The organism is Sporosarcina sp. G11-34, from assembly GCF_026931025.1.
In genome coordinates, this window is sequence record NZ_JAHNZW010000006.1 from 230,686 (window position 1) to 288,356 (window position 57,671).

The window sequence follows — 57,671 nt, forward strand, 5'->3', positions numbered from 1 at the left end:
CTACACCAACGAACTCAGCTAAGCTTTCTTGAATCGTTTCGACAGACACACCACATAATAATCCAATCCCAATACTTACCATCGAATTATAAACGGAATGGAATCCAGGCGTTGCCAAGTTAATAGTGAATTGCTGTTTTGGAATATGAACCCCATTCACATGTAAGTCTTCTGGAATTTCAACCGTGAAAGTAGCACGCCCTGTTGACAAATCAAGTGACGTACAACGTATATCAGCGTCTTGACGTTCAACACCAATCGTCACAACTTTTGCCTCGGTATGGTCAACAAGCGCCGCCGAATAGTCATCATCCAAGTTCAGGACAGCTATCTGATCTTTGTTCGCTTTGCGAATATGACTTGTTTTAAATTCTAAATAATTTTCAAACGACTCGTGTAAATCAATGTGCTCGCGGCTGATGTTATTCAAAGTGACAATATCAAAATCGACGCTACCAATACGGTTTAGCTCAAGTGCAGATGAAGACACTTCCATTGTTGCATGTGTCACATCTTCATCAACCATTTGTTTGAAAAAGCGGTGAAGATCAAGAGATTCGGGCGTCGTTAAATCCGAAGGTTCCGCATAATCACCGATTTTGACGACAATCGTTCCCATTAACCCTGTTTTATATCCGTGGTTTTCCAATATTGCGTTCGTCATAAACGCAGTAGATGTCTTTCCATTCGTAGCGGTTATTCCAATTATTTTTAACTTTTTTGTCGGATGCCCGTAAAACGCATCCGCTAATGCGGCAAGAGCAATTCGGCTGTCCGCAACACGAATTTGCGGCACTTCTATATCATTTACAAAATTTTCAACAACGAGTGCAACCGCACCCTGTTTTACTGCTTGTCTAGCAAATTCATGACCATCTACTTTAAATCCTTTTACACAAACAAACAGATGACCCGATTCAACTTTACGTGAATCATACGAAAGCCCCGTAATCTCGACTTTTTTATCTTCTTTAATTTCTTCTACTGTTAGCGCATTTATCAATGTATGCATATCCATCGCCGTAACACTCCTCAAAAAAATCATTAATTTATATCATACCTCAAAAGTTCTTTATAGGCTGAAATAAAGTATTTAAACAAAAGCATTATTTTTATTTTATCATATCCGAAGTTACATAAGTGTAAAGCAACTCCGCAGTCGCTTTTAATGACTCAACATGTGTGCGCTCAAGGGCATGTGATGATTCAATTCCCGGCCCAAACAACGCATGTTTCACATCAAAGCCAGCCCGAATCGCCGCAGATGCATCTGACCCGTAATACGGATAAATATCCAACTTAAATGGAATCTTTTCTTTTTTACATAGTCCTACTAAATGTTGTGTCAATTCATAATGATACGGACCACTTGAATCTTTTGCACAAACAGATACCGTATATTCATCGGAAGTTTGTCCATCTCCAATTGCCCCCATATCAACCGCTATATATTCAACCGTTTCTTCAGGAATATTAGAGTTTCCACCATAACCAATTTCTTCATTATTAGAAATGTAAAAATGTGTCGTGTGGGGTAATTCAGTTCCTTTTTCCTTTAGTGAGCGTATCAATTCCAATAATAATGCGGTACTTGCCTTATCATCTAAATGACGGGATTTAACAAATCCATTTTCGAGCGCTTCAAACCGAGGATCAAAAGACACAAAATCCCCAACTTCAATACCAAGTTCCCGCGTATCATCTGAGGTCAATACTTTCTCGTCAATACGGACTTCAATATTCTCCGCACTTCTTTTTGCACTACTCGCATCTTTATATACATGCACTGTTGTTTGGTGCATTAGAATCGTGCCCCGAACATCTTTTCCCGATGCTGTATGTATGTGGCAATATTCCCCTTCAACTGCATCCCAGTTAAACCCACCAATATTCGTAAGTTTCAATCGACCATCACTTTTCACTTCTTTTACCATTGCACCAAGTGTATCCGTATGCGCGGTTAGCAGGCGATGACGAGCATTATTTGTCCCCTTGATCGTTGCAATAATTGCACCTTTATTTGTCTTTATGAAAGGTATAGTAAGCAGTGCTAGTTCCCTTCCTATTAAATCCATCACTTTAGTTGTATAACCTGATGGACTCGGTGTTTCCACTAATCGCTTCAGTAAATCAAGTGTCCATTTTTCATCAAATATTTTTGTCATGTTCTCTTCCCCTTTCCAAGAAAACAAACCGCTTCCATTATCGCAGGAGCGGCTTTATGAATTTTAATTTATTGCCATACGGTGGAAATGCAAGGCGCATTGGTACTTTAGTATCTCTCTTCATTAATGATTTTGCGTGTGTAAACGTATCAAAACTAGCCTTGCCATGATAGGCATTCATGCCTGATGAGCCTACCCCGCCAAATGGCAAATTCGTATTTCCAACATGTGAAATTGTATCATTAATACATCCCCCGCCAAACGGAAAACTTCCTATAAAATAATCTGCGGCTTTTTCGTTTTCAGTAAACATATATGCCGCCAACGGCTTTGAAAACTTGCGTAGCTGGTGAATAACCTCGCCCAAATTATCATACGTAATAATAGGTAGTATAGGCCCAAATATTTCATCTTTCATCGAAAAGCTATTCCACCAAACCCCATCCAACAGCGTCGGTTCAATATACAAATCCTTACGGTTCACATTGCCACCGTAAATAATTTGCGAACGTTCTTCCCTTATTAGATTTACTAAACGATCAAAATGACCTTCATTAATAATCCTTCCATAATCGGAGCTTTTTGACGCATCATCTCCGTAAAATTTATGAATGACTGTAATTACTTCTCGCACAAATTCATCTTGGATGGAATGATGGACAAGAAGATAATCAGGTGCGACACATGTCTGGCCCGTGTTAACGAATTTCCCCCATACAATGCGCTCCGCGGCTTTTTTCAGGTCCGCGGTTTGGTCTACAATTGCTGGACTTTTCCCACCAAGCTCAAGCGTAATTGGCGTAAGCCTTTCGGAAGCCGCCTTCATTACTACTTTCCCTACTTCTATACTCCCGGTGAAAAAGATATAGTCAAATGATGCATGAATAAGAGCCGACGTTTCTTCGCGCTCACCTTCAACGACTCGAATATATTCTGGTGGAAATGTTTCCGTGAGTAATTTTTTAATAATTTGTGCCGTATGAAGTGATGTCTCCGAAGGTTTTACTATTGCACAGTTACCACCTGCAATCGCACCGATAAGCGGTTCCATAACGAGCTGAAAGGGATAGTTAAACGGTCCAATAATAAGCACCGACCCATAAGGCTCCCGTACAACGAAACTCTTCGCTGGCTGTAAATGGACTGGAGTCTTTACCGTTTCTGGCTTCATCCAATTGTCCAAGTTTTTTACCATGTCTGAAATACTTGCAAGGACAAAACCTATTTCGGTGACATACGATTCAAATGAACTTTTTCTTAAGTCACCATAAAGAGCCTTCATAATCGCCTCTTCATTTTCGATGATGGTAGCTCTCAACTTCAAAAGCATTTCTTTACGAAACGCTACACTCCTTGTGTTTCCTTTGTAATAAAACGTTCGCTGGGAAGTAATCATTGTTTCAACATCATTTGCTGTGAAATTCAATACGTTCCCTCCATTCTGTTATTCCCTTAATGATAGATAGAATGTGAATATGATGCAAACGACAGCATCATATTACGCTAAAAGATGATCGATTAATTTCTGAACTTTAAGCCCTTCCGCAAACGGTACTAGCAATGCTTCCTCTTTTTGAGTTGCCAACACGCACTCATCGACAAGCGTTTTTACTGTTTCGAAAGAAGTCAATGTTTCAAAAGGACTGTCTTTTTGGGCTATGCTAAGTTCCGACCAATTGCGCAGTTTTAAAACGCCTCCAGTTCCATATACTGTGTATGAGAGCTCTTCTTTTTGTCCAATGCCCGTGAGCCCATTTAATAATACTGGAATCTGTTTTTCTGTCTTCCCAATTGCAAGGACACCTGTTTCAGCAAGTAACTCATTTTTAGGATAGACGGTTTCATGGTCCGTAATTGAAATTTCACCGAACATTCTGTACATAAGTTGAAAATAATGCGGGAACACCTCCCGTGTAAAGCCGCCTTGCTCACGTGACCCAATCCAAGGGTTTTGTTGCCATAGACGTGGCCAGTGTGGAAAGTATGTACACAGTTCGATACGGACAACGTCGCCAATAACACCTTCTTCCACAAGATGCATCATATGTCTAACAGACGGCTTGTACATTAAAGGAAAATGCATTGCTGTATGAACATCGCTCTCTACAGCTGCTTTCGCCATAACTTCACCATCAAGCGCATCATGTGCAAGCGGTTTCTCACAAAGTACATTTAATCCCGCCGCGATTGCCTTTTCGCTAAGTACCGCATGGGAAACTGGCGGTGTGCCAATATACACCCAGTCCGGCTTCAATGATAATATTTCTTCATAAGAGGATGCCGCAATTAGCCCATATGTATTCGCCATTTCGGAAAGTCGCGTTTTGTTTTCATCGAATAATGCAATAATCGTTGCAGACTCATTGCTTACTAATTGGTTAATAATTCTTTCGCCAACAATTCCTGTCCCTACAATTGCAAATGTAACTTTTTCCATGTAGATCGCCCCTTTTGATAGACTTCTAACTGCTTAAGACATGGATATATGAAGCTTAGTTCTTCCATTCTTTTCACGTTTGTATTATATCACTTTAAGGGTACACAAAGTTCTAACAATATAGATAATCGAGGAGGAAATGCAATGACAACAACTGAAACTTGGTGGGAAACTATTTTCGAAGGCAATCTTGCCCTAGGTATTAATAGAGAACGCTTCGCTGAACTGGAAGAAGAGAATTTCCTCTATTTCACAAGGGACGAAATTGAAGATGAACAGCTCCACTAGTGTAAACTAATAAAAAACGGCTATTCCAATAAATTGAGTGGGATAGCTGTTTTTGATATTGCGATATATGTTTAAATAAAGAATCCTATTAAATTCACCGCGGGCCTGTTTATTTTTGTTCAATTGACTACCAAAAAAGAGTTTGTCGAAAAGGGTTGACTTCTTTTTCAGGCTTGCTATAATAGAACTTGTGCAGTAAACAGATGCACTTCCAAAAATAACGGTTCCGTAGCTCAGCTGGGAGAGCGCCACCTCGACAAGGTGGAAGTCGTAGGTTCGAGCCCTATCGGGACCATTGGGTGCCAAACCCTTAGGAAGACCGTCGGAACGCGGTCTTCTCCAAAACACCATCTCTTCGGAGGTGGTGTTTTTTTATTTTTAACTATGATATCCACCGAACTTAAATGAGCATAGTTTGTAGTAAAATGAAAAGTGACCACTACTTGAAGTAATGGTCACTTTTTTATAAACGCAACTGCAAATATTATTTTATTCGCTACGTTTCAATTCATTTACCAACAGAAGTTATTTCGTCTGCGGTTACACCTATTGCATCGACATCTGGATTCATCTCTGCGATTACGATTACAAAAGTCTCTATTATCACGGTTCGATCGTACTTCCCGACATTCGCAAATCAACTCTACTTGACGTCTCCGTCGTTCATCTTCAAAACACATATATTTTCCCCCCTTCACCACTTTTAAGTCGGCCGGACTTCTTCTTATTATATGGACGGGTTCACAAAGTGATTGGACGAACTATCCCCAGGGCGCAAGTATATATAAGCCGAACTAAAGAATCCTTCTCTCTCCCCCTCGGCGCTAGGGGATTATGTAGAAATCATAAGTTCAACATATATAATGCTACAATAATCACAACATGAAAAATAAAGGGTGTGTCAGGGATGAAAATAGCGATTATTGGTGGTGGAATCCCTCCAGTCTGGAACGGTTACGTATAACAAAAAATGCATCGATATACAAGAAAAAGAAACCTATATAACTGCATATTTTGAAGATGAAAAGCAAGTAACAGCTGATTTATTAATCGCGGCTGATGGCATCCATTCACCGATCAGAAAAAAATTAGTCCCCGATTCCGCGCCAAGATATGCGGGCTATACTTGTTGGAGAGGGATTACAGAAAATAGGAACCGTGTTCACGCGCATACATCAAGCGAGATTTGGTCGACAGATGGACGCTTTGGATATGCGCCTTTAAAAAATGGGGATGTCTATTGGTTTGCATGCGTGAAAGTAAAAGAACGTGATGCTTTTTTCAAACAATTAAAGCGGAACGAACTAGCCAATTTATTTTCAGATTTTCCGGAGTTTGTTCCTTCTTTAATTCGTGACACCAATCAAGAACAAATTCTTCATCATGACATACAGGATATTAAGCCACTTCGTCGATTTGTGTACGGCCGTGTAGTTTTACTTGGCGACGCTGCACACGCGACTACGCCTAATATGGGGCAAGGGGCCGGACAAGCAATTGAAGATGCCCTCGTGCTTGGCAATGCTATTGGAAATATGGAAACTATTGAACACGCGCTAAAACATTATGAAGAACAGCGCGTCGCACGAACTAAAAAAGTAATTTCACTTTCACGTCAGATTGGTTGGGCTGCACAGATTTCATTCCGTCCACTTGCCGCAAACCGCGACTTCTTGTTTCCTTTCATCCCATCTAATTTTTTTTATGGCGGTTAAAGTTTCTATTTGATATCGATTTGAAATAACTTTTTATTCGTTTGGCCCGAAAACTCTTTTACTTAGTTGGGGATGTTCACCTTTCTCAACCCGATTCGTCAACGTTCTTTTCCAATTGGTAGCTAACCACTCACACTTGGCAAGATTGGCGGATTTCTCCAAATCTTCTTTTTCGATATGCATTACACGATTACATTTTTCAATTGTCCATTCGGGGACGGGACGATCTATCAACTTAAATTTTTGCCCCTCCTCAACAAACCCTTCTTGTAATACGCGAAAATACCAGCCAGTCCTTCCCGTATCTTCAATTAAAAGTGCAAGATTTTTAATTTTGAAACGGCGTGCGGGTTTCCAACACGGTTGCCTCGGCTGTGAAACTTGTACGATTGCACCTCCGACTTCAAATGTATCGCCAATCGCAATATCCTTTTCCGTGACATTTATCATCGAAAAGTTCTCTCCCACACCGCCTTGCTTCATATCTGTAATCCCGTACTCTTCACACCAAAAAGTATAATGCTCTGACGGATAGGCAAACACAGCTTTCTCTGGTCCGCCATGATTTTTCAAATCTGCTTGGCCGTCCCCATCCAACTTTGTTGTTCCCACCCAAACTGCTTCTTCAATAAGTTCTTTGAAAATTGCACTTTCCCACTCGCGATCCATCGGATGTACTGCATCTTTTTGACCGATTATTTTAGGTAGTCCCACTAATACTTTGCCCAATGAAATATCCATTTGAATTCCCCCCAATTAAATTAAATTAACTATAAAGTTATCAACAATCTGGCAGAACGTTCAAGATACTTATTACAAACAAAAACGGCCCTGGGATTCCAGAGCCATCTTTGTTTGCTTAGTCGTTAATCACTACGAAGCTACCAGCACCGTTCGCTGTAAATTCAAGTCCGTCTTTTTTGTATTTCGCTTTTAATGTTTTATTCACATTAAGGTCAAGAACAGCTAGCTTATTTGTCTTTTTCACTTTAGACAGATCTATCGGAAGTATAATTTCGATAGACTCGTTAAATGTATCAAGCGAAACTTTTTCATCACCCGTACCACTGGCGAGACCGAGTACGAAGTTTTCCGATACAGCTTTATCGATTGATTGTACCGAAGTTTTACTTAACGTCACTGTAACACCATTGCCGGCTTCTTGAATCAATCCCTTAATAGCTTTTCCAGAGAATCTAAACGTCTTTTTACCCCGAGTAAGAATGAGGTCCTTCTTGGACTTTTCGATCATTTTCATAATTTGAGGGTTAAATTCAATCACGATTTCTTCATCGTTTTCGGGTACTTCGACAGAGATTTCCTTCAATTTCTTAGTGTTCACTTGATCCGCGATTTCCATATCGGAAACGGTATACTTTTGTTCTTGCGCTACTTCTTTTACATCAAGATACACAAGAATTGAATCTTGATTTGGAATCGTAACCCATACTTGCGTTTTGCCTGACGCATGTGCAGTAACGAGACCTTTTTGAACGGTCGCAATTTTATTGTTAATCACCTTGAATGTCGCTTTTGCAGTCGTATCTTTAGTTGTTGTTTTTCCTTCTGGCGTCAGCGTCGTTTCAGTTACTTTCAACTGCACTTGTTCGCCAATGTCCATCTTCACATTTGTTTCGTTCACAGTGTATGTGACGATGTCTTGCGGAAGTTCCATAACTTCAACGTATACAAAGATTGTTTCTTGATTTGGTATCATTACACGCACTTGCGTTTTACCGGCTGCATGCGCTGTAACAAGACCTTTTTTAACTGTCACAACTTTGTTATTGACAGCGTTGTAGCTACCATTTCCCGTGACATCTTTTTCAATGATTGTACCGTCTGGCTTAGTCGTTGTTTCCGTGACATAAAACTGTTCAGATTGGCCAACACCAAGTGTTAAATTTTTCTTACTTACCGAATAAGTGACCATATCCTGCGGAGCTTGCGTCACTTCAAGATAAACATAAATAGTCTCTTGTCCTGGAATCATGACACGGGCTTGCGTTTTACCTGGTGCGACTGCCGTAATAAGCCCTTTGTGAATTGTTGCAACTTTATTATTGACAACGTTATAGCTTGCTGTTCCTGTGACATCTTTTTCAACAACTGTGCCATCAGCTTTCGTTATAGTTTGTGTAACGAAGAGTTGTTCTTGCTGGCCAACACCAATTGTAAGATTCGTTTTACTGACAGAATAAGTAACTTCATCTTGTGCCGGTTTTGCTGCCACTTCAACTGCAACAATGGCGGCGAATTCTTTGTAACTTACCGCGATTTCGGTTGTCCCCGCGGCAATTGCTGTAACAGTACCATTTGCTACTGTTGCAACTAATTCATCAGCAGATGTAAATTCTGCTTCCAACGTAACGTCTTTTTCTTCAATTGTACCATCCGGTTTTGTTGTCGTTTCTGTTACTTTTAAACTTTCTTTATCGCCAGTTTGAAGTGAAAGGCTATTTTTATCGATAGAATACTCGACTAGATCCTTTTCAACTATTTCTCCAACGTGAATCACTTGTTCACCTTTATTTCCGGCAGCATCTTGAATGAGAACTGTCACTGTATCCGTTTCTTCATCAAATGCTGAAATAGGGAATGTGAATGAACCATCTTGCGCTAATTTGAATGAGATAGGTTGTCCCGCGATATCGTTTTTCGTAACTACATAAAAGGCTTTTAGTTTTTCATTCAAATCAAAGTTAAGACCATAGTTCGTAAGTTCCGCATTATACTCTAAATATTTATCTGTCACTTGACCTGTTGCTTGTCCCTCCGTAACCAAACCACTTATTTCGGGTTTCGTAGTTTTCACGACTACCGGGCCAACATAGCCCCCTACTACTGGGGGTGATCCTGAAACTGTTTCTCCGGCGAAGTCAATTGTGTAAAGGCCATCCGGAATTGTTGTTGGTTGTGCACCGGAAGCCCACGGTCTATATTGCCCTTTCACTCCCAACTGGTAAGATCCAGCGGGTAGCTCCTCGGCAGCATGTAGATAACCGATGTAACCGTCCCCGTATGATCCGCCATCCGGGTCCATAATATCCCAAATTTCAAGGAAGTTAAGTCCCAAATCGCCTGTTACTGTGAAGGAAAGCGTTGCTTCGTCTTGTACGCCGTCGCCATCAAATGACAAATCTGTTTCCGTAATTTCAAAATCTTTAAATTCTACTGCCGCTGCTCCAGCGAAATCAGCCGCGAATGGCAACGAAATTGCAGTTTCTTTGCCATTAATCTTGATGTATCCTAGTATTTCTGAACCCGCTTTTGCTTTTTCTTCTCTTGAGGCAGTAAGTGTAACTGTCAATAATTGCTCACCATTCAACGTGAAGGATGATTTGTCGACCGTCACTTTTGCGTCTTTGTATGCTTTCGTAACATCGACGGTCACATTGAAATCCCCGCCGCTCCCATTAATATCTTTCACTAGAATTCCTTTTGTAACTGAAAGATTACCTTCTTCGAGTGATTGCGGACCAAATGTCACAGTCCCTTTAATATTCTCCACAACTTCCCCACTATTATCCAGTACTGCTTCATCTATTGCGTAAGCGAGTACATTCGGATATGCTGCTGCAAAAGCATCTACACGTCCTGCACCTTGTGCCATTACATCATACGTATCCGTGTTTAAAACTTTAGCAGTGTTCGATAACGCGACTTTCACGTCAAAAGCATTCCAGTCTGGATTTGCTTGTTTAACAAGTGCTGCAATACCCGCGATATGCGGTGTTGCCATTGATGTGCCTGTTTTTCGTGTAAAAGCTTGTTCGTAACTTGCTTCTGGAAAGTCTGCTTTGTACATCGGAATTGTGGACATGATATTCGTTCCAGGTGCACTTACATCTGGTTTGATATCAAAGTTAGGAGTAGACGGTCCACGTGAACTTGAATCGTTTACATCATCTCCGATTGTCATTGTTTTATTGAAATTAGTGAAAGATACTGTTCCTTCTCCATTATTAAGAGCAGCACGAATTGCATCCCCGTCTGTTTGAGACAAATCGTATGCCGGTATGAATTCAAATGCATCACCAAGGAATGTACCGGAAGCACTTGGCGCATTCGTTCCACCGGCGAAATTGTGGATTAGTATGGCTATTGCACCTGCCTCTTTAGCAAATTCAATTTTGTCGACGAATGCAATTTCACCACGCGAGACAAGTACCACTTTTCCGTTTACATCTAAATGGTTATAATCTGCTTTTTCACCATTTCCAGGTACAGCTACAAGTTCATACTCGCCTGACAATTGCGCTGGTAAATCTTTTCCGAATGTCGTTCCCATTAGATTTACTGTTTTTGATAATTGATAATCTCCAACGGTTACATTAACATTACTATCAAAATTCGCTTCTGGATTTGTTGTATTACCCACTGCAATTCCAAGACGTGCAGTTGCTGGTGTACCCATCGTTCCCCGATTCGGACCCGAGTTGCCTGTCGCAATGACTGAAATGGTTCCGGCCATCATCGCATTATTAATAGCAAATGATCCACCGTCCGTTTCAGAGTTCGCTCCTCCACCAAGCGACAGATTGATAACATCCACTTCATTAATAACTGCTTCTTCAATCGCCGCAATGATACCGGATGTAGATCCACTTCCATAGGCTCCAAGTACACGGTAAGCGTAAAGATCCACTTCTGGCGCAATCCCTTTAACATTGTATAGATTTGCTCCAATCGCAGCAATTGTACCTGCTACATGTGTACCGTGAGAAGTATAAAAAGCGCTTCCATTCGCATTAAACTCTGGTGTACCAGCCGGACGTTCTACTGGTGATGTTTCCGAAGCATCATCATCTGCGCGTGTTCTCGTGTATACCGATGAATTCGGAATGAAGTTCTTCCCGCCTTTATAAATACCAGCAAAGTCGGGATGATCTTTGTCAATCCCCGTGTCAAGGACAGCCACTTTGATCCCTTGTCCTTTAATATTTTCAGCCCATAACTTTTCAATCCCTAGAAACGAAATACTAGTTTCCATAGTCGCCTCGACTGTTTCATTTGAAACTCGTGCTTCGTATGCATATACTTCAGCGTCCGGCTCGACTAATGTAACTCCTGAAAGTTCTAGTAGTCTTTCTAGGTCATCTGCTTTTACAGTTGCAGAAAAACCATTAAGTACTGTATTATAGGCAAACTTTTCGTTGAATTTGATATTTTTAATTTGCATTTCTTTTTTCAAAAATGTTTGCTGCGACTTTACTTTCTTTTTCACCGTAGTTGCATCTGCAGCGGTGAACGTTTTCCCGGCTAATTCTTTAATCCCCTGTTCGAGGGCAACTGGTTTTTCGGATAAATGAACAATAACAGATACTTCTTCGTCCCCAGTTAGCCCTTGCAAATCTTTGTGTAGCCTTGAATCGCCTTCTAACACATGTAATTGTTCAGCAATTGCAGCTTTTTGCTGCAAAATGTTTTCATTTTGTTGTTCTGGCTTGAATGGTTTTTCCCCTTCTACATTAGCCGATGCCGTGTAAGGCATTAGTAATGAGAAAACCATTAAGAAGGTCAAAAATGCACTAAAAAACTTAGTGAAATTATTATTTTTCAAATCACATTTCCCCCTCGTTCATTATTCCCAATTATTAAAAAATTGGACTACTATAATTTACCACGAGTTTACTAGAATAGGAACGGGAGTTTTGTATAAAATACAGTTTATTCGAAAATTCGTCCGAAGGTATGTTATCAGAATTGCCTAGTAGTAGTTCCTATGGTTTCTAACTAACGACTAAATGATTCCATTAGCCCACCTGGTGTTTTTGTATCCTTTGGATGAGTTCTTAACAGTTCTTCTTATTTATTTTCATAACTTTTCAAGTGCCGCCCTCGTTTTTGGTCCGTATATTCCATCGACTTCTCGAGGCGTATACACCATTTGAAATCGTCTAACTGCATTTTGTGTCTTCAGTCCGAACAGACCATCGACACCATGATTTGGAGCTCCTTTTTCAGGATAAAAGTATTTTTGTGCCAAAGCCTGTTGCATTGCATACACTTCAGGACCCCTATCTCCATATTTCAACACTTTGAAAACTGAAGGTTTTTTCTCTTCTCCTTGACCTCCCTGTTTATTTTTTATCTCCGAAATAAACTCAGACCAAATCGGCAATAGTTTACGAGGACAATTTTTTCCAGACCAGTTTTTATGAGGTACAACATTTCCAATTGAAATACCATGTTCTTTCATTAACTTATTTACGAGCCATATCGCATTGGCATTCGCTTTATTTTCATCGATACCTTCATAATCACAAATTTCAATACCGATACTTCGACGATTGCCCACCCCATTCGTACCATCCCCAGCATGCCAGCCATTTTCAGTCGTAGGCAAATGCTGATAAATAATCCCTTGATCATCTACCGTGTAATGCCAACTTTCGGCTGTTGTCGGATTTTTAACATACCTTCCATGCATTTCTGCATTTGCGCCTTTACTTGAATTCCCCGTATTATGGATTGTAATATAACTTGGTTTCATGGCATATCCTGGTCGGTTCTTTCTCCCCTTTGGAATATACTCTTTTTTAATCTCCATTTTTTCGCCCCCCACTGGAATTAGTGCGCGATATCAAAAAGTTATTCGCCACTTATTCACGTATATAGTGAGTAATGTGCAAAAAAGTGACAAAAAATGAACTTATTTCTGAATTTTTTCAAATAAATCCCCAAATCTGGTAGAAGATTCATTATAATAAAGCTATAGTTTGAAATTTAAGTAAGGGGAGTGATTCATACAATACTTAATCGTTAAAGAACAACAAAACCGTTTCACAGGAAAATTCGCTTGTCAATAACTATATATTTTGAAGTTATGAAACTTTATCCAGCTCGTAAACGTTAAAAACAATGTACTACTTAATATTATAAGACTTGGTATTTTCCAGTCGCGCTATGTATGTATACATAAGAAATTGGATTGTTCCAAAACAGGAGGATAAAAAATGAAGAAAAAAGTTTGGATTTGGGTTATTGCAATACTCGTAGTTTTAGGTATAGCCGCAGCGATAATTTGGTCACTAAACAACAAAAAGGTACATATGATGGACGACGAATTAGGTGAAATGAGTACTTTAGTTCAAAAAGCGTCTGAAGAATTATTAACAGAGTCGATTCTTGTAACAGGTAAAATTGTTCCAGAAGGAGAACAAAAAGTCTTTTTAGAACCTGAAAAAGGAGAAGTACTCGAATATAAAGTAACCGAAAATCAGCAAGTACTTGCTGGTGATGTCCTCTTTGAATATGATTCTTCAAAACTAAAAGTAGAATATGGTAAAGCGATTCGTGAAAGAGATTTAATTCAAAAAAGAGCCAAAATCGAACAAAGTCAAATCGCGGCAATGGAGAAGCAAATTGCTGCAACTAAAAAGAAAGTAGGCGTCAAGAAAGATCCGGATGAAAGTGGTTATGTCGAGCCTTCAGTAACACAAGCAGATGTGAATGCACTTGCTGCTGAAAAAGTTCAACTTGAAATTCAATACGAAGGTACAAAGTCTGAAATTACATCTGCACAAGAGCAAATTAATGAGCTAGATACACTTATAAAAGAAATGGTCGTTGTAAGTAAAATCGACGGTATTGTTGTAAAAGTCGATCAAAATATAGCGAAAACTGAAACAGGCTCAACTGACCCCGCCATCCACATCATTTCAAGCGGACCGTTCAAAGTCATTGGTACAATGAGTGAATTTGATACGGTGAAAATTCAAACTGATCAAGCAGTTGTCATCCGTCCAAAGGTATTTAAGGACAAAGAATGGAACGGTGTTGTTGAATCTGTTTCCCAATTTCCAAATGAAGAAGGCGGAGAAGATTACGGCGGCGGTGGTGGTAACGTCACAATGTATCCTTTTAAAGTTTCTATTACAGATGATACATCCGAATTACGCCAAGGTTTCCATGTTTCATTGGAAATAAACGTAGGTGGTAATGAGAAATCGCTTGTCGTTCCTCATATGGCACTTTTGGATGAAGGCGATTCAACTGCTGTTTTCGTATTAGTTGATGGCTTCCTTGAAAGGCGCGAAGTTCAAACAGGCGCTATGAACGATGAATATATAGAAATTACAGAGGGTGTCGAACTGGGCGAACTCGTCGTGATTGCTCCTGATGAAGGAATGCATGATGGAATGGAAGTGGTCTCCTTTGATGAAATTGAGTAAAGTTACAAAAGTTTATGGAAATGGAACGCTAAAGGTCCCGGTCCTCCACGGGATTGACTTATCGATAGAAACAGGAGAATTTGTTGCAATTATGGGACCTTCGGGATCTGGTAAATCGACACTTATGAATATAATTGGGTTTTTAGATACGCCCACTGCGGGTACATTTGAATTGAATGGCGATGAAGTCGGACTAGTAAAAGAAAATCAGCTTGCAAACTTAAGAAACGAACATATCGGATTCGTATTTCAACAATTTTTCTTACTCCCTCGATTAACGGCACTTAAAAATGTAGAAACACCGTTAATTTACGCAGGTATTCCAAAAAAAGAGCGAGCAAAAAGAGCCCAAGAAATGTTAACTAAAGTGGGTCTGGAAGAGAGAGTAAATTATTTACCGAATCAGCTATCCGGTGGTCAGAAACAACGTGTCGCAATTGCTCGTGCACTTGTTAATAACCCTTCGATTATTTTAGCAGATGAACCTACCGGTGCTTTGGATTCAAAAACGAGCGAACAAATTATGCAAGTTCTTGTTCAGCTCAATAAAGAAGGTAAAACAGTTATTATCGTCACGCATGAAGAAGAGATTGCTGCATATACAGACCGAATTATTACATTACGAGATGGACTCATTACGGATGACCGGAGGAAGACGTCATGAGTATATTGGAAAGTTTTAAAATTGCACTATCCTCTATTTGGAACCATAAAATACGCTCTATTTTAACGATGCTCGGGATTATTATCGGTGTCGCGGCTGTTATTATTATCGTTTCAATCGGTGAAGGTGCCAAAAAGCAAATGACGGAAGACATGTTTAATACGGATGAAAATGTAATCGAACTCTTTTATGAGCCCTTCCCTTCTGAGGATGGGTCTGAAATGATGTGGTACGAACCAGAATTAACGGGTGCTGACTTGGAGGCACTTCAGGAAGTACCAGGTATTAAATCTGTAATCGGTACGAATAATGGTTGGGGCATGATGGTGAATAACGACAAACAAAGCGACATGCAAATAACCGGTGTCGGTCCTGATTATTTTACCGCTGGAAAGCTTGAAATTGTCGATGGACGTCCTCTTAACATTCGTGACGTTGACAGTATGAACCGGGTTGTGATGATTGACACGGTTGCTAGAAAAAAACTTTTCAAGGAAACAGAACAAGTCATTGGTGAGATTGTCGAAATCGATGATAATCCGTATAAGATCGTTGGTGTCTATGAATCCTCTACTCCCGAAATGTACCGAGGTGAGGATGGAGAGTCACTTATGCCAAGATCACTTATAGCGATGATGTTTGGTCAAAGTGAGATCCAACAAATCTCCGTAATTGCGCAGGATCCAGAAACACTTGCAGAGACAGGGTTCATGGCTGCGGAAAAACTGACAGAGATAAAGAAGCTTGAAGATGGCATGTATAAGACCTATGACATGGGAGATTGGCAAGAAGAATATGAGCAGTATTTAACAATTATTACTTTGTTTATTAGTAGTATTGCTGGAATTTCACTTTTAGTTGGTGGTATTGGAGTTATGAATATTATGCTTGTATCTGTCACGGAACGAACGAGAGAAATAGGACTTCGAAAAGCGTTAGGTGCAACGAGAAGAAAAATACTTCTTCAATTTTTAATTGAGTCGGTTACATTAACTTCTTTAGGTGGACTTATAGGTATCGGTTTAGCTGTGCTTGCAACAGTTATTGTTGCACAAGTATCACCGATTCCTGCTACTGTTAGTCCATTTATCGTACTCATCGGTTTTGGTTTTTCTGCATTTATCGGTATTATTTTCGGGATTCTCCCTGCCAATAAAGCATCAAAACTTAGCCCAATCGATGCGCTAAGATACGAATAATATTTATCTGTTACAATAGTTTAAAACCCACCTGCCATTTGGCAGGTGGGTTTTATTTTCATTTTTTTAACTTAGCGCGCCTTTAATTTTCGTTTCGGGCATCGTATCGTCTGGTGAGATGTCCTTAAACGTTTCTCCCGCCTCTGCAAGGTCGCGTGTTCTGTGCGCAATACGTGAAGATGCAGATGCTGCAATACTTGCTACAAGATCATCGAGGAATGTATGAACAGCACCGCCTTTTTTCGTATCGAGTTCATTAATAATGCCGGTTTTGTTTTTGTCTAAATGACCAAATGTTGTAACAGCGATGGAACCGTATGTAAATACAGCACCGAGTGCGATTGTTTCATCTACACCAAATAACCCTTCATCTGATCTAACAATTTGTAAAAGAGGTTCGGATAGTTTTCCTTGTTCCGCCAACTCGTCAAGTTCAATACCGACAAGAATTGCGTGTTGAAGTTCACGTTTCCTAAGCACGCCTTCTACTGATTCAAGGCAGTGAGCCATTTGAAGACCCGGATTGTAAGGCAATTGCATTTCATATACAATCTCTGCCACATCCATTAATGTTACTCCTCTACGTAAAAGCGCCTCTTTAGTCGCTTCAGCTACAACTTTTGAATGAACCGGTTCTGCTTTTTCTCCCATAATAAAACAACCCCTTTTTAATTTGTAAACATAATGCAGTATAACCATTATACCTGTTATTGTGTATATGATACACTTTGAATTATCAACCTAGATTGGGGAGGCGCTAAAAAATGAAATATGGAAAAATTGAAGAAGTTACATTTTATAGTGAAGCACTTGATGAGGACATGCAGCTCCTCATCCATTTGCCACATAACTACTCAGAGTTATATAAGTTTTCAATACTCATTGCATCTGATGGCAAAGATTATTTTCAATATGGACGAATTGGACGGGTCGTTGATGAATTAGTTGCCGCACATGAAATTGAAAATGTCATCGTCGTCGGAGTGCCATATAAAAGCGTTAGTGAACGCAGACGATTATATCGTCCCGATGGCGACCGCTACGAGGCTTATCTTCGCTTTCTTGCACGCGAGCTCGTTCCATACATGGATGAAAACTACCCAACATACCAAGTTGGCGATGGCCGTGGCTTAATCGGTGATTCACTTGCCGCCACTGTTTCACTCATGGCAGCATCCAAGTACCCGAACACATTCGGCAGAGTTATATTACATTCGCCATATGTTGACGACGCTGTTCTTGAAGCTGTCGAAAATGTAAAGGATCCTTCCCGTTTTTCTATTTATCATGTAATTGGTCAAGGCGAAACAGAAGTAACAACACAAAATGATGGCGTGCAAGATTTTCTCACGCCCAATCGCGCATTAAAAGATTTAATAAAATCCAAAGGGTTTCGATACTTCTATGAGGAATTCAATGGTGATCATACTTGGAAATATTGGCAGCCCGACGTTCGGCGTGCTATTTCGATGATTTATGGGCAATAAGTAAAGAAATCCGACACTTTACTATCTATTCTGGTATAATTGAAGTTATCACGCTTATGTAAATTCAACTTTATTGGGAGGTAGTTTATTATGAAATATGGAATTGTAGCATTTCCATCTAAAGAACTCCAGGATTTAGCAAATGGTTATCGGAAAAGGTATGACCCACACTACTCGCTTATTCCACCACACTTAACAGTTAAAGGTGTTTTCGATGCCGATGAAAAAGAAGTAGAAGAAGTTGCAAAAGCGGTTAAAGAGATAACAAAAAAACACGGACCATTTGAGTTAGCTGTGCCAAAGGTCAGTACATTTGCACCTATTACGAATGCAATTTATTTCAAGGCGACATTAAATGACGAATTGGAAAATCTGCATAAAGATTTGAACTATGATTTCTTTGGTTCGAAACCTGAATATCAATTCGTACCGCATATTACAATCGCACAAAAGCTTTCTTCCGGAGAACACGATGATATTATTGGTCAACTTAAGATGATTGGCGTCAATCATAGTGAAATGATTGATCGTCTTCACCTAGTTTATCAATTAGAAGATGGATCATGGACTGTCTATGAAACATTCCGTCTTGAAGGAAGTAACTGAACATTGTTCCATGTAACAATCGCCACGACAGAGAAAGAACTGGAAGATGCTTTTTCTATTCGCAAAAAAGTATTCGTTGAAGAACAAGGTGTTCCGATTAGTCTTGAACTTGACGAACATGACAAAACGGCTTCACATTTCATCGTCTATACCGAAAATATGCCCATAGGCGCAGGCCGACTCCGTGAAACGGATGTTGGAACTGGTAAAGTTGAGCGGGTTTGTGTCCTTCCTGAATATCGGGGAAGACATCTTGGAAACCTTGTAATGAATGCACTTGAAACACATGCTAAAGAGAAAAAACTTCAAAAAATAGTTTTAAATTCTCAATCCTATGCGGTTCCATTCTATGAGAAACTTGGCTATGTCATTACTTCTCCAGAGTTCATGGATGCAGATATCCCTCACCGGGCAATGGAAAAAAAAGTAGATCTGTAAGTAAATAAGGGTCGTTCACAAGCAGTCATATGCTTTGTGAACTTCCCTTTTTTAGTATAGAAAAAAAGTATAGTTAGTCAACGTCCAAGCATATCTTGAATATCTTTAATATTCATCGCATTGCCGTTTGAAACAATTGACCGCACAAGTTCATCTTCCGTAGCTTGTGGTACATTTTTATTCGCCAGTTTGCCAACGTTACGAATAATCTTTCGCACTTGCCTTTCATCACTAAAATCTGCAAATTGAATTGCATTTGCTAAAGCGAACACTTCTTCCATTGGCACTCCTGTTTTTGATTCGATTTTCCGGAAAAATGAATCATTCATCCACTATCCCTCCTTCTTTAGCAAAAACTTCGGCCTACGATAATAAGCAAGATGAAGAGAACAACGATAAGCACAAATGTAGATCCACCGTAAGATCCCCCTCGCCCTTCTTCAAAACCTTGACAAGGGCCATATGGATTACAGAAACTTTGAGGACCATATCCAAATCCAGACATAATAATACCCCCTTCCTTCTACATATCCTATGCTCGGATTTGTAAATGGACGGGGGCATTTGTATAATATTATCGTTATAATCAATTATTTTTGAAGTTTGCTGCTGGATGAAGTCATACGCTACCTTTAGATTTAAAAATAATTGCCGCTATAAAACCGAATAAAATTGCCGAACTTATTCCAGAACTTGTTACTTCAAACATCCCCGTAAGAACGCCAATCAAACCATGTTTTTCGGCTTCTGCCATCGCTCCGTGTGTCAATGCATTCCCAAATGACGTGATAGGTATCGTAGCACCGGCACCCGCAAAGTCGATAAGCGGTTCATACAACCCAAACCCGTCAAGCACTGAACCTGTCACAACGAGTGTACATAATGTGTGCGCTGGAGTTAGTTTCGCTACGTCAAATAATAGCTGGGCGATGACGCATATAAGTCCACCTACAATAAAAGCTGTAATGAATATAGAAACCATTGCGTCCACTCATTTCATCATTAATTCGACTGCATGCGCTATGCACGGAATCGTTTCTCCCTGTTGATATGATAATGGCGACAGAAGAGCACCGGTTGCGATAAGTAACACACGATTGTATTCACCTTTCATCATCTTTGCGTATACATCCGTGTAGTACATCGCGGCAGAACAGCCAGCCCCACTTGCGCCCGACATGAATAGAGGGTCACTTCCATAAAATTCCGACCCGGCATCCCTAAAATTATTCCACACATTAAGCTCTTCTTTTTTGGCAAGTGTTTTATACATTTCAAATCCAGTTTTACCTAAATCCCCCGTAATTATTGCATCATAATCCGCCGTCTTTTTGCCGTGACCTTCCAAATGTCTTTGTAACGTATCCGCAGCTGCCGGTGCCATCGCCGCCCCCATATTAAGTGGATCCGTTAGGCCTAAATCAATCACACGACCAACAGTAGCACATATGATTGCTGGAAATCCTTTTTCAAACGGAGTTACTGCAGCAACTCCAGCCGCCGTTACGGTCCACTGTGAAGTTCCAGGCTTTTGGGAGCCGTATTCCACAGGATACCGAAACTGTCTTTCAATCGAATTATGTTGACTCGACGCTCCCGCAAGAGCACATTCAGACATGCCCAATTCCGTTAACAATGCCGCGGTAATTAGTGTAGAGATGGACGTCGCACATGCTGAAAACATCCCTAGAAAAGGTATTTGTAAAGTAGCGGCGCAAAAGTTTGAAGGAGTCATTTGATTAACCAAGTCACCTACAAGTAAAAAGTCTGTATCGCCCGGTGCAATTTTGATTTTATCTAATGCAATTGTACAGGCATCTTCCATCATTTTTGAATGAGCTTGCTCATTTGTTGGTAGTTCGCATCGTTCGTCATCATATACTTTGTCAAATAGCTCCGCAAACGTACTTTTTCTTTCAAGTGGCCCGGCTGTTACACCAGTAGCAGTAATCGAAGGGTTTGAAGGGAATTTAAGAAGTCCTTTTACTACCATGACACAACACCTAATTTCACAAGAATTGTTTTAACAAGTGCGACTACAAATGCCGAAAATACGCCGAATAAAATAACCGATCCTGCGAGTTTAAATATATTGCCACCCACCCCAAGTACATATCCTTCACTTTTATGTTCAATTGCCGCGGAAACGATTGCATTGCTAAAACCCGTAATCGGCACTGCTGCTCCTGCCCCTCCAAACTGTGCAATTTTTTTGTATTTTCCAAACCCAGTTAGGAGCATTGCAAAAAAAATCATTGTTGCAACAGTTGGATTGCTTGCTGTCCGCTCTGTAAAATCAAAGAACTTCATATAGAAAAAAGTGACAAACTGTCCGATTAGACAAATGGTTCCACCGGTAATAAAAGCAAAAAAAATATTTTTTGCTAAAGGGGTTTTGGGTGCCATTTCCTTTTCAAGTTTCGCGTATTTTTCTTCATTCATTTAGGTCTCTTCCTTTACAAGAGATTTTAATTTTTTCACCTTTTCACCGATATCCTTCTTATCTTTCATTTCTAAAATCTTTTTAATTTCCATAACTATTTTGCTGTCTGCCGAAACGACTATATCCAGTTCCGGGTAAACTTTTTCTAGATCATCTTTAAGTTCTTTTTCAATTTTAGCTTTTTTAAATCTTTGGAAAGTCTTCACTGATACGCCTGCTATTAAATCTTTTTTATTAAAGATTGCAACTACATCTGTCAGACGATTATCATCCATAAAAATTCCTTCCGCATTTTTTTCTTCTTCATCCGTACTGTTATGGATGCGAAAATCTATTTTATCGCCATCTCCGAAACAGCCCGACAATAAAATAGAAATTACGAAAAGTAATGCCAGTCTTCGAATAATAATCCCCTCCATTTATTGCAGTATGTCATCTGCACATCAACTTTATTCAAATATCTGAACGACAGCCCTAACAAGATGAAACCCAATGCATAAATTATAGAGAACTAAGAAAAGGAGGTGTTATTTATGGGATGTGGAAGAGATGAAGAAGTTTCAAATGTGCGAGTCCATGATAACTGTATTTGTGAAGTTGTGCGAGCGATTAGAAGAATTCAAGATATTCGAGATGACCTAGATTGTGATGACTGCAGAACCGACTGCTTTTTGACTCCGCTTGGAAGCCTTGTGAGCCCTTCAAGACAGCGGACGAACACGCGGGTATTCATGCTTTTAAATGATGAAGGTGATCCGTTCAAGGCGATGTTTAATAGCAGAAGAAGAGGTAGAAGAGATAATGATAGAACTGCAGCAGCTGAACAAGGAAAAAATAGAGATTGTAATAGTTGCTTCTCGGTTTTCTTTAGAGTTCAAAACGTATTCGATAACTGCTGTGCAACGTTACAAGTACTTGAACCACGCGACGAAAACGGTAGAAAGGTTAATCTATTCAAAAATGGCAAGCTAGATTTTGATGCAATTTGTGACGTAGAAAGATTTGAAGCGACAGGAGCTTGTATTACAGTTGACTTGAAATGTTTCTGTGCGATTCAATGTGTTAAAGATGTTCACATTGATTGTGACGAAGACTAATACGTTTACCTGCAATGCCTAAGTCTGCCCGATTGGTTAATACCGATCGGGCAAATTTCATTTATAAACAAAGAAAAAGCAAATCGGATATCCGATTTGCTTTTTCTTTGTTTATTCTTCCAAAAACGGCTGTCCTCGCCACAAAACTTCTTCAATACTTGTTAATTCTACCGCCACGATTTCTTCTTCTTTTCCATGAAGTACGATAAAAACCGTTTCGCCTTCCACCTTATCAATAATTCCCTTCAATATCTCATCCCCAATTTGAAATTGAAGCGGTTGATAGATTTCTTTTCGAAAGTCTCCGCTAAGATAGATTATTCGGCTACGGATCGATGGATCGCCTTCCGTTACAGGCTCAACTTCTTCTTGTTCGTTTTCGACATCACCTTCTGAATCTACAACTTCTTCTGTATTCAATAGAAAAATGGAAGTACTTTCTTCCCGTTCGACTTTGGCCTTAATGAATACAGGCGGCCCATGTACAAAAAGTATTGGCTCGTTGTATATAATGATGTGCACATCCTTTTTAGGCTAGTATATGCGCTAAAGTAAACCGGCGTTCACACGGGACAGTATTGAGGATTATATAAGCTAATCTAAAGATCCCCAATGAACAACGTTGCCAAGCCGAGGTAAATAATAATGCTAATAATATCATTCAATGTCGTTATAAAAGGACCTGATGCTACCGCGGGATCGACTTTCATTTTATGCATAAACAATGGAATGAAAGATCCCGAAATTGTTGCAACAAATATGGATACAAAAATAGCTGCACCGACTAAAAGTCCAATAAGAAATTCATGCTTCCAAACGTAAATTAGCCCTACTACAAATATTGCACAAATTAGGCCTGTAATAAGACCCGTTCCAGCTTCTCTAAGCAGTAGTTTGAATTTACTTTCGTCTTCAATATCTTTCGTTGCGATTCCGCGAACTGCAACAGCTAATGATTGTGTCCCACTATTACCGGCAGTTCCAGCAATAAGGGGAATAAACGCTGCAAGCAGTGCTACTTTTGAAATCGTCTCTGTAAATAAATCAATCAGATTCGCTGTTAACATACCAAGTACTAATAAAATAATAAGCCATGGCAGTCTTTTCTTCGCTGCACTTAACGGGCTTTTATCAAACGTATCCATATCAGAAACAGCCGCGAGTTTTGAATAGTCATCGGATGCTTCTTCATCTAGTACGTCAATAATGTCATCGACAGTAATAATCCCTAGTATATGTTGTTGAAAATCGACAACAGGTACCGCAAGGAAATTATAGTCTTTAATCATGCGTGCAACGTCTTCTTGGTCATCGCTGACGAGTACACTGACAACGCGATCACTCATAATCGAATGGATCAGCATATCCTCATCCGCAATTATTAAATCACGTAGTGAAACAACCCCCGCGAGCTGCCGTTCTTCATTGACAACGAAAACATAATAAATTGTTTCCGCTTCCGGTGCTTCGTTACGCAAAATCGTCATCGCCGAACGAACTGTTGAATTTCCAGGAACAGTAACATATTCTGTCGTCATAATTGAACCGGCCGTATGTTCCTCATAATGCAGAAGCGATTTAATTTTAGCGGCGGCTTCTTTATTCATCAGCGTTAAATAACTTACAGCTTGGGATTTGTCTAGTTCATTCAGGACATCAACCGCGTTATCCACGAACATGTAAGAAATCATGTCCGCTGCATACGTCGTGTCCATCTCCTCAAGGAACTGTTTGTATTCGTGATCATAAATTTCACTTGTTTCGAAAATTTCGGCAAGCTCTTTTGGAGACAAATAATGGTACATTGTTTTTCTAAATTCTGGGCCAATCTTCTCATAAAACGTACCCCGGTCATACGGATGTAACATTAAATATTCATTGCGAAAAGATTGCATGTCATTTTCTTGAAGAAACTCGATCAAATTATCTTCGTTATACTCTATATCTTCGGCCATAACGCACCTTCCTTTCCATACCGCTTTGCTTTCACTCGATATATTAGCGTACAATTTAATCATAATACTAAAAAAGATGAATTTATATGAAATTCGATATTATTCGCGACATTCACGGGTGCTTCAATGAGCTAATTCAATTGGTCGAAAAGCTTAGTTATTCAATGACATCAGATTACCCTACTCATCCAAATGATAGGCAACTTGCCTTTGTTGGCGATGCAATGGATAGGGGTCCTGATTCATTAGCAACGTTGCTCTTTCTTTTTGATCTCCAAGATTCAGAAAGACTTATTTATTCCCCGGGAAATTACTGCAAAAAACTTTACAGATATACACAAGGAAGTAATGTTTTGACGATTTATGGACTTGAAACGACAATAGCTGAGCTTAATCTTCTATGACCGAAAGGACGCACTCGCTTTTTGAACCGGTATATCCAATTTTATGAAGCCTTACCACTATACCATAGTTGAGACGATGGAAAATTGATTGTTCTCCATGCAGGAATTCGTGGTGATATGATTGGGGTCCCACCAACAAATAGTATCCGTGTATTTGTTCAGTATGGTGATATTACAGGCTAAAAACTTCCCGACAGCAGACCTTTTAGGCGCGATTGGGCAAAAAACTACGATGGGAATCCATTTATTGTTTACGGACATACACCCGTGTCAGAAGCGCGTTTCGTCAACAACACGGTTAATATAAGACACTGGGTGCGTCTTTGGTGGAAAATTAACCGTATTGCGTTACCCAGAAATGAAACCCGTTTCAGTTCCTTCATCACTCCCGTTTTTTATCGGAAGGTTCACTACATTCAGCTAATCCTGCAAAGAAGCTTCATATCAGTTGGTATGTCGCTTCTGAACTCCATGCATTCCCCATTTAGCGGATGTTGAAACTTTAACGTTGCGCAATGCAGCGCTTGTCGGTCGATTAAAGTTCGCGTGCCACCATATAAATCATCTCCGGCGAGACTATGCCCCGTCCAGTACATATGAACCCTTATTTGGTGTGTTCTTCCTGTATGAAGAACAAGACGAACCCTTGTCAAGTTACATTTCCCATTGCCTATCCGCTCAATGACCCGAACGTCCGTTCGTGCGTATTGGCCATCTTCGCGGACAATACGCTCAATAATACTTCCGTCTTTTCTACCGATTGGCGCTTCTATGACGAACGCATCTTTTTCGACCTGTCCTTCGACAACCGCCTCATACTGCCTCGTGAACCCATTGTCTTCCATTTGTTTACTTAACAGATGATGAATATGTCTATTTTTTGCGATGCAAATTAAACCCGACGTATCCCGATCTAGTCTAGTAACTACATGAACTGTTGCTGGGATATTTTCACGTAAAAATTTACCGGCGATTGCATTTGCAATCGTCCCCGAAGGATGATCCCGTGATGGAATTGTACTTTTACCAGGTGGCTTATCGATAATTATTATAGCATCGTCTTCATAGACTATATTAAGGTCGCCGTCTTCGGCTATCAGACCATTACTAATTTCTTCTTGTGGGAAAATAATTTCAACTTCGTCGCCTTGCATCAAAGTGTAACGCACATTTTGTTCAACTCCGTTTACTTTCAGTGTTCCCCCTCCATATTTAGTTGCGGTTAATGTTCGTTTCGATATTCCTTTTTGCTGAAGGAATTCACGTAGTAATATCCCTGAGTCACTCACTGTAAATTGTAAGCAAAACCGCGGATCCTTATAGTCCCTGTTATTCATCGCTGTCAATAAAAGAATCCCCAACACGCTCCCAAAATGGAAATGGGCGGAATCTGGCGAAGCGCACTTTCTTCTTCGAAACTTCGTACTCAATGGATTTTACATCTTTATGTAGAAGTTGAAGATGGTCCACAGTAACCATGAAGTCGGGTCCCTTAACTGGTTTTAAGACGCATTTATGATGCGCTGGTAAAACAAGAGGAGAACCGACCGTTCGGAACACACGATTATTGATAGAGGCCATCTCAGTGAGCTGCATGGCTCGTAATGCTGGATGAATAATAGCCCCACCTAACGCCTTGTTATACGCTGTTGAACCTGACGGCGTTGACATGCATAGGCCGTCCCCACGAAATCGCTCAAAATGATTGCCGTTTAGTTCAACGTCCATTACAAGAGTGACCTCTGGCGATTTGACCGTAGATTCATTGAGCGCAAGATAAAGCGCGCTTTCTGTCGCATTTCGATAATTAATTGTCACGTCTAACAATGGATATTCAATAACGCTATATTCTTTACGGGCAATAGAAATAACGAGCTTTTCAATTTCAACCGGCTTCCAATCCGCATAAAAACCAAGATGCCCTGTATGGATTCCAACGAATGCCGTATCTTTTAAACGATGACTGTATTTATGAAACGCATGAAGTAACGTTCCATCTCCACCAATTGACAAAACAATCTGTGGCTCCTCCTCATCAAAGATAAGCCCGAAATCAGTCAAATATTCTTTCGCTTCTGCCATAAGTTGATTGGATAAGTCGTCGTTTCTTGACTGAATAGCAAATTTCATCGCTTTAAGTCTCCCTTCCTTTTTTTGTTTCCATATCGTCTCGTTGCAGTTTCTTTAAATGCACTGAAATATTGTTGCGCATCTTGGATCTCATCGCGAATAAGCGACATCTCTTCATCCAAGCGAAAAGCCGCTTCCGCTGCACTTTTTAGACGTAAACTAATTTCTTCTGGTAACTCACTTTCGTACTTATAGTTCAATGAGTGCTCAATCGAAGCCCAAAAGTTCATCGCCAATGTCCGAATTTGAATTTCGGCTAATATTGTTTTTTCACCGTGAATCGTCTGCACGGGATACTTAATAATCATATGATATGAACGATAGCCACTTGGTTTTTTATTTTCAATATAATTTCTTTCTTCAATTACTTCCAAATCATTCCGATTCCGTAACGTTTCTACAACTGTTTCAATGTCGTCGACAAATTGACACATCAGGCGTAATCCTGCGATATCTGGTAGTTCTTTGGCAAGTTCCTCTGAAGGTTCGAACGGGATTCCTTTTTCAAGAGTCTTGTCATAAATGCTCGCAAGTGGTTTAACCCTACCTGTTACAAACTCAACCGGGGTATGCACATCTTCCAAATCGTATTGTGAACGTATCCCTTTAAGTTTAATTTTCAATTCATCTACAGCCTGTTTATACGGCTCAAGAAACTGACTCCATTGACCCATTCTTACCCCTCCCAGCGATTATTCTGTACTTGTTAGTATTTCAGAGAATGCTTTTTCAACTGCTAAAGGAAAGTTTTCTCCGTAATTATTGTTGCCTTCAATATTAAATATAAGCATCGTTAATTCTTCATTGAATCCATTTAACGTAAGGGTTTCTTCACCCCAAGTAAGCAAAGGATCTACACCCGTTTTTAAAACATCTACCATAAGCGGCCAAACAGCTTCGGAAAAATGGATATGGCGGTATCCTTCTTCTTCTTCAAGTAGATAAACGAATGTAATTTTATCGGTATCTGTAATCATTGTTCCTGAAGGTGTCCCCTTCAAACTTTCTGGAGTCTTTGCCAATAAAAAACGGATTTCTTCGGTATTTTTCATACCCTTTTCGATATGTAATTGAGTCTGCATAATCATTTCATCCCTTCATATTCACTAAGTTCAGTCTATCATATGAAGCGCTGTCTTGCAGTCTGAAATGTGCCTGGGTCCTAACATTCGGAACGATTTATTTCATCGTTTATAAATTCCCTAAAGAGCTATTTATTTGTTAAAACGGTGTAGGATTGGTAGAATGTCAATACAGTCAGAGCAAAGGAGAATAACATAATGATTAGAAAACCTTTGATCCCATATGAGGAGATCGGTGCAGAGAAATTGTCGGATCTTATCGACTCATTTTATGCTAAAGTCGGCGTCCACCCAGATCTTATCCCGATTTTCCCGGACGACCTGACAGAAACAGCTCGTAAACAAAAACAATTTATGACTCAATACCTAGGCGGACCTAATTTATATTCTGAAGAGCATGGCCACCCGATGATGAAAGCACGCCATAATCCATTTCCAATTACACCAACACGGGCTGAAGCTTGGTTATCTTGTATGAGTAGAGCTATGGACGATGTCGGACTTGAAGGACAGATTCGTGAATTTTATTATAAACGCCTCGTTCTAACTGCCCACCATATGGTGAACATGAACGAGGAGGGATCGCAGTGAATCAGCAAACACTGATGGAAAACCCTTACAGTTTATCTCCACTAAACAGGCCGATTGAAATATATCTTTTTATTGATCCACTTTGTGTGGACTGCTGGTCATTACAGCCAATACTTCGTAAACTACAAATAGATTATGAGCGTATTTTCACGCTTCGAATTGCATTGCGCACGTCACTTCCTACTTTAAATTTACAACCTTCTCCGTGTAAGGATTCAAGCGACACATGTGATAAAACACATGCTAGCTTCCCATCCATTGCGATAAAAGCGGCAGAGTTTCAAGGAAAGCGTGCCGGTCTTAGATTTTTATCTAAAATGCTTGAATATTCATACTTAAAGTCAAGAAATATAACATCTTTTTCGGTACTTCTTGAAATCGCAGAAAAAATACATTTGGACATTGATGAATTCACAAAAGACTTTTCATCACATAACGTTTTACGTTCGTTGCAAGTCGACCTGTATATGGCAAAAGAAATGGAAGTCGACAAAGCGCCAACTTTTGTATTCTTCAATGAAAATATTGAAGATGAAGGTTTAAAAGTGAGTGGCCTTTATGAATACGATATATATGAGCAAATTCTTGAAGAATTAATCGGCCAATCAATTATTCCCGATAACCCACCACCACTCGATGACTTATTCGGACGTTTTGATACACTTGCTACAAAAGAAATCGCGGAAATTTATAATATTTCCGAAAGTTCTGCAGAACGTGAACTGAAAAAACGTCTATTGCAACAACATGTGGAACGACTTCCATTTCAAGATGTAACGCTATGGCGAAAAAAGCGTTTAGAAGCATAAAAAATGTCCCGTAAACCGAATTTCTTTCGGTAAACGGGACATTTTTTTGTATACAAAAGAGCATCCAATCCTGGGGGGGAATGGATGCTCTTATAAAAAGGGAATGGGAGAAATGTCACTACAAACAAAAGGGGTGTTGTTTAGTATGTGATTTATTTCACATCCTTATCTTATCACAGGATAGCAATTGCATCAACTTTTCACAAAGTCTTTCACAATAACGTCACATTTTGTATATATAAGGTGAAATAAGGATATCTGATTGAACACGTTGCAATGCTTGTAGTAGCCATCTTCACTTGATTGGAGTTTAAATAGGAACACCTTATTTAAACATTCTTTTTCCAGCAGAAGTTCAATCCTTTGTACAATAAAATAAATACAGCTTGATTTACCTAGTTATAATCTAGGCGAATCAAGCTGTTTTTTATAAATTATTGTTTTAGAAGCAGTGCTTCGAGTTCATTTAGCTTTTCCTCAAACACACGGCATGCTTCCTCAATCGGTGCAGCACTTGTCATATCGACTCCTGCCTTTTTAAGCACTTCAATTGGATAATCCGACGAACCCGCTTTCAAAAAATTATTAATGTATCTCTCAACTGCCGGTTCGCCTTCTGTTAGTATTTGATTGCTCAAGGCCACTGCGGCGCTATACCCCGTTGCATATTGATATACATAATAATTGTAATAGAAATGAGGTATTCTAGCCCATTCCAATCCTATTTCTTCATCAATCACAAGGTCTTCACCAAAGTATTTTTTATTTAACGCATAATACTCTTCGGTTAGTTTTTCAGCGGTCAATGCGACTCCATCTTGATCTAACTTATGGATTTGATGTTCAAATTCAGCAAACATTGTTTGACGGAACACAGTTCCACGGAATCCATCAAGCCAGTAATTCAGAAGATAAATCCGTTTTTGTTCGTCATCAATTGTTTTCAATAAATGCTCGTTTAATATCGCCTCGTTTACCGTTGAAGCAACTTCTGCTACGAAAATCGAATAACCGCTGTAAACGAATGGTTGGGTTTTTCTTGAATAATAGCTATGCACACTATGACCAAACTCATGAGCCAATGTGAACAAATTGCTCGCACTATCTTGCCAATTCATAAGAATATACGGATTCGTCCCGTAAGAACCTGAAGAATAGGCACCCGAACGTTTTCCTTTATTTTCACGGACATCGACCCAGCGATTTTCAAGTCCTTCTTTGACAATCGATACATATTCCTCGCCTAGCGGTTCGAAGCTTTCAAGCATTGTTTGTGCCGCTTCCTTATACGGAATTTTCATATCCGCATCTTTTACAAGCGGTGCATATAAATCCCACATATGAAGTTCATCGAGTTCAAATACTTTTTTCCGAAGCGCAACATATCGTTGTAATAAATGAACATTTTTATTAATTGTAGCTACAAGATTATCGTATACTTGCTCTGGAATATGGTTGTTCGACATCGCAGCTTCACGTGCAGACGAGTAATTGCGAATTTTCGCATTGACGTTATCCCCCTTTACGTTACCAGCTAGGGTAGATGCAAATGTATTTTGAAATTTACCGTATGTCGAATGCATCGCTTTAAACGCATCTTCGCGAACTTTCCTATTATCACTTTCAAGAAAACCAATATAACGGCCGTGGGATAATTCTACTTCTTCCCCGTCATCATCTTTAACAATTGGAAACGTTAAATCCGCGTTATTCAGCATGCTGAACGTTTCAGATGAACTACCCGTTACTTCGGAGAGTTGTGCAAGTAATGCTTCTTGTTCAGCTGGTAAAACATGAGGGCGCTGCGTATTAATCTCTTCAATTTCCTGTTTATATAAGCCCAGCCCACTATGTTCTTCCATAGATTTTTTCAATTCCAATTCATCAATTGACAATAACTCGGGTAAAAAAAATGACAATGCAGTTGAAATTTTCACATATAAAGATTTAACCCGACTGTCCATCGCCTGATAGAAACTGTTTGTCGTGTCTTGGTCAGTTTTTAAATGGGCGTAAGTGTAAAGACGACGCAATCTTATAGATAGCGAATCTCGGTACTCTAAGGCTTCCAGAAGTGCTTCCGGTCCATTACCTAAAGTGCCTTTAAACGAATCCCCTTTTGTTGAAAATGCTTCAACTTCTTTAAATTCTTCTTCCCATGCATCATCCGTCGCAAAAATATCTTCGAGACGCCACGTCTCCTCTACTTTCACCTCATCGCGATTAAGTACTTTGTTTTTATTTTCAGCTGACATATTAAAAGTCCCCCTTCTTCCGATACTTCGGAAAACGAATCACTCTATTTTCTCAATGTTCTTTCGTCTTTGCAAGGAAACGTTCCGCAAATAATTGAACTATTTTCTTTTCACTAAAATCCATGTTTCTTTGCGGGGATTCGACACCGATTGAAATAAAATAATCTCGATAAGCAAAACACGCTTCCAGACAATCGTTCAATTTCCCCCCTTCCTCACTTATGAAATCTTGTATTAAATTCCTCGACAAACTACTAAAAGTAATTCCACGCTGCCTCATAAAATGAATAAGCCTTAGCTGCCATTCACAGGCATGTACAGAAAAACTGTCGGAAAAAGGGACGGGTAATCCAATCCATATCGGAAGATCTATAGGCAATGTTCTTAGTTCATAACAACTTCTTAAAAAGGGATCATTTATTCCTTTCCTGTTCAATAAAACACGGGACTTCAAAAAGTTCATGCGGCTTGATAAATAAAGTGATGTATATTGTTCTAGTTCTACTTGAGATGGGATTTTTGGACGAGCAAAAGGAAATGTTTGCATAGATATAGGCAGTGTTCGATGAATACCAATATATCGATTTCCCGCGAGATGAATTAAACTACTGTAATAGTGAAATTGTTTCGTTTGGGGATTATAAGTGAGGAAGATTGTTCCTTCTGGGGAATTATAGGTGAAAAAACTTACTTGAAACTTGGAAAACTGATAGATGCCTACACCTTGGGGAGATGTATTCGATTGCGCTGGGGTGCGCATAATCCAGATTGGTTTCATATCTGCACTTAAGTAGCCGTTCGTCCTCGCCTTTACTTTGTGGACTGCAATTGTGCTGCATTGAAACTCCACCGGAATTTGTTGGGAATCGATTGTAATAAGTAAATCAGGTCGTTGTGACAATGATTTGAAATACGGTTCTAACACAACTTGATCTGCAGTTTTTTGGAAAAATTTAAATAACTGTATTTTTCCTTCCAAATGCTCTTTCGACTCACCTTCTGAAAATGAAGCGGAACAAGATGCGTCACTTTTGTGGGCAAAGTGCGGGATGACAATGTCTCCCACTTTTAACTGTACTTGTTTCCCGCATTGTGGACAGTAAAAGTTTGAAGATAAACGCCACTCTTTAAGCTCTTTCCTTTTCATTTCACGGTTTAAGACAATAAGTTGACCATCCGAAGTTTTCGCTGTTAATATAGCACTTCCCTCCTCTTATTCCAATTTTACGAATAGTCAGTACATATTGCAAATAATAAGTTGAACTAGTGAATGTAAACTTCAGGTATTTTAATAGAAACGCTTTATTTTAATCTATATAAGCTGAACTAAAGAATGTGACACCTAGTTGATTGAAGTGGAGAGCGGCGACTCTAGCGAGAACGCAAGAGATCCGAGACCCTGGACAAAGCGAAAGCGAAGGAAGCGGCTCGGTCCTTTCCCACGGAAAGCGTCCGCTCGGAACGGAAATCAACAGCTCGATAAAGCGATCACCATTGGACTTTTTTAGGTTAGAATCTTTAATTCAACCTATACATAAAGCATATCTTTGAAAAACAAAACAAAAAACACAACTAGCTAGAAAGATAGTTGCGTTTTTTCATTGAATTTACTTTACGTTCTAAAAGTATTTGTCGATTTGTTTAAATACATCCGAGTCCATTATAACTTTACCGTATTCCTCAAGTCGATGGATCGTTACATTGGATGGTGTCGCAAACTCTGTCAGTACATTGAAATAGTCTGTTTTACGATTATCATCCATCACTTCCGAATCGTAAACAACATGCAAGTAATATTTACCTTCAAATAAGTAAAGTGATGTCTTCACATCGTATCCTTGTACCCGACTTGAAAGTAAAATAAGATCATCGAATTCCTTGAAACAAAAAGCGCTATCAAGCCACTCACGTGCTCCATTTAACCCATCCGAAAGCGTATCTTCGTCAGTAAAAATTTCAATATCGGGCTGAAACTTACTACTTTGGTCCGAATTCGTAAATGGAGATTCACTTATTTGTCCGTCTTCTCCTTCTGAAGCCCGCGTTACTGTAACCTCTATTCCGTCACTCATCGCATGGACTTGAATCCATAATGGACCCTCTACTTCAAATTCGGACTCTTCGTTGATTTCATCCATCATTTCCCAAAATAGTTCTTCGCTTTTATCACGATTATACCAAACTTCTTCTCGGGTAAATCCACGATCTTCGATATCTTTATATGATAAAAAAAACTTAACTGTATTTTCATTGATTCGTTCGATTTCCATCTCTTAATCTCTCCCTTCCCACAGAACAGGTTCAAACCCGCTCATTCTAATGATATGCAACTAATCTGCAATGCCTTATACTTAATATATGACCGCTCCGCAAGATATGAAAGGGTTTCGCCTTAGAACGATGACTTTTGATAATATTAGCATTGTAGATAACATTCGACAGGAATGCAAGAGAAAAAAAAAAGCTGACAGGTTAACGGCATTTTTCAATGTCATACCTACCAACTTTTTAAAACAATCTTATTAGTTCACCATACGCCTTGCTTCAAGTAGCTGGTAAGCCCTAACTTTTCTAGGAAGGAAACGCCTAATCTCATCCTCATTGTAACCGACCTGCAGCCTTTTCTCATCTAGAATAATTGGTCTTCTAAGCAGTCCCGGGTGTTCTTGAATAAGTTCGTATAGTCTTTTCAATGGAAGACTTTCTACGTCCACATTTAGCTTTTGGAATATTTTCGATCTTGTTGAAATAATTTCATCCGTGCCGTCTTCTGTCATTCGCAGGATTTCTTTTATCTCATCGATATTTAAAGGTTCCGAAAAAATATTACGTTCTGTATATGGAATCTCATGCTCCTCGAGCCATGCTTTTGCTTTTCTACATGATGTACAACTTGGTGATGTAAATAATGTGACCATCATACACTGACACTTCCTTTCAAATTTGCTAAGTCCAACTTTTTAATTTATAATGAAGTTCAATTTATAATTATTGTAAACTGTGCTGTTCTATTTACATTATACACATATTCATTAACGATGAATACAGTTTTTAAGAAATAGTCAAGTAATAAATATATACCGTCACAATTTCTTAACATAATTGACTTTTCAACGTGCTAAAAGTTGCTTTATTCCTCTTCCTTACTGTTATACCCGCTACGGCGTGTAATTAAACATCCATTTAATTTTAATTTCACATTCTCAATTGAAGCATTTGTATTGAAAAACGTTCTTCTAGTTAATAATACGTTTCAACCTACCTAAAGGTTTCAATAAAAAGAGAAAATTTGAGAAACGTCATTAACATTCCTCATTTTTTCTTATTGCTTATAATTAACACCTGTTGAGTATCTATTCCCTGCATTCCAAAGAAGATACTCATCGATGCCATTATCTTTTAATCCTTTAATCTGCGCTTCAACTTCTGCTTTTCCGTACTGAAGATAATTTCCCTCACCAAGCCATGACGCACTAAAGTCTTGGATCCAAGGTCTAGAAATCGGCTTATTTTTAAGCGTTCCTAATACTTCATTTTCAACTTTTGCATATTCTGCCACCAAGCGGTATGGCTCTAAATCTGGTTTGTCAATGCCAAAGTAAGACGTCCAATGACTCGGATAAATCATCGAGGAAATAACATCCACATTTTCTGATATTCTTGAAAAGTTTTGGCCAATTCCCGGTGCTTCAGTTAATGTCGCTGCATAGCCAAAAATATCTACAGACACTTTTGTACCGTATGGTTTTAACTGCTCCCGTACGTATTCAACAAAATCTGTAATTGCTTCCACACGGCGTTGAACCGGATCAAGTTCAGATTCCCCGTATGTTTCAAATTCGTATTTTAACGTTTCATGTCTCTTTTCAAAACCTTCTGGAAAACGGACATAATCAAACTGAATTTCTTGAAAGCCCATTTTCGCGGCTTCAATTGCAATTTGAACATTATGATCCCAAACTTCTTTTAAGAACGGGTTAACAAAGGATTCCCCGCGCCCGTTTTTCCATACATTTTTTCCATCCATAAACGAAAGATCCGGACGTTTTTCTGCAAGTACGCTGTCTTTAAAAACAACAATTCTTCCTATTGGATAAATTTGTTTCTTTTCAAGCACCTTAAGCATTGCCCACGGGTCTTGAATATATGGTTTTCCAATATCAAGTGCTATTAACTCAGAATCTTTTCTAGGCTCGTACGTAAGATACCCAAAATCATCTTTAATATCAATGACCATTGCATTTAGATCTGTCGTGTCCAGTAATCCGACAAGGCTATCAAAACGCGCCCCACCTGCCGAATGTCCAGTTACATATATACCTCGTACTGCGTCTGGATATTCAAATGTCAAACCTGAATCATATGCAAATAATTTTGAGGATGCAACTGTTTTACTACTAATTTTTTCAAAACCATAGGTCCGGTCCGCAAATTTTTCAACTTTGTTTTTCTCGGTAGCCAGTACTGTCGTAGGCATTATAATTACAAGTGCAAGTATAAGTGCTGTCGTCCACTTCATTAAGTCCATAAACTACAACATTCCCTTCTATATCTACAATCTTAGCAAGTAAATAGATGAAATGGAAGAAAAACTTCGGGCCTTTCCTGTTGCATACTCCTTCACTAAGGATTATAATACATGAAATATTACAATTGATTGGCGTTGAAGGAAATAGTATTTCTGTATTGGTTTCTCAGAGAGTCTGTGGATGGTGTAAACAGATAACCAAACAGAAGGAATTGGGTTCCCGAGCCTGACAGGTGAACATCCTCGATTAGTTCTTAGTAGTCTGTCACGTCTTGCCCGCGTTAAGGGATTAAAAGAGTGGCCTTCGGGCAATTCGGGTGGTACCGCGGATGATATAGATCAGCCGTCCCTAGTTATTGGGGACGACTGATCTTTTTTTGATGCTAAAAATTTTAGGGGGAATTTACTATGACAACCATTTTTTCAGGTGTTCAGCCAACAGGTACAGTTACAATAGGAAACTATATTGGAGCGTTTCGTCAATTTACAGAATTACAACATGAATCCGATTGTCTGTTTTGTATTGTCGATCAACACGCAATTACCGTTCAACAAGACCCGGAGGAGCTAAGAAGAACAATCCGTTCACTTGCCGCGTTATATGTTGCAAGCGGTATTGATCCCGAAAAAGCAGTATTGTTCATTCAATCAGAGGTGCCTGCACATGCGCAAGCTGCTTGGATTATGCAGAGCATTTCATATATTGGAGAACTTGAACGAATGACACAGTTCAAAGACAAGTCGAGTGGACAAGAAGGCATATCCGTAGCTCTTCTCACATATCCGCCACTAATGGCAGCCGACATTTTACTTTATAATACAAATATCGTCCCTGTTGGTGATGACCAAACTCAACATCTTGAGTTAACTCGAGTTCTCGCAGAAAGATTCAACAGAAGATACGGGGAAGTATTTACAATGCCCGAAATCCGAATTCCCAAAAATGGAGCCCGTATAAAATCACTACAAGACCCAATGAAAAAGATGAGTAAATCAGATCCAAATAAAAAAGCGACTATTTCACTTCTTGACACACCGAAAGAAATCGAAAAGAAGGTAAAAAGTGCAGTTACCGATTCAGAAGGTATTGTAAAATACGATGTAGAAAACAAACCCGGCGTCTCCAACTTGCTTACAATTGAATCAGCAATGAGCGGCGAATCCATCGATTCCCTTGTGGCCAAGTATGAAGGTCAAGGTTACGGCGCATTTAAAGCAGGCGTCGCTGAGTCAATTATCAATCATTTGTCGCCGATTCAAGAAAAGTATTATGAACTTCTTGAATCCCCCGTCTTAGATGAAATCCTTGACAAAGGCGCTGAAAAAGCGAACTCAATCGCTTCTGTCACTCTTCAAAAAATGGAGCGCGCGATGGGGCTCGGTAGGCAACGGTAATGATTAATGTCAATGCAGAAACAACAAATAATATAAAATCAGGCGTTCGCAAAATATAATAAATTATTTGGTTCCAGTTATAGCCAAGTGATCTATAATTAAAATAAAAAATCATATGGGAAATCGTCATGACTAACAGACCATAACTTATAAGAAAAAGAAAGAAGCGTGTAATCGCACATCATCCTTATCGTTTTCTTTCATCATATGAACAAGCCCCCTTCATTTAGACGAAGGGGGCTTGTTTTCATATACAGGTTCAAAGAACCCTTTTCATTTATATTTTTTTGAATACAAGTGTTGCGTTATGACCGCCAAAACCGAGTGAATTACTCATTGCATATTCGATGTCTGCTTTACGCGCAACATTCGGTACACAATCAATATCACATTCCGGATCCGCATTCTCATAATTTGTTGTTGGTGGCAAAATACCTTCTTGCAATGCTTTCACAGTAAAGATTGCCTCAATTCCGCCAGCTGCTCCTAGGAGGTGACCAGTCATCGATTTAGTCGAGCTCATTGCAAGTTTGTATGCATGTTCTCCGAATACCTTCTTCGCCGCCATCGTCTCAAAGAGGTCGTTATACGGCGTGCTCGTTCCGTGCGCATTAATATAACCGATTTGGTCCGGAGTAATTCCACCTTGGTCAATTGCTTGTTGCATTGACCGAGCAGCTCCCTCGCCTTCAGGAGCCGGCGCAGTAATATGATGTGCATCTCCTGTTGAACCGTAACCAATTAGTTCAGCATAGATTTTTGCACCACGTGCGATTGCGTGTTCATATTCCTCAAGAATTAAAATTCCTGCCCCTTCACCAATTACAAAACCATCCCGCTCGGCATCGAAAGGACGTGATGCATTTTCAGGGTCCGGATTCAATGAAAGTGCCGTGTTCGCACAAAATCCCGCGACAGCCATCGTTGTAATTGGTGCTTCCGCGCCGCCTGTAATCATCACGTCTGCATCACCCCGACGAATAACTTCAAATGCATCTCCGATAGAGTTTGTTCCAGATGCACAAGCAGTTACTGTACACGAGTTAACTCCCTTTGCACCAAAATGAATACTCACTTGACCAGAAGCCATATCAGGAATCATCATTGGTACGAAAAATGGACTTACCCGGCGATAGCCGCGTTCTTGAAATATTTTGAACTGCTGCTCATGTGTTTCCATTCCACCGATTCCCGAGCCTATCCAAACGCCTGTACGAGGCTTAAGATCGTCATCAAGTTCAAGGTCCGCATCTTTCATCGCCATGATGGAAGCAGCAAGAGCATAATGTGTAAATCGATCCATTTTACGTGCATCTTTGCGAGAAATATAATCCTCTATATTAAAATCTTTAACTTCTGCTGCAACCTTCACCGGAAACTGTTCACTGTCGAGCCTTGTAAGTGGACCAACACCAGATTTTCCGTTAATAACCGATTCCCATGATTCTTCAGCAGAATTACCAACAGGAGAAATTGCACCAATACCAGTTACAACTACACGTCTTTTTGTCATTCAAAGTACTTCCCTTCTGTATCTACGTTAATAAATAAATTACCTGCCCCATTTAATGCACAGGGCACCCCATGTTAAGCCGCCGCCAAATCCGACAAGTACAATTACGTCATCGTCTTTTACCTTACCTTCTGCAACATCGTCAAAAAGTGAAATCGGAATAGATGCAGAAGAAGTATTTCCATACTTATGGACCGTCTTCGACATTTTCTCAACTGGTAAATCAAGTCGTTGACGGGCTGACTCCATAATTCTAATATTTGCTTGGTGTGGAATAAGGAAGTCAACATCCTCTTTCGTAAGGCCTGCTTTTTCAATGACATTGATTGCCGATTGTCCCATTTGGCGAACTGCAAATTTAAATACTTCTCGCCCATTCATAATAAGTTTTTCATCTTGGTAAAGATATTTCCCACCCGAACCATCTGCGCCTAGCTCAAATGACAAAACGCCTCGACCTTCGCTGACTTTACCAATAACCGCGGCACCGGCACCATCGCCGAAAAGAACAGCCGTATTACGGTCTTCCCAATCCGTTATTTTAGATAACTTTTCCACTCCAACGACGAGAACATAATCATAAGTTCCCGACTCTACAAATTGTTTTGCCGTGACGATACCATACATATACCCAGAGCATGCAGCTGAAATATCCATTGCCGCAGCATTTTTTGCACCTAATTGATCCTGTATCATCGCTGAAACCGACGGGAATGGTTGATCCGGAGTGACCGTTGCAACAAGTATTAATCCAATTTCCTCCGGCTTAATGCCAGCATCTTTAATCGCATCCGCTGCTGCATTGTATGCCATATGTGAGCTGTCTATAGAATCATCTGCTATACGTCGCTCTTGTATACCTGTCATTGTTCGAATCCATTCATCCGATGTATCCATTCGCTTTTCTAAATCCGCGTTCGTTAATATATGTGGTGGCACGTATTTACCAATGCCAATGAGACCCGCATTCATTGCATATCCCCCATTCTTTATTATCTGTTGTTAGTACCTAGTGTTAATCATAAAAGAAATGAAGACATTTTACAACCTAGTGTCACCATTTCGCCAAATAAATTTTTCGGATATGTAGATATTTGTTTCTCCAATGAAGTGGCTATGATATGATAGTACTTGAAATAGTCATGTAGAGGTGAAACCCATTGAGATTCATAATTACATTTATCTGGTCATTCTGTTTAGTTTCATTGGTTAACTATGTTGTAGGAGCGATTGCTAACGTACCGTTCGACTTACAAGCCGGTGCAATCATATCTGTAATCCTATCTGTCTTAGTCATCATTCTTGGTGAAGCACTTCCAGAAGGTCCTATATCAGATCATTAATCAGAACAAAAGCCACTTGGATATTTTAATCCAAGTGGCTTTTTTTACTCTTTAGTCAGTTTTAACTTTCCATCAATCATTCTAAGCGTTAATATTTCTCCACGTTCGAGATCTCCTTTAATGACTTCTTTCGCTACAATCGTTTCAACATGCCGCTGGATAAAGCGTTTCAATGGACGTGCACCAAAGTCAACGTCTGTTCCTTGGTCTACAATCCAATCGAGTACCTCGTCATCATATGTCAAATTGACTTCTTGACTTAAAAGTCTTGTCACAAGGTCTTCAAGCATTTTCTTCGCTATTAACCGGAACGAATTGCCCGTAAGTGAATGGAAAATAATAATGTCATCCATTCGATTTAATAGTTCTGGTTTGAAATGATTTTTTAGTTCTGCCATTACAAGATCTTCAGCCGCATGATTTTCTGTATCTTCTAATCCATGAAGTAAATAAGATGAACCAATATTAGAGGTCATAATAACAACTGTATTCGTGAAATTCACAAGTCTACCTTGACTGTCTGTAATTCGGCCATCATCCAATACTTGAAGTAGAATATTTGCAACATCGGGATGCGCTTTTTCGATTTCATCGAGCAAAACGACCGAGTACGGATTCCGCCTTACCGCTTCGGTTAACTGACCGCCTTCTTCATACCCAATATATCCTGGAGGTGCTCCGACAAGTCTCGAGACACTATGCTTTTCCATATACTCAGACATATCAATGCGGATGAAATGATCTTCCGAATCGAATAGTGTCGCGGCTAGCGTTTTTGCAAGCTCTGTTTTTCCGACACCCGTCGGCCCTAAGAATAGAAAAGAACCAATTGGCTTGTCTGGATCTTTAATGCCGGCACGCGCACGCCATACCGCTTCTGTGACAAGTTGCACTGCGTCATCTTGACCAATAACTCTTTCTTGCAACGTTTCGTGTAGGCGAAGAAGTTTTTCGCGTTCACCTTCAACAAGTTTCGTCACCGGAATTCCCGTCCAGCGTGCAATAATTGTAGCGATTTCCTCTTCGGTTACTTCTTCCCGTAGGAGACGATTTTCTTTACTATCAAGCAATGGGGCCTCGAGCTCGGCTAGTTTTGCTTCGAGCGCCGGGATTTTTCCATAACTAAGTTCGGCCGCCTTATTCAAATCGAATCGATTTTCAGCGTCTTCCAGTTCACGTCGGTATTGATCTAGCTTTTCACGTTTTTCTTGGATTTTACGCAACGTTTCTTTTTCCGAATCCCATTGAGCACGCATACCCGAAGATGAATCTTTTAGTTGCTGAAGTTCATCACGAAGCGTTTCAAGACGATTTTTACTCGCTAAGTCTTTTTCTTTTCTAAGCGCTTGCTCTTCAATTTCGAGTTGCATAATGCGCCGAGTTACTGCATCTAGTTCCGATGGCATGGAATCAATTTCCGTCCGAATCATCGCGCTTGCTTCGTCAATTAAGTCGATTGCTTTATCCGGTAAAAATCGTTCTGTAATATAACGATTGGATAATGTAGCAGCTGCGACAATTGCTCTGTCGTGAATACGAACACCATGATGGAGCTCATACATTTCCTTTAACCCTCTTAAAATGGAAACCGTATCTTCCACGGATGGCTCTCGTACAAGGACCTGTTGGAATCTACGTTCCAAGGCCGGGTCTTTCTCAATATACATACGGTATTCATCCAGCGTCGTCGCACCAATGCAATATAGTTCTCCGCGCGCTAGCATAGGCTTCAACATATTCCCAGCATCCATTGCACCTTCTGTCTTTCCAGCACCAACAATTGTATGGATTTCATCGATGAATAAAATAATTTGTCCATCGCTATCCTTCACTTGTTTTAGAACACTTTTTAATCGTTCTTCGAATTCACCACGATATTTTGCCCCTGCGATAAGTGAACTCATATCTAGTTCAAAAATCTCACGGCCTTTCAATCCTTCCGGTACATCGCCTTTTACAATTCGCTGGGCAAGTCCTTCCACAATTGCGGTCTTTCCGACACCCGGCTCTCCGATTAAAACAGGATTGTTTTTCGTTTTACGCGATAATATTCGAATGACGTTCCGAATCTCTTCGTCGCGCCCGATTACTGGATCCATCTTTCCTTTTTTTACTTCTTCAACGAGATTTCGACCAAATTGTTCCAGTGGCGTGCGCTGATCCTCTTGTTGACTATCCATTCTCATATCCATCATCCTTTCACTTATTTTACTTTGACTATCTTTGATTAATTAAATTATATTATGTAAACCAGATGATGTAAAGCAGTTTGCACCCCAATTCAGCAAAAAATCTTCTGGAAAGGATACACCCTTTCCAGAAGATTTTTATTCGCCCACCAAGTTACGTGTTGCTACTACAACACCGTCTTCATCCGAGTAGACATAGTGATTAGGTACCCACTCGATATCGCCGAAGTTAAGTGTTATATTTCGGTTCCCTTCTCCTTTTTTCACACTTTTTAAAGGATTGCTCCCAAGGGCTAACACACCAATATTTTGTTCCCCAAGGTCTACTGTATCACGCACAAGACCATAAATGATTACGCCGGCAAGTTCCCTAACTTCAGCGATTTCACCCAATTGATCGCCCATCAAAGCACATCTTCTTGAACCGCCGCCATCTACAACGAGCACACTGCCCTTGGGGATGTCTTCCAAAGCCTCTCTAACTAACACATTGTCTTCGAATACTTTTACAGTTGCAATTGGCCCGGAAAAGCTTTTATTTTTTCCATATGATTTTAGTTCCAATGAACAAATTTGTAATTCGTTTGAAAAGTCGTCACATAAGTCTGTAGTTTTAATAGACACTTTCATACACTCCCATTTTAGTAGTTTTATCGTATGCTTACCTTATTCGACAAAATTACTAAATCCCTTTTAATTTTCGAAAAAAATGCAGTATGATCTCTACTAGAGTCATACTGCATTTTTGGTTACCGCTATTTAACGTACGCCTAATGCAATTTTAGCATAGCGTGACATATTATCTTTTGACCATGGTGGATTCCAAATAATGTTCACATCTACTTCTTTCACTTCCGGAAGTTCTATCAGTTCTTGTTTAATATTCTCAACGATTTGTGGTCCCATTGGACAACCCATCGATGTAAGAGTCATTGTTACTTTCGAAGTACCTTCTTCACTTAGCTCTACGTCATAAACGAGACCTAAATTAACGATATCAATACCAAGCTCCGGGTCAATAACATTTTCAAGAGCGCCCATCATGCTCTCTTTCATTAAATCTTGAGTCATATTCTTACCCCTCTCTATCCAATTGATATACTTATCATAACAGACTTCAACTCATACTTTCAACTGACTTGCAAGCCAATTTGTTGCGCCTAACATCGCATGCCTCGATACCTCATGACCCGCACCTTCATCCGACTCAAAAATAAGTCGTTCTGGAACATCTTTATAATCTGCTTTCACCGCTTCGTAAAAATTATACGTCGGCTCATACGGAACGATTGTATCATTCATTCCATGCCAAAAATAAACAGGCCGTTGTTTCAATAAAAATTGGTCTTTTGTCAGGTCAAATGTGGCAAGGTTTTCTAGGAGTTGATTTTTTTCATCTATAGAAATAGGCAATTCAAATCCCCTTCGCTCGAACTGCCCAATTTGTGCGTTCGCAAGTTCAACGAAGTTCGGTGCTCCCATCATAATGATTGCGCTATTAATCCAATCATACATCTTCAAACTACCGAGCGATGTAATTCCCCCCATTGATGTTCCGCCGATCCCAATTGCAGCAGTCGTTACAAGCTCCCTTTTAAATAGTTCTTCTCGGATAACATTCAGTTCCTCAATCGAAGTCAACACTACTTCCCAAAATCGTAAGCCCAATTCGACTTCATCGAGACTTTCTGAGCGCACGCCATGTAAATGTGCATCGGGTAAAATCACACGAACCCCTTGCTTTGCAAGATTGTATGCGAAATGAAGATTATGTTCCTTCGCACTCGTAAACCCATGAAAGAAAATTGCCACGGGAATTTCTTGTCCAATAAATTCCTCTTCTACTATATGTAATAACGGAATATTACACCATGACTCTTCTTTTACAATCATCCAATCACAACCTTTCCCAATTCATTTGAGCGTACCAAAGTTTTTCTAAAAAAACAAAATCGCTGTTTTAATTTCATTCGACAGATTCACTTTTTTGACTTGATTACAGCACAAGCGATAAGCTTATAAGTAAAGGGGGAATTATTTTGAAACCACATTTAATTGTTCTCGACCTCGATGGGACATTGCTTACAGATGAAAAAAAGATAATGCCACAAACTGCGCAAACATTATTGAAGGCAAAAGAACAAGGACATCACGTAATGCTTGCAACGGGAAGGGCTTACCGCGCGACTGAAACGTATTATAGAGAACTGAATTTAACGACACCCGTTATTAATTTCAACGGTGCATTCGTTCATCACCCAGATAATCGTTCGTGGAAAACAATCCATGAAACGCTTTCACTCCCGGTTGTCTTGGAAGTAATGGAAGCGATGCAACAATTCCCATGGAATAATATTATCGCTGAAGTATTAGACGATGTATATGTACATTATCATGATGAAAAAGTGCTAGACAACTTCAAAATGGGACAACCAAAAGTAACAACTGGTGAAATTCAACGATTTTTACAAGATGATCCGACTAGCTTACTTATACAAGCCGATGAAAGTAATGTAGAAAGCATTACAGCCCACCTTTCTAGTATACATGCCGAAGTGGTTGGGCATCGCGTGTGGAACTCCCCTTGGGGTCATGTCGTTGAAGTATTTAGAAAAGGACTAAGCAAAGCTGCCGGCCTTGCACATGTTGCTAAATGGATGGATATTCCCAAAGATCGAATCATTGCGTTTGGTGATGAAAATAATGACTTTGAAATGATTGAGTATGCAGGTTTCGGCGTTGCCATGGGGAACGGAATCGATGAACTTAAATCGATGGCAGACGAAGTGACCTTGTCGAATAACGAGGATGGTATTGCAAAAGTGTTATCTGAACGGTTAAACTTGTAATAAAAGTAGTTAAATAATGGAGGGGCTTATGTGAGAATATTTGCAGACAGTGCAAGTGATTTGCCTAAATCTTTTTTCGAACAAAATGATGTCACTCTTCTTCCCCTACGCGTCCTCGTCGATGATGTCGAATACGAAGATATCTTAACGATTGATCCTTTGGAAGTATATAAGGCCATTCAAAATGGAAAACAACCGAAAACATCGCAAGTATCTCCTGAATTTTTCAAGGAAAAGTGGGAAGAACTAGCAGTATCTGGTGAAGAAGGGATTTACATAGCTTTTTCTTCTGAACTATCTGGAACTCATGACACCGCCGTCATGATTCAAAAACAAGTTCTTGAAACAAACCCCAATTTAAACTTAACAATTATCGATTCCAAATGCGCTTCCCTCGGTTTGGGTCTTCTTGTACAAGAGGCAGTAAAGCTTCGCTATGAAAATATCGACCGAAAAAAAATTATACAAAGGATCCAATTTATGGCGAAGCATATGGAACATTTATTCACAGTTGATGATTTAGATTATATGGCGCGTGGCGGTCGTGTGTCTAAAACAAGCGCATTTGTTGGTGGCCTGTTAAATATTAAACCTCTTCTCCATGTTGAAGGTGGAAAACTTGTCCCCATCGAAAAGCATCGCGGTCGTAAGAAAGTATTACGCCGGATGATGGAACTAATGGCCGAGCGTGGCGATAAGCTAGCTGAACAAACCATTGCAATTAGCCATAGCAATGATCCAGAAATTGCTATGGAACTTAAATCTATGATTGAAGAATTATTCCGACCTAAACACATCGGAGTCTATCTCATTGGTTCAACAATTGGATCTCACGTCGGACCAGGTACCGTATCTGTCTACTTCTTGAATCAATTGAAAGAAGGGTGATCAGTTGAAAGTCATAGTTATCGGTGCAATTGCCGGTGGATCTACAGTAGCTTCCCAAATTCGACGTGCGGTTCCGCATTCCGAAATCGTACTCATTGGACGTGATCCAGAAATAGGTTACGGAACATGTGGTATGCCCTATGTCATCGGTGGCCTCATTGAAGATAAAAAAAGATTGATCGGCACAACAGCCGAAAAGTTCAGTGAAAGTAAAAACATTAAAACTCTTGTACGTCATGAAGTCTTTTCAATCAATCGAAAAGACAAAACGGTCGAAGTCCACAACCTAGACACACATGAGACTTTTACCGAATCGTATGACAAACTAATCTTATCTCCCGGGGGCTACTCACGTGTTCCGGAATTGAATGGTATTAAAAACCTTCCGTTATTTACATTAAAAAGCTATGCGGATATGGAAGAAATTATTGAATATATTCAAAAAGAAAAACCGAAGTCTTGTGCCGTTATCGGAGGGGGTTTCATCGGAGTAGAGTTTGCGGAAAACTTTATCCGCTTAGGGTTAAAAACTGCGCTTATCGAACGCAACGACCGAGTCATGAAAGTGATGGATATCGAAGTTACAGATATTCTTAATCAGGAAATGAAAGATAACGGGGTCGAATTATACTTCAATGATGCAATTGAACGGATTGAAGGAAAAACATTAATGATGAAAAATGGAGTCAATATTGATGTTGATTTCATCGCGGCGAGTGTCGGCATTATTCCGGACACAAAAATTGCAACCGATGCAGGGCTTTCAATAGGTTCAACAAAAGGAATTGTAGTGAATAAGTATATGCAAACAGATGATCCAGACATTTATGCAATTGGCGATGCGGCTGAATGTACCGATTGGGTTACCGGTAAACCAAAAAGGGTGCAACTCGCTTGGCACGCCCATCGCCAAGCATATATTGTAGCTTGCCATCTCGAAGGTAAACCTGTTGCACTGAACGGTTTTCTCGGTTCAACGATTACAAAATTATTTTCGTTAACCGCTGCAATGACTGGTCACTCCGCAAAAAGTTTAGATAGCGAAGGCATTGCATACAAAACAGTCCAACATAAAGGCAGATCGAATGCCGGTTATTATCCAGATCATGGCACGATTTATTTACGCGTACATTATGATAGCGAATCCCGGCTTATTCTCGGAGCCCAAGCCGTGGGAGATAAAGGCGTCGATAAAAGAATCGACGTAATTACGACTGCAATTATGGGGAAAATGACCGTCGATGATTTATCAGCTCTCGAGTTAAGCTATTCCCCGCCGTATTCATCACCAAAGGATCCAGTAAATATGCTCGGCTATAAAGCAACATAAGAATCACCATCCGTAATTTCCCCAACAATCTTCTGCACCTATATGAGTTAGTTTCATAATTCTAAGCTTAGTCATATCAAGGGTTTCTGTAATGTAAAAAAGTAGGTACCTTTCCAATCTTATACGATTAGCAGTGTTAATTAGGTTGATTGGAGTGGAAAGCGTCCGCCTGAAACAGAAAGCAACCGGTATTTTATGCTCACCTTTGTAGAATGTTGAAATAGATACTTTCACATAATTAAAAGACCCTACTATTTTAGTAAGGGTCTTTTAATAGTTCATTCACTAACCAATCATAATTTCTGTTGAATAATCTTTCGGCTTAATTTCGCCCTGTTCGATTTCCTTTACAAAATGACATGCTGCTTTATGTCCATCCGTCATTCCATCATGTACAGCGAGCAAAGGCTCGTCTACCGAACATTTTGCTTGTGCAAACGGACAACGCGTATGGAAACGGCATCCCATTGGCGGATCAATCGGAGACGGTACATCTCCTTTTAGTCCGATATGTGTATTCACATGTAATGGATCCGGAACCGGTATTGCCGACAGCAACGCATTTGTATATGGATGTTTTGGATTTTCGAAAATGGAGTTCGTATCACCAATTTCAACAATTTTCCCAAGATACATAACAATTACACGGTCCGAAATATGACGAACAACACCAAGGTCATGCGATATAAATAGATACGTTAAATTAAATTCATCTTGCAATTCTTCAAGGAGATTCAGTACTTGTGCCTGAATAGATACATCCAGTGCCGAGACTGCTTCATCACAAATAATTAGTTTTGGGTCTACTGCAAGAGCCCTTGCAATACCAATCCGCTGACGCTGTCCACCCGAAAACTCATGTGGATATCGATCCGCTTGATATTCATTGAGCCCTACTGTTTCCAATAACTCAATAATTCGCTGACGTCGTTTTTTCGGAGGTACTGAATTTTGAATTGTCATTGCTTCATTCAATATATCCGAAACCGTTTGACGTGGGTTAATGGATGCGTAAGGATCTTGGAATATAATTTGTAAATCTTTTCGTTGTCTTCGCATATCACGTTTCGATATAGATGTTAGCTCTACATTATTGAACGTTACTTTACCTTCTGTCGGTTCTTCCAGTCGAAGAATGGCACGACCTGTTGTTGACTTTCCACAACCCGATTCCCCAACAATACTTACGGTTTCACCTTCATATACTTCAAAGCTAATGTCATCGACCGCTTTTACATGGTTAACCGTTCGGCCGAGCATACCGCCTTTAATAGGAAAATACTGTTTTAACCCTTCAACCTTTAGCAATTCTCGTTTTGCCATAGACGTTCACCTCCGCCTCGCCGTCCCATCTGTCAGAATAAATCCAACAACGGACATCATTTCCACTATCGTCTTTCATTAGTTCTGGTAATTCTGCCCGACAGAGATCTGTTGCAGCCGGACAACGCGGCGCAAACCGGCACCCTTTTGGCATATCATGAACGTTTGGAACGTTTCCACGGATTGGCTCCAATTTTTTTTGTTCAATGTCATGACGCGGTAAAGAGTTAAGCAATCCAATCGTGTACGGGTGCTTCGGTTCTTTAAACAACGTAATAACATCCGAATACTCTACGACTTGACCCGCATACATAACTGCAACAAAATTACATGTTTGTGCCACAACACCAAGGTCATGCGTAATGAAAATAACAGACATGCCTAGACGATGTTGTAAGCCTTTTATTAATCCAAGAATTTGGGCTTGAATTGTCACGTCAAGCGCGGTTGTTGGTTCATCCGCGATAAGTATTTCAGGATCACATGCAAGTGCCATAGCAATCATAACTCGTTGACGCATTCCACCGGAAAGTTCATACGGATAGTTTTTTACTCGACGTTCCGGCGACGGTATTCCGACCAATTTCAACAAATCGACGGACTTAGCAAACGCTTGACGTTTCGACAACCCTTGGTGCTTGATAAGTGATTCACCTATTTGTTGGCCGACCGTAAATACTGGGTTGAGTGAAGTCATCGGCTCTTGAAAGATCATTGAAATCGCATTGCCGCGTATTTCACGCATCTTTTTGTCTGAATAGCCGATTAGGTTTTCACCTTTAAATCGTATATCCCCACCAACGATTTTGCCGTTCTCCGCTAATAGTTGAAGAATCGACAGTGCTGTAATGCTTTTACCTGATCCAGACTCTCCAACGATACCAAGTGTTTTCCCTTTCGGAAGGGAAAAACTTACGCCGTCGACAGCCTTCACTTCTCCGTCGTCTGTTTTAAAGGATGTACGTAGGTTCTGTACTTCCAACAAAGGAGTTTCCATTTTGTAATCCCTCTCTTCTTAAAGCTTTATCAGTTCAAATCAATTCGTTTATTTAACATACGATAAGAAATATCAACAAGCATATTCACAAAAACAAACAGTAACGAAATCACTAGAACGGTCCCTTGTACAATCGGGAAATCTCTTTGTCTAATTGCATCAATCGTCAAACGCCCCATTCCGTTAATAGCAAAGATTGTTTCTGTAATAACTGCTCCACCTAAAAACGCACCGAATTCAAGACCAACTACAGTAATTACTGGAATCAAAGCATTTTTAAGTGCGTGACGATATACAACGACACGCTCACTCAAACCTTTAGCCCTTGCAGTACGAATGTAATCTTGGCTAATTACTTCTAACATTGAAGCACGTGTCATCCTGGCGATAATTGCTGCTCCACTTGTCCCAAGACAAATGACTGGTAAAATAACTTGTCGCCAATCATCTCCCCAACCAGAAGGCCGCATTTTCAGAAACTCCGGCGGGAAAACGTCTCCACCTACAGCAAACCATTGGATAAGTACTAGTCCGAGCCAGAAGTTTGGCATGGAAAGCCCAAATAACGCAACAATCATAATAGATACGTCAGATAATGTATAATGACGAACCGCCGATACGATACCAGCAATAAGTCCTATAAAGACCGCGAGAATTGTTGCATAAATGGCCAACTCCGCGGTCACCCAAAATCGGGGTTTAATCTCATCCATAACTGAACGACCACTTCGAACCGAGTTTCCTAAATCACCTTGGAGTGCGTTCGAAACGTAGTTATAATATTGAATATGTAAAGGTTTATCGAGCCCTAATTTCACTCGTATTTGTTCAACAGATTCTTCAGTCGCTGCTTCTCCAGCCATTATTTGTGCTGCGTCACCTGGTATTAGATGCATTAGTGAGAAGACAAGTATCGAAACACCTATTAAAACCGGTATCGTCTGTAGTAGACGCCTAATTATATATTTTGCCATTCATTTTCACCCCTGTCACTTATTCATTTTCGGATCTAACGCGTCACGTAATCCGTCTCCAAAAATATTAAACGCTAACACAACTAAAACAATCATAATTCCCGGAAAAAGAATAATATGAGGTGCATTTGACATATATGCCCTTCCATCATTCAACATCGCTCCCCATTCAGGTGCTGGTGGCTGCGCACCAAGACCAAGAAATGAAAGTCCACTTGCTGTTAAAATAGCAGTTGCGATACGTAATGTAGCTTGAACAATAATCGGCGACATAACGTTCGGTAAAATATGCTTAAATATAATTCTAAAATCATTTGCCCCAAGTGCTTTCACTGCATCGATATATTCCAATTTACGAACGGATAGCGTGGAACCACGAACAATCCGAGCGAAAGCAGGAACAGAAAACACCCCTACCGCAATAATAACATTCGTTAAACTCCCACCAAGAACACTTACAATCGCAAGCGCAAGCAAAATACCAGGGAATGCAAGAAGTACATCCATAATTCTCATAATGATCGTGTCTACTTTACCACCATAATATCCGGACACAATACCAAGAACGATACCGACACTCCCGCCCATTGCAACGGATAGAAAACCAACCTTTAATGTAAGGGCCATCCCATGAATAATTCGGGTAAATATATCTCTACCGAAGTTATCCGTTCCAAACCAATGTTCCGATGAAGGCGCTTTCAATTTGTTCAATACATCGACATCCGTTGGACTTTGCGTCGTGAAGTAAGGACCAAATATTGAAACTATTATAAATACAAGTATTAATGCTCCGCCTACAACCGCTGCCTTGTTTTTTCTTAACCTCTTCCAAATCGTTTTGTAGTACTCGACTCTCGGACTCGACCTTTTTGGCCGATTTATCGTTTCGAGCGCATCTCCTGACATAACTACATACACCCTCCCATAAACAGGCCGAAATTGACCCATTTTAAAAATTAGTTCAAACAGTAGCATAACATGAATCTAGGATTTTCGTAACAAGATTTTAATTTATCCATCTACTATTCAGTTTCTTCTATAATTTACTATAAAAATGTTTTTAATAAAAAACATTTTTATAGTAAATTACACCCATTCTAAAGCACATTATTCAAAATATTACCCTATTTCTTTACTTATAGTTTAATATATTTATTCAAAATAGTGTATAAACCTCATTGTCTTAATCCTTTGAATATGATATAGTTCCTTTTGAGTATTGCCAGTTCTGGTAATACATTAGATTTTTGGAGGAGAATGGAAATTAGAGTAAATCGTAAACTTTCGTTATTGCTCGTATTGACACTCGTTATGTCAATGTTTTTAGCAGCTTGTGCTGGCGGCAGTGACAACAAAGATAATAGTAAGAAAGACGATTCAAAAAAAGAAGATGGAAAAACGGAAGAAATTTCAGGTGGCGACTTAGTAATCGCAACACTATCTGATGCGGCCCTACTTGATCCACAACGTTCAACAGATGTTCCTTCGGCAAATCTTCAAACAAACATTTTCGAAGGACTTCTTAAAAAGGACAAAGACGAAAATATCGTTGAAAGCCTTGCGACGGACTGGAAACAAATCGATGAGACAACATGGGAGTTCAAACTTCGCGAAGGGGTTAAATTCCATGACGATGCAGACTTCAACGCAGAAGCAGTGAAGAAAAGCTTCGATCGTATTCAAGACCCTGAAATTGCAGCACCACGTGCATTTATCTTTGAAATGATTACAGAAGTAAAAGTAATCGATGAATTTACTGTTCAAATTTCAACAGAGTTTCCTTTCGCTCCACTCTTAGCACATCTTTCACATCCAGCTGGAGTGATCGTAAGTCCAAACCAAATCGATGCTGAATATGAAGCAATGGCAGACGGTAAAGAACCAAGTTCAGTTATTAGTGAAAATCCGATTGGAACTGGTTTCTTTAAATTTGAAAGTTGGACTCCGGGAACAGAAATCGTTTTAGTGAAAAACGACAACTACTGGGGCGATGCTGCACATGTTGACAAAGTAACATTCAAAGTCATTCCCGAAGGTGGAACTCGTGTTGCAGAACTTAAAACAGGTAATGCGCACATTATCGAACCCGTTCAGCCTAACGAAGTACAAGATATTAACGGTTCAGACAATGCACATGTAGATGAAAAAGTTTCTTCTTCACTTAACTACTTAGGATTCAATATAGACAAAAAACCATTTGACGATGTACGTGTTCGCCAAGCGATTACAATGCTTATCGATGTGGACGTAGTTCTTGAAGGTGTTTATGAAGGTTTCGGTTTAACAGCAAACGGACCATTAGCTCCTGGTGTGTTTGGTTATAACGAAGCAACAACACCTTTAGCATATGATGTTGAAAAAGCAAAAGCACTACTTAAAGAAGCTGGCCTGGAAGATGGATTCAAAACAACAATCTGGACAAACGATAACCAACAACGTATGGATATGGCTGTTATTGTTCAAGGAGCATTGAAGCAAGTAAACATTAATGCAGAAATAGAAGTTCTAGAGTGGGGTGCTTATTTAGACAACACAGCTAAAGGGGAGCATGATATGTTCATCCTTGGATTATCTAACCCTGTCGGCGACGCTGACTACTTCTTAACGCAATTGTTCCACTCAGGTAACAAAGGTGTTTCGGGTAACCGCTCGTTCTACGACAACCCTAAAATCGACGAACTACTTGAAGAAGGTCGTAAAGAAGCCGACGAAACTAAACGTCAAGTATATTACGATGAAATTCAAAATATTCTTGTAGAAGATGCACCAATCATTTTCTTACAACACCAAGCTTATTTGTCAGGTGTTAGCGATGCAATCGAAGGATACTGGATTGACACATCTGGTTACTACAAATTGCAAGATGTAAAGTTCGTTAAATAAAAACGAGTAAAATAAAAAGTCTGTCGTCGGTTCATTCCGATTGACAGACTTTTTATCTTTCCAAAACTCAATCTATGAAAATACTTTAGCTAAAGACATTGTCGGGCTCTTCCTTCTGTGATATATTCTCTCTAACTGATGCATTAGTGCAATTAGTTTAATAATTATTTAAAGGGGGAATTTGTATGAAAAAGAATCATAGCCTGAAATGGTTATTCGTTCTTGTGCTTGCTATGTCAATGATTCTTGCTGCTTGTTCAGGTGGCGGTACGGGCACGAAAGAAGAAGATTCAGGAAGTACTTCGGAGCCGGATAAAGACTCCAAAACAGCAGATGAGACGGAAACAAATGGCGAAGGTGGGGATCTTGTCATTGCCGTTCTTTCAGATGCATCATCGCTTGACCCGGCTGGTTCAAACGATGTTCCATCATCTGTTGTACAAGCTAATATTTTCGAAACACTTGTCAATCGTGATGAAGACAACAATATTATTCCAGGGCTAGCGGAAAAGTGGGAAGCTATCGACGAAACGACATATGAGTTTAACTTACGAGAAGGCGTTACGTTCCATGACGGCGAACCATTTACTGCGGCTGCTGTAAAAGCAAACCTTGACCGGATTCGTGACGAAGAAGTAGCGTCACCACGTTATTTCCTTTTCGAAATGATTACTGATGTAGAAGTTGTTGAGGATCATACAGTTCGGATTACAACTGAATATCCATTTGCCCCTCTTCTTGCCCACCTTTCACATAATGGTGGCGGAATGGTTAGCCCTAAATCGATTGAAGCGGATTATGCCGCAATGTCAGGTGAAACAAAAGCAGGTTCTGTCATTTCTCAAAATCCAGTTGGAACCGGTTACTTTAAATTCGATAGCTGGAATCCAGGTGCAGAAATCAAACTTGTGAAAAACGATGACTACTGGGGTGATAAAGTATTTGTTGACTCTGTAACATTTAAAGTTATTCCGGAAAGCGGTACACGTAATGCCGACCTCGAACGTGGATTTGTTCAAATTGCAGATCCTGTACAACCAGTAGAAGTAGCCGGCATTAATAGTGGCGACTATGCAAAAGTAAACCAAAAAGCATCATCAAGTCTTTCTTATGTTGGTTTTAATGCGGAGAAAAAACCATTTGATGATCCGAAAGTTCGTCTAGCTATCTCAATGCTAGTAAACAAAGAAGAAATCATTGAGGGTGTTTACGATGGATTTGGAATTCCTGCAAAAGGTCCACTTGCACCAGGAATTTTCGGTTATAACGATGACGCTAAACCGACTGAATACAATGTTGAAGAAGCAAAAAAACTATTAGCTGAAGCTGGCTTGGAAGATGGATTCAAAACAACAATCTGGACGAACGATAATCCACAACGTATGGATACAGCAATTGTTCTACAAGATAGTTTGAAAGCGCTTAATATCGAAGCAGAAATTGAAGTAATGGAATTTGGAGCTTATTTAGAAAAAACAGCGGACGGCGAACATGATATGTTCATCCTTGGCTGGTCTAACCCGACTGGTGACGCAGACTACGGTATGTATGCCCTGTTCCATTCAACTCAAAAAGGAAATCCAGGAAACCGTACATTTTATGAAAATGCTGAAGTTGACAAACTTCTCGACCAAGGTCGCCGCGAGTCCGATCCGGATGAGCGCATCAAACTTTACAATCAAGTTCAGGAATACCTGATCGATGATGCACCAATGGTCTACATCCACCACCAAGAATACTTGACTGGTGTAAGCAATGAGATCACAGGATTCTCAATTGGTACTGATGGCATTTACCAGTTACAAAATGTTAAGTTTGTAAAATAAGGATTCATCTAGTAAGGTCGTGGAATATTCCACGACCTTTTTATATTCTATCATTCAATATATTTTTAAATATTCGAAGTAATTAAATACCTCATTGTTGAAGTCTATTTTCTATGGTATATTGTTTAATATGTACTGCTTTAGTAGGTAATACATACAAAAGTAATGGGGGGGTTATTTTTTATGGGGAAAAGTAATAAAAAGTGGTTTTTCGCTATCATACTTCTGCTTTCTATGATTCTCGCAGCATGTGCGGGCGATGGCAGCGGTAGCGACAAAGATTCCAAGTCAAAAGACAATACGAACGATAATAAAGACAAGGCTGAAGAAAAAGGGACAGGTGAACCAATTGAAGGCGGTGACCTAGTAATAGCGGCCCATTCCGATGCATCTACAATGGATCCAGCAGGTTCAAACGATGTTCCTTCTTCGAATATCCAATTCAATATTTTTGAGAATCTCGTGAAACGTGATGCGGACAACAATCTAATTCCAAGTCTCGCAGAAGAATGGGAGGCAATTGATGAAACAACGTATGAGTTCAAGTTACGTGAAGGCGTAAAGTTTCACGACGGCGAAATATTTAATGCAGATGCAGTGAAAGCAAGCCTTGATCGTATACTTGATCCTAAAGTAGCATCCTCGAAATACAATACGTTCGAAATGATTTCTAACGTAGAAGTTGTAGACGACTATACGGTTCGTATAACGACTGAATATCCGTTCTCACCAATTATTACACATCTTACACATGGTGGTGGTGCCATCATTAGTCCTAAATCGATTGAAGCCGATTATGCTGCGATGGAAAAAGGCGAAGATGCCGGCTCTGTTATTTCACAAAATCCAGTTGGTACCGGCTATTTCAAATTTGAAAGTTGGGCACCGGGCTCTGAAGTTAAACTCGTACGTAACGAAGAGTATTGGGATAAGTTAGCCCACGTAGATACAGTAACTTTCAAAATCGTTCCGGAAAGTGGGACGCGTAAGGCAGATCTTGAGCGTGGTTTTGCACAAGTAATTGAACATGTACAACCGAATGAAGTCGCGGTTATTAATGATAGTGATCATGCAAAAATAATTCAAACACCATCTACTGCACTTACATTTATCGGATTTAATCTGAACAAACCACCATTCGACGATGTTAAAGTACGCAGGGCTGTATCAATGATGGTAAATAAACAAGAAGTTATCGATGGTGTTTATGATGGATTTGCCATTCCGGCAGAAGGTCCCCTTGCACCAAAATCATTCGGCTATTCACCAGATTTAAAGGGAATTGAATATGACGTGGAAGAAGCTAAAAAACTAATGAAAGAAGCGGGATACGAAGATGGATTTAAGGCAAGTATTTGGACAAATGACAATCCACAACGTATTGATATTGCCGTTCTTCTGCAAGATACATTAAAAGAACTGAATATAGAAATTACAGTTGAACAAATGGAGTTTGGAGCATACCTTGAAAAACTTAGAGCCGGAGAACATAATATGTTCATGCTAAGTTGGAGTAACTCACTAGCAGATGGAGATAACGGTCTATTCTCCCTATTCCATTCATCAGTGAAAGGTGTTCCGCCAAATGCTACATGGTATGGTTCTCCTGTAGTAGATGATCTTCTAGATGGAGGACGTCACGAATCAGATCCCGATAAACGCGCACAAATATATAAAGAAGCACAGGA

54 protein-coding genes, 1 tRNA gene, 1 pseudogene and 1 other annotated feature (2 of these 57 only partly in view) are annotated in these 57,671 nt (G+C 39.8%); of the genes and pseudogenes, 21 read left to right on the top strand and 35 right to left on the bottom strand.

Annotated features, from left to right (window positions below; genetic code table 11):
* The 4 genes from KSU66_RS10705 to KSU66_RS10720 all read right to left on the bottom strand — a co-directional run.
* On the bottom strand, positions 1 to 1,018 hold the 5' portion of the coding sequence (locus tag KSU66_RS10705) for a Mur ligase family protein (protein ID WP_269051440.1). It extends 524 nt beyond the left edge of the window; the window shows 1,018 of its 1,542 coding nt (coding positions 1-1,018); it begins with the start codon at positions 1,016 to 1,018; its stop codon lies beyond the left edge, outside the window.
* Positions 1,019 to 1,112: 94 nt separating this feature from the next.
* On the bottom strand, positions 1,113 to 2,165 hold the full coding sequence (locus KSU66_RS10710; RefSeq protein WP_269051441.1) for a M42 family metallopeptidase: 1,053 nt from the start codon (positions 2,163 to 2,165) through the stop codon (positions 1,113 to 1,115).
* A gap of 37 nt (positions 2,166 to 2,202) precedes the next feature.
* Positions 2,203 to 3,591, bottom strand: coding sequence for an aldehyde dehydrogenase (locus tag KSU66_RS10715; RefSeq protein ID WP_269051442.1), 1,389 nt, complete (start codon positions 3,589 to 3,591; stop codon positions 2,203 to 2,205).
* A 72-nt stretch (positions 3,592 to 3,663) separates the two neighbouring features.
* Positions 3,664 to 4,602 carry a Gfo/Idh/MocA family protein gene (locus KSU66_RS10720; protein WP_269051443.1) on the bottom strand — a complete coding sequence of 313 codons (939 nt, stop codon included), beginning with the start codon at positions 4,600 to 4,602 and terminating at the stop codon, positions 3,664 to 3,666.
* Positions 4,603 to 4,746: 144 nt separating this feature from the next.
* On the opposite strand from KSU66_RS10720, the gene KSU66_RS10725 reads away from it, so the two are divergent.
* The 3 genes from KSU66_RS10725 to KSU66_RS10735 all read left to right on the top strand — a co-directional run bounded on the left by KSU66_RS10725 (position 4,747) and on the right by KSU66_RS10735 (position 6,605).
* Positions 4,747 to 4,890, top strand: a complete 144-nt coding sequence (locus KSU66_RS10725) for a hypothetical protein (RefSeq protein WP_269051444.1) — start codon at positions 4,747 to 4,749, stop codon at positions 4,888 to 4,890.
* Between the two features lie 222 nt (positions 4,891 to 5,112).
* Positions 5,113 to 5,185 (top strand) — tRNA-Val (locus KSU66_RS10730).
* Between the two features lie 631 nt (positions 5,186 to 5,816).
* On the top strand, positions 5,817 to 6,605 hold the full coding sequence (locus KSU66_RS10735) for an FAD-dependent monooxygenase (RefSeq protein WP_269051511.1): 789 nt from the start codon (positions 5,817 to 5,819) through the stop codon (positions 6,603 to 6,605).
* Positions 6,606 to 6,638: 33 nt separating this feature from the next.
* On the opposite strand, the gene KSU66_RS10740 is transcribed toward KSU66_RS10735, so the two are convergent.
* The 3 genes from KSU66_RS10740 to KSU66_RS10750 all read right to left on the bottom strand — a co-directional run bounded on the left by KSU66_RS10740 (position 6,639) and on the right by KSU66_RS10750 (position 13,158).
* A complete protein-coding gene (locus tag KSU66_RS10740) occupies positions 6,639 to 7,346 on the bottom strand; it encodes an MOSC domain-containing protein (RefSeq protein ID WP_269051445.1) in 708 nt (235 codons plus the stop codon).
* Positions 7,347 to 7,464: 118 nt separating this feature from the next.
* Positions 7,465 to 12,168 (bottom strand): S8 family serine peptidase, encoded by a 4,704-nt coding sequence (locus KSU66_RS10745; RefSeq protein WP_269051446.1) that lies wholly within the window; start codon positions 12,166 to 12,168, stop codon positions 7,465 to 7,467.
* Positions 12,169 to 12,423: 255 nt separating this feature from the next.
* Positions 12,424 to 13,158 carry a peptidoglycan recognition protein family protein gene (locus tag KSU66_RS10750; RefSeq protein WP_269051447.1) on the bottom strand — a complete coding sequence of 245 codons (735 nt, stop codon included), beginning with the start codon at positions 13,156 to 13,158 and terminating at the stop codon, positions 12,424 to 12,426.
* A gap of 406 nt (positions 13,159 to 13,564) precedes the next feature.
* On the opposite strand from KSU66_RS10750, the gene KSU66_RS10755 reads away from it, so the two are divergent.
* The 3 genes from KSU66_RS10755 to KSU66_RS10765 are packed head-to-tail and all read left to right on the top strand — an operon-like array spanning position 13,565 to position 16,645.
* Complete coding sequence (locus KSU66_RS10755; RefSeq protein WP_269051448.1) at positions 13,565 to 14,782, top strand: efflux RND transporter periplasmic adaptor subunit; 1,218 nt, start codon at positions 13,565 to 13,567, stop codon at positions 14,780 to 14,782.
* The gene (locus KSU66_RS10760; protein WP_269051512.1) at positions 14,766 to 15,446 is read left to right on the top strand and encodes an ABC transporter ATP-binding protein; all 681 of its coding nucleotides are present in this window, start codon (positions 14,766 to 14,768) and stop codon (positions 15,444 to 15,446) included. Before KSU66_RS10755 ends, KSU66_RS10760 begins: the two co-directional genes overlap by 17 nt.
* Positions 15,443 to 16,645: an ABC transporter permease gene (locus KSU66_RS10765; RefSeq protein ID WP_269051449.1), complete on the top strand. Its 1,203-nt coding sequence runs from the start codon at positions 15,443 to 15,445 to the stop codon at positions 16,643 to 16,645. Before KSU66_RS10760 ends, KSU66_RS10765 begins: the two co-directional genes overlap by 4 nt.
* A gap of 66 nt (positions 16,646 to 16,711) precedes the next feature.
* On the opposite strand, the gene KSU66_RS10770 is transcribed toward KSU66_RS10765, so the two are convergent.
* Entirely contained in the window at positions 16,712 to 17,296 is a 585-nt protein-coding gene (locus KSU66_RS10770; RefSeq protein WP_269051450.1) for a phosphatidylglycerophosphatase A family protein, read from the bottom strand.
* Between the two features lie 113 nt (positions 17,297 to 17,409).
* Between KSU66_RS10770 and KSU66_RS10775 the strand changes: the two genes are divergently transcribed.
* The 3 genes from KSU66_RS10775 (at position 17,410) to KSU66_RS10785 (ending at position 19,176) form a co-directional block, all read left to right on the top strand.
* Positions 17,410 to 18,132: an alpha/beta hydrolase gene (locus tag KSU66_RS10775; RefSeq protein WP_269051451.1), complete on the top strand. Its 723-nt coding sequence runs from the start codon at positions 17,410 to 17,412 to the stop codon at positions 18,130 to 18,132.
* A gap of 90 nt (positions 18,133 to 18,222) precedes the next feature.
* Positions 18,223 to 18,738 (top strand): YjcG family protein, encoded by a 516-nt coding sequence (locus tag KSU66_RS10780; protein WP_269051452.1) that lies wholly within the window; start codon positions 18,223 to 18,225, stop codon positions 18,736 to 18,738.
* Between the two features lie 3 nt (positions 18,739 to 18,741).
* The gene (locus tag KSU66_RS10785) at positions 18,742 to 19,176 is read left to right on the top strand and encodes a GNAT family N-acetyltransferase (protein WP_269051453.1); all 435 of its coding nucleotides are present in this window, start codon (positions 18,742 to 18,744) and stop codon (positions 19,174 to 19,176) included.
* 77 nt (positions 19,177 to 19,253) lie between these two features.
* On the opposite strand, the gene KSU66_RS10790 is transcribed toward KSU66_RS10785, so the two are convergent.
* From KSU66_RS10790 to KSU66_RS10815, 6 genes are all read right to left on the bottom strand, one after another.
* Positions 19,254 to 19,505: a stage VI sporulation protein F gene (locus KSU66_RS10790; RefSeq protein WP_269051454.1), complete on the bottom strand. Its 252-nt coding sequence runs from the start codon at positions 19,503 to 19,505 to the stop codon at positions 19,254 to 19,256.
* Positions 19,506 to 19,522: 17 nt separating this feature from the next.
* Complete coding sequence (locus tag KSU66_RS10795) at positions 19,523 to 19,681, bottom strand: YjcZ family sporulation protein (RefSeq protein ID WP_269051455.1); 159 nt, start codon at positions 19,679 to 19,681, stop codon at positions 19,523 to 19,525.
* A 114-nt stretch (positions 19,682 to 19,795) separates the two neighbouring features.
* Complete coding sequence (gene spoVAE / locus KSU66_RS10800; protein WP_269051513.1) at positions 19,796 to 20,158, bottom strand: stage V sporulation protein AE; 363 nt, start codon at positions 20,156 to 20,158, stop codon at positions 19,796 to 19,798.
* A 9-nt stretch (positions 20,159 to 20,167) separates the two neighbouring features.
* Positions 20,168 to 21,169, bottom strand: coding sequence for a stage V sporulation protein AD (locus KSU66_RS10805; RefSeq protein ID WP_269051456.1), 1,002 nt, complete (start codon positions 21,167 to 21,169; stop codon positions 20,168 to 20,170).
* Positions 21,163 to 21,618, bottom strand: a complete 456-nt coding sequence (gene spoVAC / locus KSU66_RS10810) for a stage V sporulation protein AC (RefSeq protein ID WP_269051457.1) — start codon at positions 21,616 to 21,618, stop codon at positions 21,163 to 21,165. Before spoVAC ends, KSU66_RS10805 begins: the two co-directional genes overlap by 7 nt.
* On the bottom strand, positions 21,619 to 22,038 hold the full coding sequence (locus tag KSU66_RS10815) for a hypothetical protein (RefSeq protein ID WP_269051458.1): 420 nt from the start codon (positions 22,036 to 22,038) through the stop codon (positions 21,619 to 21,621).
* A gap of 114 nt (positions 22,039 to 22,152) precedes the next feature.
* Here KSU66_RS10815 and KSU66_RS10820 point away from each other — a divergent pair, with 114 nt between their 5' ends.
* Positions 22,153 to 22,716 carry a CotY/CotZ family spore coat protein gene (locus tag KSU66_RS10820; protein ID WP_269051459.1) on the top strand — a complete coding sequence of 188 codons (564 nt, stop codon included), beginning with the start codon at positions 22,153 to 22,155 and terminating at the stop codon, positions 22,714 to 22,716.
* Positions 22,717 to 22,827: 111 nt separating this feature from the next.
* Here the strand turns inward: KSU66_RS10820 and KSU66_RS10825 are convergent, their stop codons facing one another.
* Both KSU66_RS10825 and mgtE read right to left on the bottom strand, forming a co-directional pair.
* Entirely contained in the window at positions 22,828 to 23,238 is a 411-nt protein-coding gene (locus KSU66_RS10825) for a hypothetical protein (RefSeq protein ID WP_269051460.1), read from the bottom strand.
* 77 nt (positions 23,239 to 23,315) lie between these two features.
* Positions 23,316 to 24,671, bottom strand: coding sequence for a magnesium transporter (mgtE, locus tag KSU66_RS10830; protein ID WP_269051461.1), 1,356 nt, complete (start codon positions 24,669 to 24,671; stop codon positions 23,316 to 23,318).
* Between the two features lie 86 nt (positions 24,672 to 24,757).
* Here mgtE and KSU66_RS10835 point away from each other — a divergent pair.
* Positions 24,758 to 25,499, top strand: a pseudogene (locus KSU66_RS10835) (metallophosphoesterase).
* On the opposite strand, the gene KSU66_RS10840 reads toward KSU66_RS10835, so the two are convergent.
* The 4 genes from KSU66_RS10840 to KSU66_RS10855 are packed head-to-tail and all read right to left on the bottom strand — an operon-like array spanning position 25,492 to position 28,287.
* Positions 25,492 to 26,412, bottom strand: a complete 921-nt coding sequence (locus KSU66_RS10840) for an RluA family pseudouridine synthase (RefSeq protein WP_269051514.1) — start codon at positions 26,410 to 26,412, stop codon at positions 25,492 to 25,494. The pseudogene KSU66_RS10835 and the gene KSU66_RS10840 overlap by 8 nt on opposite strands.
* Positions 26,405 to 27,205 carry an NAD kinase gene (locus tag KSU66_RS10845; RefSeq protein WP_269051462.1) on the bottom strand — a complete coding sequence of 267 codons (801 nt, stop codon included), beginning with the start codon at positions 27,203 to 27,205 and terminating at the stop codon, positions 26,405 to 26,407. The genes KSU66_RS10840 and KSU66_RS10845 overlap by 8 nt, the downstream gene beginning before the upstream one ends.
* Positions 27,202 to 27,879, bottom strand: coding sequence for a GTP pyrophosphokinase (locus tag KSU66_RS10850; RefSeq protein WP_269051463.1), 678 nt, complete (start codon positions 27,877 to 27,879; stop codon positions 27,202 to 27,204). The genes KSU66_RS10845 and KSU66_RS10850 overlap by 4 nt, the downstream gene beginning before the upstream one ends.
* A gap of 18 nt (positions 27,880 to 27,897) precedes the next feature.
* Entirely contained in the window at positions 27,898 to 28,287 is a 390-nt protein-coding gene (locus tag KSU66_RS10855) for a hypothetical protein (RefSeq protein WP_269051464.1), read from the bottom strand.
* Positions 28,288 to 28,485: 198 nt separating this feature from the next.
* On the opposite strand from KSU66_RS10855, the gene KSU66_RS10860 reads away from it, so the two are divergent.
* Entirely contained in the window at positions 28,486 to 28,878 is a 393-nt protein-coding gene (locus tag KSU66_RS10860; RefSeq protein WP_269051465.1) for a globin domain-containing protein, read from the top strand.
* Entirely contained in the window at positions 28,875 to 29,687 is an 813-nt protein-coding gene (locus KSU66_RS10865; RefSeq protein WP_443028964.1) for a DsbA family protein, read from the top strand. Before KSU66_RS10860 ends, KSU66_RS10865 begins: the two co-directional genes overlap by 4 nt.
* 434 nt (positions 29,688 to 30,121) lie before the next feature.
* Here the strand turns inward: KSU66_RS10865 and pepF are convergent, their stop codons facing one another.
* From pepF to KSU66_RS10890, 5 genes are all read right to left on the bottom strand, one after another.
* Positions 30,122 to 31,942 carry an oligoendopeptidase F gene (gene pepF / locus KSU66_RS10870; RefSeq protein ID WP_269051466.1) on the bottom strand — a complete coding sequence of 607 codons (1,821 nt, stop codon included), beginning with the start codon at positions 31,940 to 31,942 and terminating at the stop codon, positions 30,122 to 30,124.
* Between the two features lie 52 nt (positions 31,943 to 31,994).
* On the bottom strand, positions 31,995 to 33,089 hold the full coding sequence (locus KSU66_RS10875) for a competence protein CoiA (RefSeq protein WP_443028965.1): 1,095 nt from the start codon (positions 33,087 to 33,089) through the stop codon (positions 31,995 to 31,997).
* A 472-nt stretch (positions 33,090 to 33,561) separates the two neighbouring features.
* The gene (gene mecA / locus KSU66_RS10880) at positions 33,562 to 34,212 is read right to left on the bottom strand and encodes an adaptor protein MecA (RefSeq protein WP_269051467.1); all 651 of its coding nucleotides are present in this window, start codon (positions 34,210 to 34,212) and stop codon (positions 33,562 to 33,564) included.
* 252 nt (positions 34,213 to 34,464) lie between these two features.
* Positions 34,465 to 34,860: a transcriptional regulator SpxA gene (spxA, locus tag KSU66_RS10885; protein ID WP_269051517.1), complete on the bottom strand. Its 396-nt coding sequence runs from the start codon at positions 34,858 to 34,860 to the stop codon at positions 34,465 to 34,467.
* A gap of 404 nt (positions 34,861 to 35,264) precedes the next feature.
* Positions 35,265 to 36,461 carry a putative glycoside hydrolase gene (locus tag KSU66_RS10890; RefSeq protein WP_443028966.1) on the bottom strand — a complete coding sequence of 399 codons (1,197 nt, stop codon included), beginning with the start codon at positions 36,459 to 36,461 and terminating at the stop codon, positions 35,265 to 35,267.
* Between the two features lie 135 nt (positions 36,462 to 36,596).
* Positions 36,597 to 36,824 (top strand) — a binding site (T-box leader).
* A gap of 54 nt (positions 36,825 to 36,878) precedes the next feature.
* On the opposite strand from KSU66_RS10890, the gene trpS reads away from it, so the two are divergent.
* Complete coding sequence (gene trpS, locus KSU66_RS10895; protein ID WP_269051469.1) at positions 36,879 to 37,865, top strand: tryptophan--tRNA ligase; 987 nt, start codon at positions 36,879 to 36,881, stop codon at positions 37,863 to 37,865.
* Between the two features lie 277 nt (positions 37,866 to 38,142).
* On the opposite strand, the gene fabF is transcribed toward trpS, so the two are convergent.
* Together fabF and KSU66_RS10905 are read right to left on the bottom strand one after the other, a co-directional pair.
* A complete protein-coding gene (fabF, locus tag KSU66_RS10900) occupies positions 38,143 to 39,378 on the bottom strand; it encodes a beta-ketoacyl-ACP synthase II (RefSeq protein ID WP_269051470.1) in 1,236 nt (411 codons plus the stop codon).
* A 39-nt stretch (positions 39,379 to 39,417) separates the two neighbouring features.
* A complete protein-coding gene (locus KSU66_RS10905) occupies positions 39,418 to 40,350 on the bottom strand; it encodes a beta-ketoacyl-ACP synthase III (protein WP_269051471.1) in 933 nt (310 codons plus the stop codon).
* 188 nt (positions 40,351 to 40,538) lie between these two features.
* Here KSU66_RS10905 and KSU66_RS10910 point away from each other — a divergent pair, with 188 nt between their 5' ends.
* Positions 40,539 to 40,721 carry a YjzD family protein gene (locus tag KSU66_RS10910; RefSeq protein WP_269051472.1) on the top strand — a complete coding sequence of 61 codons (183 nt, stop codon included), beginning with the start codon at positions 40,539 to 40,541 and terminating at the stop codon, positions 40,719 to 40,721.
* Positions 40,722 to 40,765: 44 nt separating this feature from the next.
* Here the strand turns inward: KSU66_RS10910 and KSU66_RS10915 are convergent, their stop codons facing one another.
* From KSU66_RS10915 to KSU66_RS10930, 4 genes are all read right to left on the bottom strand, one after another.
* A complete protein-coding gene (locus tag KSU66_RS10915) occupies positions 40,766 to 42,901 on the bottom strand; it encodes an ATP-dependent Clp protease ATP-binding subunit (RefSeq protein WP_269051518.1) in 2,136 nt (711 codons plus the stop codon).
* 147 nt (positions 42,902 to 43,048) lie between these two features.
* Positions 43,049 to 43,534, bottom strand: coding sequence for a ribonuclease E activity regulator RraA (rraA, locus tag KSU66_RS10920; RefSeq protein WP_443028967.1), 486 nt, complete (start codon positions 43,532 to 43,534; stop codon positions 43,049 to 43,051).
* A 135-nt stretch (positions 43,535 to 43,669) separates the two neighbouring features.
* Positions 43,670 to 43,981 carry a metal-sulfur cluster assembly factor gene (locus KSU66_RS10925; RefSeq protein WP_269051474.1) on the bottom strand — a complete coding sequence of 104 codons (312 nt, stop codon included), beginning with the start codon at positions 43,979 to 43,981 and terminating at the stop codon, positions 43,670 to 43,672.
* Positions 43,982 to 44,032: 51 nt separating this feature from the next.
* Positions 44,033 to 44,803: a prolyl oligopeptidase family serine peptidase gene (locus tag KSU66_RS10930; RefSeq protein WP_269051475.1), complete on the bottom strand. Its 771-nt coding sequence runs from the start codon at positions 44,801 to 44,803 to the stop codon at positions 44,033 to 44,035.
* Positions 44,804 to 44,949: 146 nt separating this feature from the next.
* On the opposite strand from KSU66_RS10930, the gene KSU66_RS10935 reads away from it, so the two are divergent.
* From KSU66_RS10935 to KSU66_RS10945, 3 genes are read left to right on the top strand one after another with little or no spacing between them, the layout of a single operon-like run.
* The gene (locus KSU66_RS10935; protein WP_269051476.1) at positions 44,950 to 45,759 is read left to right on the top strand and encodes a Cof-type HAD-IIB family hydrolase; all 810 of its coding nucleotides are present in this window, start codon (positions 44,950 to 44,952) and stop codon (positions 45,757 to 45,759) included.
* Positions 45,760 to 45,789: 30 nt separating this feature from the next.
* Positions 45,790 to 46,647, top strand: coding sequence for a DegV family protein (locus KSU66_RS10940; protein ID WP_269051477.1), 858 nt, complete (start codon positions 45,790 to 45,792; stop codon positions 46,645 to 46,647).
* 4 nt (positions 46,648 to 46,651) lie between these two features.
* Positions 46,652 to 47,977, top strand: a complete 1,326-nt coding sequence (locus tag KSU66_RS10945) for a CoA-disulfide reductase (RefSeq protein WP_269051478.1) — start codon at positions 46,652 to 46,654, stop codon at positions 47,975 to 47,977.
* Between the two features lie 285 nt (positions 47,978 to 48,262).
* Here KSU66_RS10945 and KSU66_RS10950 read toward each other — a convergent pair whose 3' ends face one another.
* Genes KSU66_RS10950 through nikC form a run of 4 tightly spaced genes read right to left on the bottom strand, consistent with a single transcriptional unit; the run spans position 48,263 to position 52,180 of the window.
* Positions 48,263 to 49,300, bottom strand: a complete 1,038-nt coding sequence (locus tag KSU66_RS10950) for an ABC transporter ATP-binding protein (protein ID WP_329958806.1) — start codon at positions 49,298 to 49,300, stop codon at positions 48,263 to 48,265.
* Positions 49,272 to 50,297 (bottom strand): ABC transporter ATP-binding protein, encoded by a 1,026-nt coding sequence (locus KSU66_RS10955; protein ID WP_269051479.1) that lies wholly within the window; start codon positions 50,295 to 50,297, stop codon positions 49,272 to 49,274. The genes KSU66_RS10950 and KSU66_RS10955 overlap by 29 nt, the downstream gene beginning before the upstream one ends.
* Before the next feature lie 29 nt (positions 50,298 to 50,326).
* Complete coding sequence (locus tag KSU66_RS10960; RefSeq protein ID WP_269051480.1) at positions 50,327 to 51,271, bottom strand: ABC transporter permease; 945 nt, start codon at positions 51,269 to 51,271, stop codon at positions 50,327 to 50,329.
* 15 nt (positions 51,272 to 51,286) lie between these two features.
* Complete coding sequence (gene nikC, locus KSU66_RS10965) at positions 51,287 to 52,180, bottom strand: nickel transporter permease (RefSeq protein WP_269051481.1); 894 nt, start codon at positions 52,178 to 52,180, stop codon at positions 51,287 to 51,289.
* A gap of 351 nt (positions 52,181 to 52,531) precedes the next feature.
* Here nikC and KSU66_RS10970 point away from each other — a divergent pair, with 351 nt between their 5' ends.
* The 3 genes from KSU66_RS10970 to KSU66_RS10980 all read left to right on the top strand — a co-directional run.
* A complete protein-coding gene (locus tag KSU66_RS10970; protein ID WP_269051482.1) occupies positions 52,532 to 54,157 on the top strand; it encodes a glutathione ABC transporter substrate-binding protein in 1,626 nt (541 codons plus the stop codon).
* Between the two features lie 185 nt (positions 54,158 to 54,342).
* Positions 54,343 to 55,983: a glutathione ABC transporter substrate-binding protein gene (locus KSU66_RS10975; RefSeq protein WP_269051483.1), complete on the top strand. Its 1,641-nt coding sequence runs from the start codon at positions 54,343 to 54,345 to the stop codon at positions 55,981 to 55,983.
* A 183-nt stretch (positions 55,984 to 56,166) separates the two neighbouring features.
* Positions 56,167 to 57,671, top strand: partial view of a glutathione ABC transporter substrate-binding protein gene (locus tag KSU66_RS10980; RefSeq protein ID WP_269051484.1) — the 5' portion only. It continues 136 nt past the right edge of the window; the window shows 1,505 of its 1,641 coding nt (coding positions 1-1,505); it begins with the start codon at positions 56,167 to 56,169; its stop codon lies off the right edge, out of view.

Excerpts from the sequence above, each read along its gene's own strand:
- KSU66_RS10710 (WP_269051441.1), bottom strand. The coding sequence starts at position 2,165 with ATGACAAAAATATTTGATGAAAAATGGACACTTGATTTACTGAAGCGA.
- KSU66_RS10720 (WP_269051443.1), bottom strand. The coding sequence starts at position 4,602 with ATGGAAAAAGTTACATTTGCAATTGTAGGGACAGGAATTGTTGGCGAA.
- KSU66_RS10725 (WP_269051444.1), top strand. The coding sequence starts at position 4,747 with ATGACAACAACTGAAACTTGGTGGGAAACTATTTTCGAAGGCAATCTT.
- KSU66_RS10740 (WP_269051445.1), bottom strand. The coding sequence starts at position 7,346 with ATGGATATTTCATTGGGCAAAGTATTAGTGGGACTACCTAAAATAATC.
- KSU66_RS10750 (WP_269051447.1), bottom strand. The coding sequence starts at position 13,158 with ATGGAGATTAAAAAAGAGTATATTCCAAAGGGGAGAAAGAACCGACCA.
- KSU66_RS10755 (WP_269051448.1), top strand. The coding sequence starts at position 13,565 with ATGAAGAAAAAAGTTTGGATTTGGGTTATTGCAATACTCGTAGTTTTA.
- KSU66_RS10765 (WP_269051449.1), top strand. The coding sequence starts at position 15,443 with ATGAGTATATTGGAAAGTTTTAAAATTGCACTATCCTCTATTTGGAAC.
- KSU66_RS10770 (WP_269051450.1), bottom strand. The coding sequence starts at position 17,296 with ATGGGAGAAAAAGCAGAACCGGTTCATTCAAAAGTTGTAGCTGAAGCG.
- KSU66_RS10775 (WP_269051451.1), top strand. The coding sequence starts at position 17,410 with ATGAAATATGGAAAAATTGAAGAAGTTACATTTTATAGTGAAGCACTT.
- KSU66_RS10780 (WP_269051452.1), top strand. The coding sequence starts at position 18,223 with ATGAAATATGGAATTGTAGCATTTCCATCTAAAGAACTCCAGGATTTA.
- KSU66_RS10790 (WP_269051454.1), bottom strand. The coding sequence starts at position 19,505 with ATGAATGATTCATTTTTCCGGAAAATCGAATCAAAAACAGGAGTGCCA.
- KSU66_RS10795 (WP_269051455.1), bottom strand. The coding sequence starts at position 19,681 with ATGTCTGGATTTGGATATGGTCCTCAAAGTTTCTGTAATCCATATGGC.
- spoVAE (WP_269051513.1), bottom strand. The coding sequence starts at position 20,158 with ATGGTTTCTATATTCATTACAGCTTTTATTGTAGGTGGACTTATATGC.
- KSU66_RS10805 (WP_269051456.1), bottom strand. The coding sequence starts at position 21,169 with ATGGTAGTAAAAGGACTTCTTAAATTCCCTTCAAACCCTTCGATTACT.
- spoVAC (WP_269051457.1), bottom strand. The coding sequence starts at position 21,618 with ATGAATGAAGAAAAATACGCGAAACTTGAAAAGGAAATGGCACCCAAA.
- KSU66_RS10815 (WP_269051458.1), bottom strand. The coding sequence starts at position 22,038 with ATGGAGGGGATTATTATTCGAAGACTGGCATTACTTTTCGTAATTTCT.
- KSU66_RS10820 (WP_269051459.1), top strand. The coding sequence starts at position 22,153 with ATGGGATGTGGAAGAGATGAAGAAGTTTCAAATGTGCGAGTCCATGAT.
- mgtE (WP_269051461.1), bottom strand. The coding sequence starts at position 24,671 with ATGGCCGAAGATATAGAGTATAACGAAGATAATTTGATCGAGTTTCTT.
- KSU66_RS10840 (WP_269051514.1), bottom strand. The coding sequence starts at position 26,412 with ATGAATAACAGGGACTATAAGGATCCGCGGTTTTGCTTACAATTTACA.
- KSU66_RS10845 (WP_269051462.1), bottom strand. The coding sequence starts at position 27,205 with ATGAAATTTGCTATTCAGTCAAGAAACGACGACTTATCCAATCAACTT.
- KSU66_RS10850 (WP_269051463.1), bottom strand. The coding sequence starts at position 27,879 with ATGGGTCAATGGAGTCAGTTTCTTGAGCCGTATAAACAGGCTGTAGAT.
- KSU66_RS10855 (WP_269051464.1), bottom strand. The coding sequence starts at position 28,287 with ATGCAGACTCAATTACATATCGAAAAGGGTATGAAAAATACCGAAGAA.
- KSU66_RS10860 (WP_269051465.1), top strand. The coding sequence starts at position 28,486 with ATGATTAGAAAACCTTTGATCCCATATGAGGAGATCGGTGCAGAGAAA.
- pepF (WP_269051466.1), bottom strand. The coding sequence starts at position 31,942 with ATGTCAGCTGAAAATAAAAACAAAGTACTTAATCGCGATGAGGTGAAA.
- KSU66_RS10875 (WP_443028965.1), bottom strand. The coding sequence starts at position 33,089 with ATGAAAAGGAAAGAGCTTAAAGAGTGGCGTTTATCTTCAAACTTTTAC.
- mecA (WP_269051467.1), bottom strand. The coding sequence starts at position 34,212 with ATGGAAATCGAACGAATCAATGAAAATACAGTTAAGTTTTTTTTATCA.
- spxA (WP_269051517.1), bottom strand. The coding sequence starts at position 34,860 with ATGGTCACATTATTTACATCACCAAGTTGTACATCATGTAGAAAAGCA.
- KSU66_RS10890 (WP_443028966.1), bottom strand. The coding sequence starts at position 36,461 with ATGAAGTGGACGACAGCACTTATACTTGCACTTGTAATTATAATGCCT.
- trpS (WP_269051469.1), top strand. The coding sequence starts at position 36,879 with ATGACAACCATTTTTTCAGGTGTTCAGCCAACAGGTACAGTTACAATA.
- fabF (WP_269051470.1), bottom strand. The coding sequence starts at position 39,378 with ATGACAAAAAGACGTGTAGTTGTAACTGGTATTGGTGCAATTTCTCCT.
- KSU66_RS10905 (WP_269051471.1), bottom strand. The coding sequence starts at position 40,350 with ATGAATGCGGGTCTCATTGGCATTGGTAAATACGTGCCACCACATATA.
- KSU66_RS10915 (WP_269051518.1), bottom strand. The coding sequence starts at position 42,901 with ATGGATAGTCAACAAGAGGATCAGCGCACGCCACTGGAACAATTTGGT.
- KSU66_RS10925 (WP_269051474.1), bottom strand. The coding sequence starts at position 43,981 with ATGACTCAAGATTTAATGAAAGAGAGCATGATGGGCGCTCTTGAAAAT.
- KSU66_RS10930 (WP_269051475.1), bottom strand. The coding sequence starts at position 44,803 with ATGATTGTAAAAGAAGAGTCATGGTGTAATATTCCGTTATTACATATA.
- KSU66_RS10950 (WP_329958806.1), bottom strand. The coding sequence starts at position 49,300 with ATGGCAAAACGAGAATTGCTAAAGGTTGAAGGGTTAAAACAGTATTTT.
- KSU66_RS10955 (WP_269051479.1), bottom strand. The coding sequence starts at position 50,297 with ATGGAAACTCCTTTGTTGGAAGTACAGAACCTACGTACATCCTTTAAA.
- KSU66_RS10960 (WP_269051480.1), bottom strand. The coding sequence starts at position 51,271 with ATGGCAAAATATATAATTAGGCGTCTACTACAGACGATACCGGTTTTA.
- nikC (WP_269051481.1), bottom strand. The coding sequence starts at position 52,180 with ATGTCAGGAGATGCGCTCGAAACGATAAATCGGCCAAAAAGGTCGAGT.
- KSU66_RS10970 (WP_269051482.1), top strand. The coding sequence starts at position 52,532 with ATGGAAATTAGAGTAAATCGTAAACTTTCGTTATTGCTCGTATTGACA.
- KSU66_RS10975 (WP_269051483.1), top strand. The coding sequence starts at position 54,343 with ATGAAAAAGAATCATAGCCTGAAATGGTTATTCGTTCTTGTGCTTGCT.